The organism is Nonomuraea sp. JJY05, from assembly GCF_043496855.1.
Taxonomy (GTDB): domain Bacteria; phylum Actinomycetota; class Actinomycetes; order Streptosporangiales; family Streptosporangiaceae; genus Nonomuraea.
In genome coordinates, this window is record NZ_JBIEIS010000060.1 from 1 (window position 1) to 56,925 (window position 56,925).

Genomic DNA, 56,925 nt, shown 5'->3' on the forward strand with positions numbered 1-56,925 from the left:
CCTGCTCAAAGGCAACCGCGGCATGGCGACCCGTTACGACAAGCTCGCCGTCCGCTACGAAGCCGTCGTCATCATCGCTGCGATCAATCAGTGGCTCAAGGCCTTATGAAACACGGCCTAGGAGGACGGCGGCCAGCGCCCGGCCGGTCTCCTGCCCGCCGTGGGAGGTCCACACCACCGCGGGCAGGTGCTCGTCGGCCCAGTCCAGGGCGTAGGGGTAGCTGCTCATGGTGACGAGCACGGTTTCGGGGCGCACCTCGGCAACCGCGCGCAGCAGCGCCTGATCCTTCCGGGCGCGGTCTCGGTCTTCAACATCCTGGTGCTCCGCTCCTTCTACTCCGGCACCGCGGGCGAGATGATCGACGCGGCGCGGATGGACGGCGCGGGGGACTGGCGGATCCTCTGGTCCGTCGTCCTGCCCACCTCTCGGGCGGTGACCGCGGTGATCACGCTCTTCTACGCCGTCGGCTACTGGAACTCCTTCTTCAACGTCATGCTCTACATGCCGACAGAGACCGAGAAGTGGCCGCTGCAGTACGTGCTGCTGACCTACGTCAACCGCGGCGTCGGCATGCCCGGCACGGTCAACGCCGGCTTCGGCATGGCACAGTCGCAGACCGCTCCTCTGTCACTGCAGATGGCCGTGGTGGTGCTGACCCTGGTGCCGCTCCTGATCGTCTATCCGTTCGTTCAGAAGCACTTCCGGACGGGCGTCCTGACCGGCGCCATCAAGGGCTGAGCCGATGGTGACCATCGCCGATGTGGCCAGGGCGGCGGGCGTCTCCCCGAGCACGGTCAGCTATACGCTCAGCGGCAAGCGCCGTGTCTCCGCCGAGACCCGGCGGCGCGTCGAGCGCTGCGTGATCGAGCTCGGGTATCACCCGAACGCGGGCGCCCGGGCGCTGGCGGGCAAGCGCTCGCACATCCTCGCCCTGGCCGTGCCGCTCCGCAGCGACGTGTACGTGCCGATCATGATGGAGATCGCCGCCTCCGTCACCGTGGCGGCCCGCAGGCACGGCCACGACGTCCTGCTGATCACCAATGACGAAGGCCCCGACGGCGTCCGTCGCCTGGCCGCCAGCGGCCTGGCCGACGGCGTGATCCTCATGGACGTCGAGCTGAACGACCAGCGCATCCCGACGCTGGGGGCCCTGCGCACCCAGGCGGCGCTCATCGGCCTGCCCGACGATCCCCGGGGGCTGTCCTGCGTCGACCACGACTTCTCCGCCGCCTGCGCGCTGTGCGCGGATCATCTGGCCGAGCTGGGCCACCGCGACATCGCCTTCATCGGCTACGGCTCCGGCATCTACCGGCGGCACGCGGGATACGCCGAGCGCACCCTTGCGGGGTTCCGCGCGCGTGCGGAGGAGCGCGGGCTGCGCTTCCTGCACCGTCCCTGCGAGGGCACCAACGAGAGTACGGCGGGTACGCTCGGACGAATCTGTCCGACAGGCCTGACACGACCGGCTTCGTGGTGCAGAACGAGGGAGCCATCGGGCCGCTGCTCGACCTCCTGCGCGCCGGCGGGCGGACGGTTCCCGAGGACGCGTCGATGATCGCCCTGTGCCCCGAGCATCTGCCTGAACGGTACGCGCCCGCCCTCACAGCGGTTACCGGCCTGCGAAGGAGCTCGGCCGGATCGCTGTCGAGCAGGTCATGTCACGGATGACCACGTCCAGGCGCGGCGAGCGGCCCACCGACGAAGTGGTGCTGCTCGCCCCCGCCTGCCGCGACGCCGCGGTGCGCATCGCCACGGCGCTCGCGGAGCGGTACGGCGGCCACGCGCGCCCCCACGATCGACCAACCGATGAAAGGACCACACGGGGTGTCAGACCCTACCCAGACGACTCCCGCCGTCGCCGATCCCGTGATCGCCGGATTTCATCCCGATCCCAGCATCTGCCGGGTCGGCGACGACTACTACCTCGTCTGCTCGAGCTTCGAGTACTTCCCCGGCGTGCCCGTCTTCCACAGCCGCGACCTCGTGCGCTGGACGCAGATCGCCAACGCCCTTGAGCGACCGAGCCAGTTGCACCTGTCCGCCGACACCCCCTCGTCGGGCGGGGTCTACGCGCCCACGCTCCGCCACCACGACGGCCGGTTCTGGCTGATCGTCACCGTGGTGAGCAAGGGCGGCGGCAACATGCTGGTCACCGCCACCGACCCCGCCGGGCCGTGGTCCGACCCGATCCGGCTGCCCGGCGTTCCCGGCATCGACCCCGACCTCGCGTGGGACGACGACGGCACGTGCTGGTGCACGTTCGCCGGGATCGGGCAGGTACGCATCGACCCGCGGACCGGAGAAACGCTCGGGTCGCCGCACAAGCTCTGGTCCGGCACCCCGGGCGCCGCGGCCCCGGAGGCGCCGCACCTCTACCGGATCGGCGAGTACTGGTACCTGCTCATCGCCGAGGGCGGCACCGAGCGGGGCCACGGCGTCTCGATCGCCCGCGGGAGCGCGCCCGACGGGCCGTTCGAGCCCTGCCCGGCCAACCCGATCCTGACCCACCGGGGCACGGACCACCCGGTCCAGAACACCGGCCACGCGGATCTCGTACAGGCCCCCGACGGAACCTGGTGGATGGTCCTGCTCGGCGTACGGCCCCGCGGGGGCACTCCCGGCTGGCACGTCCTGGGCCGCGAGACCTTCCTAGCCCCGGTGACCTGGGAGGACGGCTGGCCGGTCGTCGGCGCGCTCTCGCCGGGCACCCCGGTCGGATCCGCGGCGGGCAGGGACGACTTCGACCTCGCCGAACTCCAGGCGTACTGGATCTCGGTGCGGAGCCGCCCCGAGGACCTCTGCAGCACGAAGGAGCGGGCCGGTTGGCTGACGCTCCGCGCCCGTGGCGCCTCCCTGGACGACGCGGACGTGACCTTCCTCGGGCGCCGTCAGCAGCACCTGGAGTGGTGCGCCCGGACCCTGATCGACCTCTCGCAGGGGCGCGGCGGTCTCGCGGTCCGGCTCGACGAGCGGCACCACTACGAGATCGAGGCGGGGGATGGCCAGGTGCGGGTCATCGCCCGCATCGGCTCCGTCCGGACCGTGGTGGCCGAACATCCGGTCCCCGCCGGTCCGCTGGTGCTCGGTGTCCGGACGGACGAGTCGCAGCCGCCCCACGACCCGCGCACCGGGCCCGACGCTCTCTCGTTCGGGGTGGAGACCGAGGACGGCGGCTTCACCGTGCTCGCCACCCTCGACGGCCGCTATCTCTCCACCGAGGTGGCGGGCGGCTTCACCGGCCGGGTGATCGGCATGTACGCCGCCGCCGGATCCGTCCACTTCGACTGGTTCGACTACAAGCCTCCGCCCTTTGCCTGATCGCCCTGTGACCACAAGTGTCCACTCAAGGGAAGGAAAGAAATGAGGGAGAACCAGCACACAGCGCGCCACCGCTTAGGAGGGCTCAGGCGCGCGGCCGGCCTGGTGATCGCGCTGATCACTGCTCTCGGCCTGGCGAGCGCTCCCGCCGTCGCCGCGACCGACGACACGGCGCCGAGCACCACTCGCGCCGACAGCGCGATGGACGTCGTGGCGGCGATGCAGCCCGGCTGGAACCTGGGCAACACGCTGGACGCGATCCCGGACGAGACCTCGTGGGGCAACCCCCAGGCCACCAAGGCCCTGTTCGAATCCATCCGATCCCAGGGATTCCGCAGCGTCCGCATCCCCATCACCTGGACCGACCACCAGGCCGGCAGCGCGCCGTACACCATCGACGCGGCATGGATGTCGCGCGTCAAGCAGGTGGTCGACATGGCGCTGGCCTCGGGCCTCCACGTCCTCATCAACGTCCACCACGATTCGTGGCAGTGGATCGCCACCATGGGCACGGACCACGACCAGGTGCTCGCCCGGTTCAACGCCACCTGGACCCAGATCGCCGCCGCGTTCCGGGACGCGCCGCGCAAGGTGCTCTTCGAGAGCGTCAACGAGCCGCAGTTCAACAGCGGCACCGACGAGCAGAAGGGCCAGATGCTCGCCGAGCTCAACCGCTCGTTCCACGGCATCGTCCGCGGTTCCGGCGGCGGCAACGCGACCCGGCTCCTCGTGCTGCCGACGATGGGCACGACGCCGTCTCAGGAGCTCATGGACAAGCTGGTCGCCGAGATGAACGCGCTGGGCGACAACGCCTGCTCGGCCTCGACGTGGACATCAACGCCGTCCAGCGGGGCGAGAAGCTGAAGTTCTTCGAAGCGCTGGGCTACCAAGCGCGAGCCAAGAGGCTCACCACGATGTGGTGGGACAACGGCCAGCACCTCAACCGGGAGACCCTGCAGTGGAGGGATCCCGGGCTGTTCGCCCAGATCAGGTCGAGCTGGACCACGCGTTCGGGTACGGCTTCCGCCGACTCGATCTACGTGCCGAAGTCGAGCGCGATCGCGGCCCAGTCGCTCACCCTGAACCTGAACGGGACCGCGTTCCGTGGGCTCTGGCAGGGCACCACCATGCTGGCCCCGGGTAGGGACTACACCGTCTCCGGCGGCAAGCTCACGCTCACGGCGGCGGCCCTCACCCGGCTGGCCGGCGACCGGTCCTATGGCGTCAAGGCGACGATCCAAGCCAGGTTCTCCCGGGGCATCCCCTGGAAGATCAACGTGATCAGCTACGACACCCCGGTGCTGTCGAACGCGACCGGCACGGCGCAGTCCCTGACCATCCCCGCACAGTTCCGGGGTGACCAACTGGCCACGATGGAGGCCAAGTACGCCGACGGCAGCAACGCCGGGCCCCACGACTGGACGTCCTACAAGGAGTTCGGCAGGGCCTTCTCTCCCGACCCGGCCAACGACACCATCCGCCTCACCTCGGACTTCCTCGGTTCCCTGCGCGAGAACGCGCCGGTGTCGCTCACCTTCCACTTCTGGAGCGGCGCGCTCGTCACGTACCAGGTGACCAGGTCCGGCGACTCGGTCACCGGCACCACCTCCTGACCGGATGCCACCGCCCCGCGTACCGGATCACCGGCACGCGGGGCGGTGTGCTTCTCAGGAGGTCGCGGTGAGGATGAAGGCGAAGTCGGCGGCCCGCACGTCGAGCCGGTAACGGGGGAGGACGCCGGGGCCGACCGCCTCGGATCCGAGGCCGTGCACGACATGGTCGGTGTGCAGGTAGATCAGCGGCTCGGGGACCAGGTCGGTCTGGTGCCGGGCCGCCGCGAGGTGCCGGTCGCTCCAGCGCCGGGCGGCGAGGCTGAACAGCGGGTCACCCTCGATGCGGATTCCCGCGCCCGCCCGGTCGGTGATCTCGGCCCATCGCACGTCGGCGCGAGTGCCGTTGTCCTGCGGGCGGACGTACGGGGTCTGCAGCTCGTCGACCGTGGCGTGAAAGCGGCCGATCCGCGCCGCCTGCCGGGAGTCCGGGTACGCTTCGCCGGGTCCGGCGCCGAACCACCGGACCTGAGACCATTCCACTGGAAGCTTCCAGATGAGGCCGATGCGCGCCAGGAATGGCGCCTTGTCGCGGTGGAGGAGTTCCTTGCGCTCCCCGTCCGGCAGGTCGGGGTCCACCGTCACCTCGGAGAGGGTATCCGCTCGCTCCGGCCAGTAGCCGACCGGTTCGGTGCGCACCCGTACCCGCAGGCGCTGCCCGTCGGTGTCCCAGCGGTACGTGCTGAGGTAGCCGCAGTCGGAGTTCGCCGCCGAACTGCGCACCACGACGGTCAGGCCCGCATCACCCGCGTCGACGGACATGGTGCGGTGGCGCAACCGGTCCAGGCCGCGGTCCTTCCAGTACCGGGCGTCGCCCTGCCCCCATGAGAGGTCGTTGTCCGTGGGCGCGCGCCACAGTGCCAGCCGCGGGCCGTCAAAACGGTGGTCGCCGAGGCTGACCAGCATCCCCGTACGTCGGTCGAAACGCGCGGGGCCGAGGACGATGTGCTCGCCGGCCGGCACGGCGGATACCCGGGTATCGGTCAGGGCCGCGCGGGCACTGGTCCCGGTGGGCGGAATCTGGCCCCATGCCACCACATGGCCCTCGGGCGCCCACGCGGTGGGCTTCGCCAGCTCAGCCTGCACGGTCAACCATCGTTCGCCTTCCTCGTACGCCTCGGGGACGGGGATCTCGATGCGCTCCCCGGCGGCGAGGTGCGGCAATGCGAGCGGCCCGTCGGCGACCGGGACCCCGTCCCGCGAGAGCGACCAGGTGAACCGCAGGTGGGACAGGTCCAGGAAGGTGTAGCGATTGCGGATCGAGATGCGTCCCGGGCCGCCCGCCTCGATGACGACGGGTTCGTTGACCTTCTGATACTCCAGCATGCCCGGTGACGGCGTCCGGTCAGGGAACATCAGGCCGTCGCAGATGTAGTTCCCGTCATGCAGGTCCTCCCCGAAATCGCCGCCGTAGGCGAAGAACTCACGGCCAAGGGCGTCGGTGGAGCGCAGGCCCTGGTCCATCCACTCCCACACGAACCCGCCCTGGACGCGCGGATGCTGTTCGCACAGCCGCATGTATTCCGCCAGGCCGCCGGGGCCGTTGCCCATCGCGTGCGCGAACTCGGTGTAGACGAAGGGCTTGCTGTTGCGCGGTTCGTCCGCAGGGTCGCCCGCGCCGTCGGTGGCCGGATAGAACATCTCCCCGGGCCGCAGCCGTCCCTGACCGATGCGGTGGACGACGGCCGGGGTACGGTACATCTCGCCGTAGATGTCGACGTAGCGGGCCAGCCGGTCGCCTTCGTAGTGCACCGGCCGGGACGGGTCTCGTTCGTGGATCCACGCCGCCATCGCCGCAAGGTTCTGCCCGTCGCCGGCCTCGTTGCCGAGCGACCAGGCGATGACGCTGGGGTGGTTCTTGTCGCGCTCCACGGTTCGCCGGATGCGATCCACATAGGCGTCACGCCACTGCGGATCGTCCGAGGGATTCCGCTGCCAGGGCTCGGGGCGCGTCCGCTCGAACCCGTGGGTCTCCAGGTCGCACTCCAGCATGACCCACAGGCCCAGTTCGTCGCAGAGCTCCAGGAAACCGGGGTGGGGCGGATAGTGCGAGGTGCGGACGGCGTTGATGTTGTGCTGCTTCATCAGCTCCACGTCGCGGCGCATCAGCTCCCTGCTCATCACCCGCCCGCGATCCGGGTCGAACTCGTGCCGGTTGACGCCGCGCAGCACCACCCGCCGCCCGTTCACCGTCAGCACACCTGACTCGTTGATGGCGACGGTGCGGAAGCCGAACCGTACGCGCACCTGTTCGGCCGGGGTGGCGAGGGTGGCCTCGTACAGGAACGGGTCCTCCGCGCTCCACGGGCGCACCTCGTCGAACGCGAACGTCTCCGTAGCGGGGGCGGCGACCACCCCGAGCAGCGGAATGCCGATCTCGACGGGCGCCCCCGCTGCCACGTCGAATCGCACCCGCCCGCCCCCGCTGGAGACGTCATAGTCGGCCTGCACGAACACGTCCCGGATCCCGCCGACGGGCCGGGCCAGCAGCGCGACATCGCGGAAGATCCCGGACAGCCGCCAGGTGTCCTGGTCCTCCAGGTAGGTGCCCGAGGAGTACTGGTGGACCCTGACCGCCAGGACATTGCGCCCCGGACGCAGCGCCTGCGAGGCATCGAACTCCACCGGCAGGCGGCTGCCCCGGCTCACACCCAGCTCCACCCCGTTGAGCCAGACCCGCGCGCACGAGTCCACTCCCTCGAAGCGCACCACGGCAGGCGTCCCGTCCCACGATCCCGGCAGATCGAAGACGCGGCGGTAGTCACCGGTCTGGTTCTCGTCCGGGACGAACGGGGGATCCAGCGGAATCGGGTAAGGGATGTTCAGATATGCCGGTTTGCCGTACCCATGGAGCTGCCAATGTGAGGGAACGGGAAGCCTGTCCCATCCCAGGTCGTCGTAGCCGGGCAGCTCGAAGCCGTCCGGCTCGTCGAGCCCCGTCCGGGAGAAGCGGAACGCCCAGTCGCCGTTCAGGTCGAGCCACGGGGCGTCCGAAGCGAGGACGGCGCGTGGCGCCAGGCTGCCGTAGCCGGGCGAGAAGTCTTCGAAGTAGCGAGGGGGCATGCTTCTCCTCAAGGCAGCGCGAAACTTTCTCGCGAAACCGTACTATCGAATATCTCTTGCGGGAAGCCGCGCCGTACCAGCCATGTCAGCCAGGCCCCGGCTGCACCAGCCGGCTGTGCCGCGCTCGCCCGCATCGGTGCGCAGGCGGAAACGGCGACTTGCCGTCAGAGATGCGCCTCATGCGTCAGGTTAACGAGCGGAAAGTTTCGTCGGGCTTGCTCTATAGTTTCCTTAGTTCGGAGGTCTGCCGCCCCGCGTCGGACAGGGGGCTGTGCCGAGGGCCTGGCCGCCCTGGCAGCCGGCGCGAGGTGGGCGGGGACAACCCGTTGCTGACCCACCGCTGATGAGGAAGGGTGAACGTGACGGACAACCGATCGGGCGAACCGGCGGCCGACGAGCAGAGCCCGCGCGGTGACGGACCGGCGTCCGTGACCATCGCGTACATCGCCGAGTCCGCGGGCGTCTCGATCCCCACCGTGTCGAAAGTGCTCAACGGACGTTCGGGGGTCTCGGAGCAGACTCGTGCCCGTGTCGAAGAACTGATCAACCGGCACGGATACCGCAGGCCCGCGGCCAGCCGGAGCAACGTCGTGGAACTCGTGTTCCGCGAGCTTGAGCACATGTGGGCCGTGGAGATCATCCGCGGTGTGGAGCAGGTGGCGCGAAAGAGCCGCGCCGGGGTCATGGTTTCGGAGTTCGGCCTCCACGGCACGCCTACGATGTCCATCGACGACACGGTCGGCCGGCGCCCTAGCTGCGTCCTGTCAGTGGCCCAGCTCTCGCCGTCCGAGCGTGACAAGTTGAAGGCGAAAGGCATCCCGTTCGTCGTCTTCGACCCGATCGACGAGTTGCCGGACGGCGTCCCCTTCGTGGGCGCCACCAACTGGAGGGGTGGCCAGACGGCGACCCGTCACCTGCTCGAACTGGGACACCGCCGCATCGCCATGATCAGCGGCCCGGATCATGTCTTCTGCCGCGCCAGAGTGGCCGGCTACCTCTCCGCGCTGGCTGAAGCCGACGTGCCCGCGGATCCCGCACTCCTGGTCAAGACCCTTCTCACCCGCGAGGACGGCTGCGCCGCAGCGCGCGAACTCCTGTCCAGGCCTGACCGGCCGACCGCGATCTTCACCGCGAACGACATGCAGGCGCTCGGCGTCTACCAAGCCGCTCGCGAGCTCGGGCTGTCCATTCCCAGGGACCTGAGCGTGGTGGGCTTCGACGATGTTCCGGTCGTGGCCTGGGTCGATCCGCCTCTGACCACGGTTCACCAGCCGCTGAACGAGATGGCGGCCGCGGCCACCGAACTGGCGCTGGCCATCGGCCGGGGGGAGTCGGTCCCCCGGATGGGGCTGGAGATCGCGACGACTCTCACGGTCCGCGAGAGCACAGCACCACCGAGGGACTGAGCTGTTCCGGCGGCGGCGGATCGCCGGGGAACTCGCCGCCCTGGGTTACCGGGCGAGGGCTTCACTGTGTGGATGATCTTGAGCAAGGCCGGCGCCGAGAACTTCTCGATCGGGTCCTCATCGTTTACACCCGCCACTTACGGCGCGTGCCGGCTGCGTACGAGGCCCACTTCAATGAGCATCGCCCGCATCGCTCCCTGGGCCGGGCCGCTCCGCTGCGAGCCCTTCCCGACTCGGTCGAGGACGATATCGAGGTCATCCGGCGTGACCGCCTCGGTGGCCTGATCCACGAATACGCGCAGGCCGCATAGGGCGGCCGAGTTCTTGGCACCCACACGGTGAAGCGCTCGGGGGAGCCGTGGTCCTCGGTCACGGGACGTCTTTCTCGGAGAAGGGCGGTCAGCTTCAACGGCCGACGCCGCGCGGGCCTCGCTCTCGTGGGGCTGCCCGGCGTTGCGGGCGCGGCCGGTCCTGATGCCCCCGGGTGTGGCCGGGGGCCGAAAGCGGTCAGTGGCGCTGGCGGAGTTCTTCGTTGATGCGCAGCGCCTCGGCGAGCTGGTCTTCCAAGATGATGATGCGGCAGGCCGCTTCCAGCTGGGTGCCGGCGTCGACGAGTTCGCGGGCGCGGGCGGCCAGGCGCAGTTGGTAGCGGGAGAAGCGGCGGTGCCCGCCCTCGCTGCGTAGCGGCTCGATCAGCTTGGCGGCGCCGAGGCTGCGCAGGAACGCCGGGGTGACGCCGAGGATCTCGGCGGCCCGGCCCATGCTGTAGGCGGGATAGTCCTCGTCATCGAGCCGCTGCCCGAGACCGCCGGCCGCTTCGACCGCCTGGACCGGGTGATCGGCTGGGTGAGCGCCGGTGGGGCTGGGCTGCTCCCGCCTGGAGGCGGTGACCGTTGCCTGAGGTGTTTGATCCATTCAACCTTCCCGAATGCGAACAGGGGCCCCGGCGCCATGATGCGCCGGGGCCCAGAGGTTAACACCATCGACCGGCCCTGCCTGCGTGCTGCAGGGGCGGTTCACCTGTGCCGCACCAGCCGCCCGATGCGGGGGTGCGGGGATCGCGTAAGCGTGACCGTAGACCACCGTCCTGTTCGTGGAGCTGCGGTACCCGTGCGGCGACATGCGGCCGGCGACGGGCGATCCTGATGGCGTTCAACACTCCCTTCCAGTTATCCGTACCTCGGCACCCCGACCGCTGGCGCCGACTTCCTACAAGCAGCAGCGCGTCCACCGCCCCGGCCCTCTTGCTCAACCACACTGGCCGCGGCAGTCCGACCTTCTGCCCTCTACCTCGTTCTGTACTGCTGTGTTCTGTACTGCTGTCCACGTCCGTCCGGGCAGCCCCATCGTGGTGCTCGTGCTGCGCTGCCCTCGTGGATCCGTCCCTTGCAATGTCAGAAACTCTAGCCGCCCACAGCGCAAATGTCTACCGTGGCGACTACAGATTTTCTTTCGCTCTCGAGGTGGCGGGGGATGGCGATGGGCGAGGACCACGACGGGGGCACGGCTCCTGGACAGCCTCGATCTTCGTCGGCTTGATCGCGCCGGATTGACGATTCTCCAGGGCAGGGTGCTCGTGTCAACCCTTCTTCTCGCCCGTTCCATGGGGTACCTCAACATCGTTCGGCAGCTTGCATCCATTCATGGCTGAAGCTAACATGCGAGCCAAGTTGGAGGTTTTTCTGGAGAGCTCGCGAAGGGAGTTGGACATGCTGCTCACATCCATCGACCCGTTCATCCAGGAGTTCGAGCGCCAGTTCGGCCAGCTGGCCCGCCGGACCTTCGGCGCCGGCACGGGCGCCGTCATGCCGATGGACGGCCTGCGCCGTGACGACGACGTGCTGCTGACGTTCGACCTGCCCGGCATCGACCCCGAGTCCATCGAGGTCACCGTCGACCGCGGAGTGCTGAGTGTCAGCGCTCGCCGCGAGGAGGAGATCCCCGAAGGCGAGCGGGTCTTCGTCCGCGAACGCCCCATGGGCACCTTCACCCGCCGCGTCTACCTGTCGGAGTACCTCGACAGCGACAAGATCGACGCTGGGTACGCCAACGGCGTGCTGAAGGTCCGCATCCCCGTGCTCGAGCGGGCCAAGCCCCGCAAGGTCGAGATCCAGCAGGGCGACGTCAAGGCCATCCGGGCCTGATACGCACGTTCATGGCAAGGGCGGGTGCCGACGGGCCCGCCCTTGCCATTCGAGAGGAGGTCCGGATGGCCGGCATGCCGTTCGACGATGAGCACGCTCCGCTGTACTCCCTGGGTCAGGTCGCGGAGATGCTCGAGGTGCAGCAGGCCTTCCTGCGCCGACTCGACCAGCACGACGTGGTCAGCCCGCACCGCTCCCCCGGCGGGCAGCGCCGCTACTCCCGCCACGACATCGGGCTGCTGCAGCACGTCACCACGATGACCGGCCAGGGAATGACGCTCAACGCCATTCGCCGCATCCTCGAACTGGAGCAGGAAGTTCGCGAACTGCGTGCGGCCCTGAAGCGACCCACCTAGAAAGGAGGCACCTGCCATGATCGAGACCGCTCCGCCGATCGCATCTGCGGCCGCGGGCGGCGACCGGCCGATGGTCGGCTTCTACGACACCTGCGAACAGGCCCGTGAGGCGGTCGCCTTCCTGGCCGACAACGGTATTCCGGCGCACCGAGTGGGCATCGTCGGGGAGAACCTGCGCCTGATGGAGAACGTTCTGGGCCGGATGACCACTCCCCGTGCGGCGGGCATGGGCGCTGCGCTCGGCGCCTGGTTCGGCCTGCCTTCCAGCCTGATGGTCCTCCTGGTCGCGGGCCCGTGGGCGGCGCTGCTGGCGGGGATGGCCTTCGGCGCGCTGCTCGGCGCCGCCTTCGGCGTGACCGCGTGCTGGGCCGCGCGCGGCCGAGGTGACCTGTTGACCAACCGGTCGCCGGTAGCCGCCCGCTACGCTGTCGTGGCCGACGTGGCCATCGCCGGCGACGCGCGCAACCTCTTGATCAAGCACGGCTGGCGCACCGGCTGAGCCGGCAGGCGCCTCCCTGCCGATGTCCGTGCCTCATCGGGCCCCGGCGAGACATCGTACGCGGGAACAGCCCCGGACGGGGTCAGCCCGTTCGGGGCTGTTCCCGCGCAGGTGCCACGTTCTCCGTCGGCGGCGAGAGCGGCTGCACCGACTACCCGCTCTCCCGGGACGACGAAGCCAGGGTGCTCAACCAGGTGACGCGCGCCAAATGGTGACAGAGCGGCCGAGCGCGGAACGAAGGGGCGGTCTCCCTCTGACCAGCACGTTCCTTCCGCGCCGCCATGCCCCATCCGCGCGACACGACGGGCGCTTTCACTGGGCTCTGTCACGGCGACGCGCCGTGCGCAACGCCAGCGCCGTCAGAGTGAGGAGGACGAGCGCGACCGCGATCCACCACGGGCCGAGCCCGGCCACCCAACCGGCGATGGTTGCCCGCACGGCGGTCGCGGTGCCCACGAGGGGGTCGTCGGCCTCGGCGCCCGCGAAGACGCGCAGCTCGTACCAGCTGTAGTACAGCACGTACAGGCCGGCGAGGACGAGGAGCGCGCCGCCGGCCCTGGACACGTACGGCAACAGCCGCCGCAACCGGGCCACGACGGCGGTACGGGCGAGCGCCACCGCCAGTGACAGGGCGGTGACCACCAAGCCCATGCCGAGCGCGTATGGGGAGAACGCCGCAAGCCCGCCGGCCAGGCCGGCGCCGGACAGCGCGGCGGAGGTGACCGCCAGAAACGGACCGACCGTGCACGACAGAGAGGCCACCCCGTACGACAGGCCGTAGCCGTACAGGGACAGCGGGGAGGGTGGGCGCCGACGCCTTGTGCATGGAGCAGGAGTTGCGGGTGCACAGGCGGGAGCCAGGTATGAACGAGCGCAGGGCTGCAACGACGGGCACAGCCGAGCCGATGGCTGGTGGCGGCCGGATGGATCCGGCAACCGAGGCGTTCCTCGCCCACCGCAACCTGCTGTTCACCGTCGCCTACGAGATGCTCGGCTCGGCGGCCGACGCCGAAGACGCTCTGCAGGAGACCTGGTTGCGGTGGGTCAAGGTCGACCTCGGGCAGGTGTCCGACCAGCGCGCCCACCTGGTGCGGATCGCCACCCGGCGCTCGCTGGACCGGCTGCGCGCCATGAAGCGCCGCAAGGAGGAGTATGTCGGGCCGTGGCTGCCCGAGCCACTGCTCACCGCGCCGGACGTGGCCGAGGACGTCGAGCTCGCCGAGAGTGTGTCGATGGCGCTGATGCTCGTCCTGGAGACACTGTCGCCGATCGAGCGCGCCGTCTTCGTACTGCGCGAGGTCTTCGACGTCGGCTACGAGGAGATCGCGGCCGCCGTCGGCAAGACCCCGGTGACCGTACGCCAGATCGCGCACCGGGCCCGCCGGCACGTCGATGCCCGACGGCCTCGCGAGGTGGTCTCCCCGAGCCAGGCCCGGGCGGCTGTTGAGTCCTTCCAGCGCGCGCTCGAAACCAGGGATCTGCAGGGCCTCCTTGATGTGCTCGCTCCTGAGGTCGTCCTGATGAGCGACGGCGGCGGCGTCAAGCAGGCCGTGCCGCGGCCGATCATCGGCGCCGGCAAGGTGGCCCGCATGATCATCGACGGCCTCGGCAAGGCCCAGATCGCGCTCACCAGCGAGCCCACCGTGGTCAACGGCAACCCCGCACTCCTCCTCCGCGTGGACGGCGAGATCGACGGCGTCATAGCAGCCCGTGTCGAGGACGCCCGCATCACCGGCCTCTACTACGTCCGCAACCCGCAGAAGCTGACCCGCATCGCATCCGAGACCCCACTCACGCTGAAGTGATCCTTCGGCCGCCGCGCCGTGATCACGACGCCGCGACGAAGAACGTCACCAGCGAACTCGCCGGCCTGAAACTTCCGGTCGAGCGGGGCTGCCCGTTCGCCCCGCCCACAGCCTACGAACGGCTGCGCGAGCGGGCGCCGATCAACAAGGTCCGCCTGGCCGGCGGCAGCGAAGCGTGGTGGGTGTCCGGGCACGAGGAAGGCCGTGCCGTCCTCGCCGACGGCCGCTTCTCCTCCGACAAGCGTAAGGACGGCTTCCCGCTCTACACCCCTCGATGCGGCGACCCTGCAGCAGCTCCGCAGCCAGCCGCCGTTGATGCTCGGCATGGACGGCGCGGAACACGCCGCGGCCCGCCGTCAGGTGATCGGCGAGTTCACCGTCAAGCGACTGGCCGCGCTGCGCCCGCGGATCCAGGCCATCGTCGACCACTTCATCGACGACCTGCTCGCCACCGACCATCGCCCGGTCGACCTGGTGCAGGCACTGTCCCTGCCGGTGCCGTCACTGGTCATCTGCGAACTGCTCGGCGTCCCCTACACCGACCACGACTTCTTCCAAAGCCGCACCACGATGATGGTGAGCCGGACCTCGCTGGAAGACCGCCGGCGTGCCTTCGCCGAACTGCGCGCCTACATCGACGACCTGATCACCCGCAAGGAGGCCTGAACGGACAGGCCACCAGCCGCAAACGAGCGTGACAGCGATGCTCAGTGAGAGGTTCACCCTTCGCCATAAAGGTGGAAGAGGTCAGCGGCGAGTGGACCCTCCAGCATGGGTCCGCCGGGAATCGAAGAGGGCTCGCACCGCGGCTTCATCGCCTTCGATGTCGACGAGCCCATGGGTGTCGTCGAGGCTGAGCCCACCCGCTGCCAGCCCGAGAATGACGGAGGCGTCAGCGCGCACGATGGCATCGAGATCGCCGCCGGCATGCACGGTCACCTCTATGCCCGAGCGCGTCGCCCGCACTTGGAGCAGCCGGCCGTCGACCTCGATCCCCACCGTCGATGCCCGGTGTGCGGCCCTGTCGGCGAGCAAGGCGCGGAGGCCGACGGCGAGCCATTCGGCGTGGAAGCGGTCGCCGCCGGGGCCGCGCGCCATGAGCGGCGTGGACCAGCGGATGAGGCTCTCAACCGGCTCTCGCAGCTCGGCGCCCCATGGGGTGAGCGCGTACACGATGGCGTTGCCCTCCTCGGCCAGTCGCCGCTCGACCACTGCGGCGCTCTCCAGGTTGCGGAGACGGTCGGCGAGCAGGTTCGTGGCCATGCCGCCGAGCCCGTCGAGCAGCTCGCGGTAGCGGGCGGGAGCAATGAGGAGTTGGCGGACGATGAGCAGATTCCACCGGTCGCCCACGACATCGAGCGCCCGGGCGAGACCGCAGTATTGGCCGTAGCTCCGACTCATAGCGGCCACTTTACATTCTCAAGCCCGCCTGACAATATCCAGCACAGCGCACGGCAGGGGCGTGGTCACCTTGCCCGGGCCATGGGACGGCCACCGCCACCGGCACTCACGCCACAGGAGTGAAACGATGACCGCCACCCCGTCTCCCAGGAGAGGCCCAGAGTCGGACGCCCAGGAAGGCGCCGGCACGGTCCCGGCTGCGACGCACAGCGGTGCCTCCGACACCCTGGCCCAGGCTCGTGCGGCGTTGCGGGACGTTGTTCCCCGTCTCGTCGAACTTGTGCGGAGCGTCCCTGACGCCGACGCCGATTCTGTCGGTAATTGGACGGTGGGCGATGTCGCGGCTCACCTGGCTCATGTTTTCCGCTTCGACACCGACGCCGTCGCAGGAAGACCGGTCCCGCAAACCACGGTGACGAGGGCGGGAATGGCCGGGGCCAACGCGAAGCTGCTGGCCGAGGACGGCGAACGGGACCCGGCTGTCCTCGCGGATCGCATCGGCACGCTGGGGAACGAGTTCGACGACATCGCGTCGCGTTCGCGAGCGGCCACCGTCGATTGGCTGCAAGGCGTCCGCCTGCCGCCTGCGGCGGTGGCGTGTCACCTGCTTGAGGAATGCCTGATCCATGGTCATGACATCGCCGCGGCCACTGGGTGCTCGTGGCCGATACAGCGTCACCACGCCCTGCTCGCGGTCGAGGGTGGCGTGCTTCCGCTCATCGCGGCTCTACCGCCCACGGCCTTGTTGGACCAGGAGAAAGCTCGATCCTTCCGAGCCCGCTTCGACCTGCGCCTACGTGGAGGCGGGCGTACGTTGATGGTCTTCGACCGCGGTTCGTTGACACTCGACACGGAAGGCGCACGCGACGTCGACGCACACCTGTCTGCCGACCCCGCGGCTCTCATGCTGGTGTTCATCGGCCGACAAGGTATAGGGAAGCCCCTTCTCGAAGGCAAGCTCGCCGCCTGGGGCCGTCGGCCATGGAAACTCGCCCGCATGCTCACTGTCATCAGCCCCCCGTAGCCCATCCGCCGCGCCACCGACCATGTGAACCTTCGGGTCTCGGTCGAGCGTCATCGATTTTGCCGGGGCCGGCCGAGGAGGTTCTGCCGTCCGGAGACGCGACGGCAAGCGGCCCACCCCTGCTTCGGACCGGCGCCAGACCGTCACTCGGTCACCTACGCCTTTGCCGTCAGTGGCCGGGCCCGAGATATGGATGCGAGCGCGCCCTGGGCGTCGGCAACTGAGACACATCACCTTGCTGTCGGCTCCGGCCCACGCTCCACTCGGGGGTTGCCCTCCAGTCGTTGACCTCCTATCTTGGAACGAGCGATCCAAGATAGGAGGTGGCGCATGCCGGACGTCAAGCACTTCGACCCGGAGGTGGCGCTGGAGGAAGTGGTGCGCCTGTTCTGGCGGCGCGGCGCCGATACCGCCGGCATCGCCGAGGTGGTGCAGGCGACCGGGCTGAGCCGCTCCAGCCTGTACGCGACATTCGGCGGCAAGCATCGATTGCAGGTGGCCGCTCTGCGCCGTTACCTGGAGCGGCGCTCACGGCCGGTGTTCGACGCTCTGGCCGCCGACGGCCGCGGCCTGCCCGCCATCGCCGGCTTCTTCGAGCAACTGGTGGCTGCGCGCTGCACCGGTGAGCATGCCCGCTGGGGGTGCCTTGTCACCAACACGCACGCCGGAGCCGCCGGCGAGGTAGTCGAGGTCCGCGACGTTCTGGACGCCCACCACGCCGCCCTGCGGGACGCGATGCGCGCAGCGCTGCGGACGGCACGCGAGCACGGGCAGATGCGTCCCGGCCTGGACGTGGAGGCGGGCGCGGAGACGCTGGCGCTGCTGGCCTACGGGGTCAACCTGCGCTCGCGGGCCGGAGCCGAGGCAGCCGACCTGCTGGCGGGCGTGCACGCCGTACTGGATGGTTTCACCCACATTGAGGAGAGATGATGATCGATTTCCGTGTGTACGACGAGAGCGACGCCCCCGAGGCGGCCCGCCCGATGCTGGAAGCGGCCAAGAAGCGGATGGGGTTCGTGACCACCCTGAACGGGGTGATGGCCGAATCGCCCGAACTGCTGGCCGGCTACAACGCCCTCGCCGAGCAGTTCGGCAAGTCGTCCCTGCCGTTGCAGGCCAAGCAGGTCGTGCTGATCACCGCGAGCGTGGAGAACGGGTGCGAGTACTGCGTGGCCGCGCACTCCACGCTTGCGCTCAAGGCACGGGTGCCCGCTGAGGTGGTGGAAAACCTACGCACGGGCAAGTCACTGCAGGAGCCCGGACTGGAGGCGGTGCGCCGGCTGACCCAGCTCATCGTCGCCCGGCGGGGTTGGGTGGACGACACCGACATCGAGGCGTTCCTGGCAGCCGGTCACACCCGCCGCCAGGTGCTCGACGTCATCCTGGGGGTGGGGATGAAGACGCTGTCGAACTACACCAACCACATGGCCCACACCCCGCTCGACCCAGCCTGGCAGGACCAGGAGTGGGGTCGCTGACACAGCCGACCGCGCGTGTCCGGACCTGGGCGACGGAACGGGAACGGATGCCAAGCCTCTCCATCCGGCGTGAAGCCGTCAAGGTTGATCTGTGAGAACAGGCTTGGCGTACGTTTTCGTTCCGCTGCACTTCGCCCCCGGGTCCCGCAGCCGGATGGAGTGCTCATTCCGGGCCGATCAGCTTGGCGCCGAGGGCCGTTGCTCGTGGACACCCCTGACTGTCATCACCGCGCTGAACGGAGGTCGGTCGGCGGTGCAGGCTTGGCGGTGTTGCGCCGTGGCCGAGCTGGGGCACCCGGATCGCGGCCATGACCGCGGGGAACCGCGGCGCGTCGCCGCGCTGCCCAGCCGTCAGCACCAGCGCCAGGAGCCGCTGCCCCTGCTCACACGCCAGGTGCAGCTTGGTCGACAGACCACCGCGGGAACGCCCGAGAGCGTGATCGGCAGGCTCGGACCGCACCCCGCCGGGCGGCTCGGCCCGCAGCTCGCCGCGTCGGGATGCGCCTGCCGCGTGCTGATGGGCCCGGCAGAGCGTGGAGTCCACTCCGACCTGCCGGCCGATCAAGCCGACGGCATCGGCCAGAGTCTGCAAACGGGTGAGAACCTGCTGCCAGATGCCGCGCGCTGCCAGCGGCGAGACAGGCTGTAGACCGCCCGCCAAGAGCCGTAGCACTCCGGCACATCCCGCCACGTCGCGCCGACCCGCACCCGCCAGCGGATCCCGTCGATGAGCTGGCGCTTGGTCAACTGCGACGGCCGACCTGGTCGTTGGGGCGCAGGCAGCAGCGGCTCCAGCCGTTCCCCCCGCGCATCGGTGAGGTCGAACCGCCGCGTCACCGCTGAGGTGGCCACGAGGTCTCCGGTGGCAGGTTCTTCATATGCCCGGATCGGCGGTGAGGACGCTCTTGCCAAAGGCGAGCATGTTGACGCCGTTGGAGCGGCATGTTGTGATCCACACATGCGTATTTCGTACTAATTTAGTAGGAAATCAGGTGGTTATGAGGGTCCTTCAGCGTGCCGCCGCGGTTGTCATGCTCCTGGTGAGCGCGGCGGGCATCCAGGCCGTGCAGGGTGGACCGGCGCAGGCGGCTCTGCCCACCGCCGCCGTCGCGCTCGGCGACAGCTTCGTCAGCGGGGAGGGCGCGGGGGACTACCAGCCCGTTGTCGACGCCTCCGGTACGGCACAGGCCTTCCCCGGCTGGTCGGCGGCCAACAGCAACGCCTACTTCTGTCACCGGTCGGCGAACGCCTCGGTGTTCACGGCGTCGCTCCCGGGCATTCAGCAACGTTTCAACCTCGCGTGCTCCGGCGCCCAGCCCGCCGACATCGCCACCCCCGCAAGCGCCCGGCCCGAGGGCCGCACCGTCGCCTCGCAACTCGATCAGCTGCGCACCCTCGCCCAGACGCACGATATCGACGTCGTCCTCGTCGGCCTCGGCTCCAACAACACCCAGTTCACCTTCGGCGACGTGGCCACGCTGTGCGCCAACCGCTTCATCGCCGACGCCTGGACAGGCTGGTGGGAGTTCTGGGCCTATCTGAAGGGCGAGGTGCCGCAGAGGCCCTGCACCGCCTCGGACCTGGCCACCGACACCGAGGTCGCCGCCGCCACCACCGAGACCACGGCGGCCCTGCGCCAGATCCTCGACACCCTCGCCGAGATCGACGCCGACGGCACCCACCAGGTGATTCTGCAGACCTACACCAACCCGCTGCCGCCCGACATCGCCCCGCAGTACCACGACGAGGACGGCCGTACCGACACCCGCGACAAGTTCCGCGCCCTGGGCGCCGAGCGCTACGCCGCCGGGTGCCCGATCCACCGTGCGAGCCTCGCCCCTGGGCAGGTGTTCTCCCAGAACCTCGGCTCCCTGGTCAAGAACGCGTATGCCACGCTGGCAGCCGAACGCCCGGCGGCCGACCTGCGCGTACTGGACGTCCAGAGGGCTTTCGACGGGGCCAGGCTCTGCGAGAACCCCGACAGCCCGGCGGGCGCGCTCGCGACGCCGGTCCGGGTACAGGACGGGCCGTCCGGCACGTTCATCACAAGCCTGTCCGGCTGGGACAAGATCGGTATCCAGCGGGCGGCGAACACCTGCGTCACCTACTTCCAGACCTGCCAGGAGTCATGGCACCCCAACGCCGCGGGCCACACGATCCTCGGCCAGTGCCTGAGCGGCGCCTTCGCCGCGGCGCCCCGCGCGATCGTCACGTGCGCCCGTAACGCGGACGGCACGCTCACCATCTCCTGACGTCTCCTCAGCTTCGCGTCCGGCTGTCTGGGCCGGACGCGTCGCGGGGCAGGCGATCGGTCCGGGCAGCGCGGCGAGGACGGCGCCGCCCGAGCTGCCGTCGGCGCAGGCACGGCTGGGTGTTGCTGCCGGCACTGGCCCGGCTCGGCGATACCGCCCGGGGACATGGCCACACCCGACGAACCGGATCTCGACCCGCCCACGGCCGACGGCCGGCCGCCACCTCTCAACTGATCCACTCCGCCGGTGATCGCACGGCATCATGCCGGCTGTCGGCCTCGCATGCCCAACGGGCAACCCCGCACGTGCTCACAGCGGTGCACCACCACCAGCGCCCTCCGCCGGCGGCCTCACCCGCGGACCGCTGTGTACGCCGAGCACCGTCCGGACTACGCGCACGCTGCGATGCACTCGGCGCTCGAGCCCGGCCCCCGTGCTCGACCTCGGCGCCGGGACCGGCAAACTGACCACCACCCTGGTCACGCCGGGCGCCGACGTTGCGCTTCCGGCGGCTGTGCGAGCAGCCCGGTGTCGCGGAGAACTTCGACGCGCGCTCCGGCGAGGGCCTGCGCGACCGCGCCTGCAACCTGGACGGCCAGCGCCTACCTCTTCCTCGCCGCCCACGAGCAGCGCGGGCAGCGGCTTTGACACGGCCCCGAGACCCGGTCGCCCGGCCGGGGCCCAGGAACGCGGGCTGCGCGCACGCCATCACGCGTGCTCGGCGACACCTTGATGAGCACCTCTGCGGCCTCGCGGTCTGATGCGAAGGGTGGGATCGGGGCTGGTGCCTGGACGCGGCCGACAACGGCACCGGTAACGGTACTCGGCTCCAGCTCTACTCCTGCTGGGGCCCCGGCGGCCCTGGTCGGTTGCGCCCTCCTGTTGTATTCGCCAATCCTCGGCCGGCCGAATTCAGCGCCGGACGCCCATGCGGTGCCGCCAGGCGAGGGCGACCCAGGCTGCGAGGGCGACGAACGCCACGAGGACGATGATGCCGATCTTGAGGGGAGTCCCCATCGCACCTTGGTCGTCCTTCACGGTCGCCGGCGCGGCGGCCTTGTTCCGCGCGGGCGCCGTCGCGGGCGCCGTCGCCTGGCCCGTTGCGGGGGCGGTCGCCGCCACGGGTGAGGCGGCGACAACGCCCGCCTTCACCTTCACCGTCGCTTTCGCCTTGGAGGGCTCGGTCGCGGTCACGGTGACCCGCCACTCGCCGCTCGGCAGCGGCTTGGCGGAGTGGTAGAGGTTCTGGCCCTCCGGCGCCGACCTGAGCGGCACCGGCCCGAAGGAACGGCCGTCTGCCGAGGTCGCCTTCAGCGTGGCCTCGACGATCTCCGTTACGGGATGGCCGTCCTTTCTGTACGTGACCAGCACGTTGACGTTGTCGGCGCCGTCTCCCGTCACCTCCAGCTCGATCGGTCCGCCGTGGGCGGAGGCCGCCGGTGCGCCGAGCACCAGCGTGAGCCCGGCCAGCAGGACGGTGAGCAGGACGGTGAGGACGTGTGCCGGTGCCTTGTTCACGAGTCGTGACTCCCCTCGGGTTCGGTGTCGGGGGTGAGCGCCCCTTCGCCGGGTGATGTCGGTAGGAACACGTGCTGGTGGCCGTAGCCCGCGTCGATGTTCACGGCGTCGAGAGCGGTGGCCCCGATCGACCAGGTGAAGAGCGCGTCGGCGCGTAGCCGTACGACCAGATCCATGGCGGCGGCGCGGGCCGGTCCGGTCGAACCCCGCGCGGCCGCGTAGGTGTCGACGGTCGTGGCGAGCTGCCGAACGGCGGAGGCGAGACTCGACCGCGCCACGTTGGTGGCGGTCTCACCGGACGGCGGGTCGGCGAAGCCTTGAACGGCCGCGGCGGTCGCCCGCTGCCAGGTCTCGACGTCGGCGGCGGTCACCGCGACGGGCCCCGCTGCGCCGTCGGACGGCATGGCCCGGCTCAGCCCGTCGAGCACGGGGAGAAGCCGGGCCCGCGTGCTGCGGGCCAGCTCCGTCAGGGTCTTGATCTGCGTTCTGTCGCGGAGGGCGGACTCGGCACGGAGACGGCCGGCCGTCTGCTCGATCGAGTCCGGCCGGGTCAGCGCGAACACCACACCGCCGGCGACGATCGCGCCAAGCGTGAACGCGATCGCGAGGGCGAGCACGCGGGCCCACGTCGCACCCTGTGCGGGGGCCGGTTGCCTGGGCCGGTTGATAATCGCCACCTCCTGAGGGCGGATGTCGATGGCCTCACGCCTCCTGAGGCGTGCCTTTGGTGTGGAGCATGATCAGCTTCTCGATGCGCCTGCGGCGCCAGGCGGCGGCCAGCCGGATGGCGAAGGGGGCGAGGACGAGGAGGACGAGGAGGGTGAGCTGCGGCCACGGCAGCGCCCAGACCGTGGTGTCGATCGTCATCCGCTGGGCGGTGACGCCCGAGATCGGCTTGCCCGCGGGCGAGGGGATCACCGTGACCGTCGTGCCGATGGGCCCCAGCGGCCAGGCGCCGGGCACCCGTGCGACGAATGTGCGGCTGCCGCCCGGCATGAGCTCCCTGGTCTTGGCCGCGGACGGGTCACTCCAGGTGTTCTCGCCCACGAACGTGGACGTCAGGACCCGGTTGTCCGCGACCAGCCGGACGTTGCCGACGTTGGCCACGGTGTAGGTCACCTCGACGGATCCGGCGGCGAAGGGATTCCACGATCCCGTGTACTCGGCTCGCACGTCGGTTACCGCCACCTTGGCCACATAGTCGCCGGTGACGCGGATGTTCAGGCGGACGCCCACCCGGTTCCGGACCCGTACCTGACCGGAGACGGTCTCCAGGGACGCGGTCACACCTGCGGGGTGATCGCCCGGCGTCGCGTTCTGGGGGATCGACACCGTCACCGGCACGACGGAGGTGGCCCCGGCGGCGATGGTCACCTTCTCGGGAACCGCTATCCAGGAGCCGCCGTCGGTCGGTTTCGCGTCCGAGGGCCGCATGTCGAAGTAGCCCTTGGAGGTCAGGTAGCCGTCGTTGGCGTCGATCGCGAAGTCGACCGGCTGAGTGGAGCGGTTGATGACCGCCACATGCTCGACCACCTGCTGCCCGCCGGCGAGTTCGAGGTCGATGACGCTGCGGCCGTCAGGACCGTCGGCGTTGGCCGGAACGACCGACCAGGTGGTGTCGGCGTCGGACGGGGTCGCGAACGCGACCGTGATGACCAGGGCGGCGACCAGCAGGGCAACGCCGGCAGCGGGTAAGACGGCGAGGTGGGCGAGGGCGCCTCGCGAACGGCTTGTGGTCAACAGAGGTGTCTCCAGTCTCATCGTGGGCGTCCGCGACCTGCGCCAGGCCGGCACAGGTCCCGGACGCCCACAGCGGTCGATGGCGTCCTGCCTCCGGTTCAGGACTGGTTGAAGAGGGAGAGCGTCAGAGTCGAGTGGTACTCGCCGGCGGCGACGTCGGTGGGAGTACGCAGCGCGAGGCCGGCGTTGACCTGCCAGGTGCCGATCTCGTCGGCGGAGTTCGCCGTCGACACCAGCAGCTCCTGCCCCTGCAGACCGACGGTGGGCGCTCCCGAGCCGTCTGAGATGACGCTGGAGACGGGCTCGCCGGCCTCCACCGCCCCGGAGGAGGAGTCGCTCAGCAGGCGCGGCCGCCAGCCCAGGTACTGCGGGCCGATGGGCGGCGCCGAACCACTCGTCGCGGTGAACTCGCTGGCCTGGCCGACGACCGCCCAGAAGTCACCGGCGGGGATCTCCTCGGGCCGGCGGCTGTCTGTCACCGTGACCGTCGGCAGGGTGCCGACGAACTGGCGGGCGGCGGCGTTGGAGCCGTCCTCCTGCAGGGCCACTCCGCCGTTGTCGGCGACGGTCATGGACACCTCACCGGGAGTGGTGTTCGGCTCGATCGTCACCGACACGTCGATGCCGTTGTCGGGGTCGTCGTCCGCCACCGCGGGACCGGCCCCGCCGACGCCGGCGGCGAGCGCGACACCGAGCATCGCCGCGGCGAGTATCTGCGTAGTCCTGTTCATTTTCATGTGTTCGCTCCATTGAGGGGGCGGGGCCGGCCGGCTGCTGAGAGCCGGCCGGCCCGGTTCTGCTGTCGGCGGTCAGCGGCAGCTGAGCGCCGGGTAGGCGGCGTCGTACGACGAGGTGACCTGCTCGCCGCCGATCGTCGCGGTCCCCTTCACGGTCACCGTGCCCGCGCCGATCTGCCCGGCCCGGCTGTTGAAGGACTGGTACGCCTGCTTGCCCGGGGCCACGTCGGCCACGGTCTTCGAACCGAACGGGGTGGTCAGCGTCACCGTCGCCGGCACGTCCGAGCCGTTGACGGCCGTGACCGCCACGTACGCCGAGGTGCCGATGCAGCGGGACGAGGCGGAGACCGTCAGCTTGACCTGCGGCGCGGACGCCGAGATCGTCAGCGTCAGCGTCTTGGCCTCTTCGACGTTGCCCGCCTTGTCGGCCGAGCGGTACTTCAGCGCGTGCTGCCCGTCGCCGGTCACGGTGACCGGTGCGGTGTAGGCGGTCCAGTCACCGCCGTCGAGCTGGTACTCGGTCTTGTCGACCCCGCTGCCGCCGTCCTCGTCGGTGGCCTTCAGCGTGACCGACACCGGACCGGTGAACGTGCCGCCCGCCGGCTGCTCCGGATCGGTCGTCGCCGTCGTCACGGGCGCGGTCCTGTCCCCGCCCGAGCCTGCCTTGGTCAGGTGGAAGTAGTCGAACGTGACCGTCTTCGACGCCGACTGGTTGGTGCCGATGGTGTACACGCCGACCTTCGCGCCGGTGGCCACCGCGGTGTTCGCCACCGTCGCGGAGAGATCCGTCCACGTCTGGCCGTCGGAGGAGTAGGAGCCGGTGTAGGTGGTGCCCGCCTTCTTCAGCCGCAGCCACCACACGCCGCCGGTGAGGTTGTTCACCTGCGGCTGCGGGTTCTGCACGGTGCCGCCGACCTCGCTGCGCAGCTCGATGCCTCGTGCCACCGTCGAGCCTGCCGCGTTGGTGGTGAGGAAGTCGAGCTTCACGTAGTCGTCGTCGCCGGTGTACACCATCAGGCCGCCCTGCTGGTACTGCTCGCTGAGCGCAGAGGCGTCCAGCTTGGTCTCCAGCGTCCAGTCGCCGCTCGGCGCCGTCTGCAGGATGAAGTTCTTCGGGCCGCTGTTGCCGGTCCCGTAGATGTCACCGGTCGTGGTGTCGAGCGCCAGCTTGCCGTTGCCGACGCGCGCCGCCGTGGCGTCGGGGCGCACGACCGCGTTCCAGCGGCAGGCGTCGAGCGCGGTGCCGTCGAATTCGTCATCCGGGTCCGGCGCCGTCGCCTTGTCGTCCGGCGTGATGTGGAACCAGTCGAAGGACGCATCCACCACCGGGTGGTTGGCCCCGGCCAGCGAGATCAGGCCGATCTTGGGGTTGGCGATCCCGGCGAGCGGCTTGGTCTGCGGCATCGCGGTGAACGTGGTGCCGTCCGAGGAGTAGTGGGCGGTGATGTTGGTGCCGTCGCTGACGAACCGCACGAACACCGTGTCGGGGTAGGAGTCCCCGAGGTTGGCCGTGTTGCTCTGCGACACCTCGTTCGGGCTGCCGTTCTCCTCCCGGATGAACTGGAAGATACGGCTGGCGTGGTTGGAACCCGAGGTCGACCGCGCCTGCAACACCATCTTGGCGTAGTTGTCGTCGTCACCGTAGATGATCAGGCCCGCCTGCTGGTACGCGTCACGCGCGTCCAGCGTGAGCTTGGCGGTGGCGGTCCAAGCACCGGATGGCGCCGGCTGCACGACGATGTTCGGTGTGTTGCCGCCCGTGCTGTAGATGTCGGTGGTCGAGGTCGGGATCACGAGCTTGCCGTCCGCGACCCTGAGGTCCTGGTTCTCCCGGATGACCGACCAGCGGCCACGGTCGAGCTGGCTGCCCAGGAAGTCGTCGGAACGGCCGGTGAAGCAGACCGTGGCCGCCGTGTCCACCTTGACCGGGACCCGGGCGGTGGCCGAGGCGCCCTTGTCGTCGGTCACCGTCACCGTGGCCGTGTAGCTGCCCGGCGCGGTGTAGGTGTAGCTCGCCTCGGCCGTGGTGGGCTCCGGCGCGCCGGTCACCCCGAAGTTCCACTTGTAGGTGATCGGGTCGCCTTCGGGGTCGGTGGCCGTGGCCTTGAAGCCGACCTTCAGCGGGGCGACGCCCGTCGCCGGGGTCGCCGTCGCGGTCACGGCCGGATGCTGGTTGTCCGTGGCGCCCTTGCCGAGGAAGTCGACCCAGTTGACGTTGGCCAGGTAGGCGTTGTCGGCCGCGCTCGCCGGCTTGCGCACGACGAAGTACAGCGGTCCGCTCTCGGTCGGTGGGCTGGTCAGGTCGAGCGTGACGTCGGTGAACGTCTGCCAGCCGCCGGTGGGCGGCACGTCGACCGACCCGACCAGAGCGCCGGTCTCGGGGTTGCCCGCCCGGACCTGTACGGTTCCGCCGGGTCCGCCCGAGGAGGTCCGGAGCCGGATCGCGGTGATGTTCGACAGGTTCACCGGGTCGAACGACCACCAGTCGCCGTCCTGGACGAACGCGATGTGCTGGTTGCCGCCCTGGGCATCGGTCGTGGTCTCCGCCTGGACACCTGCGGCGTCGGTGCCCTTGCCGTCGGGCACCCGGCCGGTCTGCGAGAAGTGCTCGGCCTGCTTGCGCTTGGGCTGCAGGAGGACCTGGCCCCGCCCGGTCAGCGGCTTGGCGCCGCCGGCGCCGCCGTCGGTGTAGCTGGCCTCGATGGCGTAGAAGAGGTTGTCGTACTCGCCGTGGCCCACCCGCTGGGTCTGCAGGGTGCCCTCACAGCCCTTGAGCTGGTCGAGCGGGTGGGGGTGGCTGTCGTGACCGAGGATCGCCTGGATCTGGACCTTGTCGCAGTCGATCGTGCCGTCCTCGGGGTCGGTGACGGTGACCTTGAACTTCACCTGGTCGCCGAACTCGAAGAAGGCGCCGTTCGGCGGGACGTTCACCGAGACGGTGGGCCGGGTGTTGCCCGCGCTGATCGCCACGCTGGCGTTGGCGGTCTTGCCGTCGGGGGTCTTGACGGTCAGGACCACGCTGTAATCGCCCCCCTCCTCGTAGGTGAAGGAAGGGTTGGGGTCGGTGGAGTCGGTGTCACCGTCACCGTCGAGGTCCCAGGCGTAGGTGAGCGTCTTGCCCTCCGGGTCCCGGCTGCCCTCGCTGGAGAACTTGACCGCCAGCGGCAGGGGCCCGTCGGTCTTGTCCGCCGTGGCACGGGCGATCGGCGGGCGGGTGCCCTTGGTGTACTCGATGCGGTAGATGCCGGAGTCGGCGTTGTCGCCGCCGAAGCCGGAGCCCCACTCGATCATGTACAGCGCGCCGTCGGGGCCGAACTTCATGTCCATCGGCTTCTTGAAGGACAGGGAGCCGAGGATCGGGTTCATCTCGACGAGCTTGCTGCCGGTCTCGTCGAGCTGGAGCGACCACACCTTGTCGTTGTTCCACTCTCCGAAGACGGCCTTGCCGTCCCAGTACGCCGGCCACTTCACGTCCGACTGCAGGTTCGGGTCGGAGCGGTAGACCGGGCCGCCCATCGGCGCGCCACCGCTCAGCTCCGGGAAGTTCTGCGGGTCGGCCGCGTAGTGGTACCAGATCGTCGCCGGGATCACCGGCGGCAGGCTGGTCAGGCCGTCGTTGTTCGGCGAGTCGTTGACCGGCGCGGCACAGTTGAACGGCGACCCGGACTGCTTGGTGGCGAAGTTGTAGTCGACGTACGGGGTGTTGTTGCCGACGCAGTACGGCCAGCCGAAGTTGCCCGGCTTCGAGACGAGGTTCCACTCGACCGTGTTCTGGGGGCCACGGGTGGCGCTCGCCGAGCTGGCGTCGGGACCGTACTCGCCGAGCATGATGTTGCCGGTCTTGGGGTCGAGACCGATGCGGAACGGGTTGCGCAGGCCCATGCCGTAGATCTCCGGCTTGGTCTTCGCCGTGCCCGGCACGAACAGGTTGCCGGACGGGATGGTGTAGGTGCCGTCGGCCTCGGGGTGGATCCGCAGCAGCTTGCCGCTGAGGCTGTTGGTGTTGCCCGCGGTGCGCTGGGCGTCCCAGCTGGAGCGCCCCGACTGCTCGTCGATCGGCGTGTAGCCGTCGGAGGCGAACGGGTTGGTGTTGTCGCCCGTGCCCAGCCACAGATTGCCGGTCTTGGGGTCCATCACCATGCCGCCGCCGTGGTGGCAACATTCGGCCCGCTGCACCGGGACGTCGAGGATCTTCTTCTCGCTCGTCAGGTCCACGGTGTCACCGGTGACGGTGAACCTGCTCAGCCGGTCGACGTTCGTGCCGGTGGGGGAGTAGTAGAGATACACCCAGTGGTTCGAGTCGAAGCCGGGGTCGAGCGCCATGCCGAGCAGGCCGCTCTCGTTGGCGGTGAAGACGCTCAGCTTCGCCGCCGTCACCGTGCCGCCGGCCGGCTTGATGATCTTGACCTCGCCGAGTCGGTCGATGTAGAAGACCCGGCCGTCCTTGGCGACGTCCACCATCATCGGATTCGACGTGTTGCCGTCGAGGGTGACCTTCTCGAAGCTCGCGCTCTGCGAGGCCGAGCAGTCGGCCTTGACCGCGCCCGCGGCGGTCTGGATGCCGCCGAGCAGCAGCTTCAGGAAGTTGGGCTCGCTGTAGTTCTCCTTGAGGTGGCCGAGCCCGGTGTACCACGAACGGCCGCCGTCGAAGTCCTGACACCACGTGTTCGGGTGGTCGGCGCCCATCGTGGCGCCGGTGTAGGACTTCTCGTCCATCGACGTCAGCACGTGGACCGTGCCACGCGGGTTCGCCTGGTAGTCGTACCATTCGTCGGTACGGGTCCAGGTCGTCGGGAGATCCTTGGTCGCCGGGTGCGCCGGGTCCTCGACCTTGACTGTGGCCTGCTGGATCGCCGGGTGCTGCTTGAAGTACGCCCCGACCAGCTTGCCGTACCAGGCCCAGTTGTAGCCGCTGTCGGCGGCGGCGTGGACGCCCACGAAACCGCCGCCGCCCTGGATGTAGCGCTGGAAGGCGTCCTTCTGCTCCTGCGTGCCCAGCGGGTCACCGGTCGTGGACATGAAGACCACGGCCTGGTACTGCGCCAGGTTCTGGTCGGTGAACAGGGCGCTGTCCTCGGTCGTGTCGACCGCGAAGTTGTTGTCCTGGCCGAGCTTCTGCACGGCCGCGATGCCCTCGGGGATCGAGTCGTGCCGGAATCCGGTCGTCTTCGAGAAGACGAGCACCTTGAAGGCGGGCTCCGCCGCCGTGGCGGCCTCGGCGCTCCCGGGCGCCGCAAGGAACGTGAGGAAAGAGGCGACGAGGGCTAAGACCATCGTGGTGGCGGTTCGACGTCTCGCACGTCGTCCGCCTTCTGGCAGGACCGCGTTGAGCAGCCTGGCCCACGTTCGAGGACGTGGTGACATGGAAAACCCTTCCTGACCGGGGGGACGTCAGGCAAGGCGCGCGCCGCCGCGCTGTTGCCACTTGGTGGTAGTGGATGGTGCGGGTTGCTGGAGGGTGCCGTCTCCAGGTCTGTGGGGCCGTCAGTAAGGTGCCGGCCTGCGGAGTGAATCCAAGATCGTTGTCGGATCGTCGATGATGTGGTTGACCACCATGCTCGCGGCGCCCCGGGAGGCGGCGCCGAAGCCGAGCGTGGAGGCGACGAATCGGCACTGGGCGGCGGGAGCAGCCACCACGAGCCGTTGCAGCTGATCTTGTGCGTGCGGCAGCAGCCACTGGGCCAGTGAGGCGAAGTAGCCGCCGATGACGATCACTCGCGGGTTGAACAGGTTGGCCAGGATCGAGCCGCCGAGCCCGAGCCACTCGCCGACCTGCGCCACCGCCATCATCATCCGCCGGTCGCCCGAGGCCAGGCCCTTGGCGATGTCGGCCACCCGTTCGCCGGGATCGGGCACCGGCATGCCGGGCAACCCGTACGCCTGTTCGGGCATGGCCGCGCGTACGAGCGCGGCCAGGCCGACCTTGGTCTCCCAGCAGCCGATGCGGCCACAGCCGCATCGGTCGCCGTTGGGGTCGACCCGTAGATGTCCGACCTCGCCGGAGAACCCGTCCGCTCCGCGCAGAAGTTCGCCGCCTGAGATGATGCCGCCGCCCACGCCCACCTCTCCGGTGAGATAGACCAGGTGGGGCGTGCCGGCGGCGACGCCGGAGGTGTATTCGGCCAGGGCGGCGAGGTTCGCGTCGTTGTCCACCCGCACCGGCACGCTCCGCGGGCCGAGTATGGAGCTCAGCTGCTCGGCCAGGGGCAGGTCGCGCCAGTGGAGGTTCGGCGCGAGTGTCACGACGCCGCGTGTCACGTCCACGAGTCCGGGGACGGCCACCGCGATGCCGGTCGGGACAGCTCCGGCGCGCCGCATCGCCTCCACGGCCTCCTTGGCCACGAGCCCGAGCCGGCGTACGGCGCTGTCGGGGCCGCTGCCCATCGCGTCGTGGACCACCCGGCGCTCGACCAGGCTCCGGCCGCTCAGGTCGGTGCCGTGGACCGCGATGTAGTCGACGTTGATCTCCATGCCCAGGGCGCCGACGTGCGCGCCGTGCAGCGCCACCGCCCGTCTGGGACGCCCGATGGCGCCCACGTGCTCGACACCGACCTCCCGCACCAGCCGCCGTTCCAGGAGCTCGGCCATGAGATTGGAGACGGTGGCCCGGTGCAGCCCGGTCGCCTGCGCGATCTCGGCACGGGACAGGGAGGTGTGGTCGCGCAGTTCGCGCAGCACCAGCGAGAGGTTCGCCCGGCGCAGCGTGGCGGGACCCGTCGGCGCGGCGCCGCCCGGGGAGCGGGAGCGGGAGCGGGACGGTCTGTACGTCACCCGCACCACCTGTCCCTTTGTTTGTCTCCCAGATCAATTAATCAGGGTTGTAACACGGCGATGTCGGACCACGCACCCCTCAAGTCCGTAACGAGTTGGCATCGCTCATTTCCGTGCACTTCAGCCACGTTTCTCACTTCAGTTACCGGAACGTTATGCAAGTTGCGAACGATTTAATACTTGTGCCCGCAGGCAGTCGTGCCTTTAATTCGGCTAGCCATCCGAACTAATCGAGGAGGAGCGTGGACCACAGCCGGGCCGACGGCCACGCGATCGACTCGATGAGTCGCGGCGGGTCCGCGGGAGTTCCCGCGGATCAGGCCACCGTGCGCCGTTCCAACCTCGCCCTCGTGCTGCGTCATGTCAGCGCGTGCGGCCCGTGCACCCGATCGGCCGTCGCCACCGCGACCGGGCTGAACAAGGCGACCGTCACCAGTCTGGTGAGCGAGCTGCAGGCGCGCGGACTGATCAAGGAGATGGGGCCGCAGCACGCCGGCTCCGTCGGCCGCCCGGGTGTCGCGCTCACCCTGGACGGCTCCCGGGTCGGCGCCCTCGGCATGGAAGTCAACGTCGACTACATCGCCGCGATCGCCACCGACCTGGCCGGCAGGGTGATCATCGACCGGCGCATCGGTTTCGACGCCATGGGGTCCGGCCCGGAACGCTCGCTGGACGAGCTGGCCCGCATGACTGAGAGGACCGTCGCCGACCTCGACCGGCTCGGGATCACGCCGGCCGGAATCATCGTGGCTGTCCCCGGCCTGATCGACGCCACCACTGGCACCGTCGTCGTCGCCCCGAACCTCGGCTGGCGCGGAGTGGCGGTGGCGGAGCGGCTGTCCCACGCGAACATCGCCGCGGACATCCCCGTCGCGGTGGACAACGACGCCAACCTCGCCGCCCTGGCCGAGTACACCTCGGGCGTCGCGGCCGGCACCTCCGACCTGGTCTACCTCACAGGCGAGGTAGGCATCGGCGGCGGCGTCATCGCCGGCGGCCGGCTGCTGGGCGGAGCGGACGGATTCGCGGGGGAGGTCGGCCACGTCGTGATCGATCCCTCCGGCGAGTCGTGCCGCTGCGGCCGGGTCGGCTGCTGGGAGACCAAAGTCGGGCTGGCCGCGCTGGTCCGCATGGCCACGCCAGACCGCGCGTACGGCACTGGCCCGCAACTCGTCCGTGACCCGGAGGAGCGGCTGGCCGAGATCGAGCACCGACGGGCCGAAGGGGATCCCCGCGTCGACGCCGCCGCCGCAGAGGTGGGCCGGTGGCTCGGAATCGGGGCGGCCATGCTGGTCAACCTGTTCAACCCACGGGTGATCGTGCTGGGCGGGTACTTCGCGCGACTCGCCGACCTGATCATCCCCGCAGCGCAACAGACGCTGGCACGCCTGGGCATGAGCGACGCCGTCGAGCGCTGCCGGTTCGCCGCCTCTGACCTCGGCTTCGGCGCCGCCTCACGCGGAGCGGCCGGTGTCGTCGTGGAACGAGCACTGTCCGACCCCACAAGCATCTCGATCCGAACGTCTCCAACCATCGGGGTCATCGAGGGAACCCCGATGGCCTGATCGCCACAGTCAGCCTGACCCGCGTGTCCGCCACGCGGTCCCGATCTACCGCCCGCTCCCTGAACCTCCTGTCCGCCTGACCGGCCTGTTCCGCACCGCCTCGGCACATCCCGCCCATTTCGCGTGCCGCGGCCATGGGGCATGCGGTCAGGCGGACGGGAAACTCCCGTGCCCTTCTCCCCGTGCCCTTTCCCATCCAGAACGTCCCGCCCGCCTGATCGGTCACCCGAAGCCGCACCGGCACCGTTGACGCCGACCTCGGTGCCGTTGCGGCGGTGCCAACCGGCGCCGTCAGGCGGGCGGGGCCATCAGGCGGGCACGGCCACACCGTAACCGAGGGAGGCCCTGTGCCGCGGTCACCATCCGACTCCTCATCGCGGCTCGTGATGCGAGGAATCGTCAAGCAGTTCCCGGGCGTGCGTGCCTTGGACAGCGTGAACCTTGAGGTCAGAGCCGGAGAGGTGCACTGCCTGCTCGGCCAGAACGGCGCCGGGAAGTCCACGCTCATCAAGATCCTTTCCGGCGCCCACGAACCCGACGAGGGCGAGGTGCTGCTCGACGGCTCGCCCGTACGGCTGGCGCCGCCGACCGCGGCGATGGGCCACGGAATCGCCACCATCTACCAGGAACTCGATCTGGTGGACGGGTTGAGCGTGACGGAGAACATCTTCCTCGGTCACGAGCCGGCGACCTTCGGGTTCTCCCGCCGGGCCGAGGCCGACCGGGCGACGGCCGAGCTGCTCAAGCGGTTGGGGCACGGTGAGATCAGCCCCCGCACCGAGGTGGGCTCGCTGTCGCCGGCGCACAAGCAGATCGTCAGCATGGCCAGGGCGCTGTCGCACTCGGCCCGGCTGATCATCATGGACGAGCCGTCGGCCGCGCTGGACCACGACGAGGTCGGCAACCTGTTCCGGGTGATCCGTGACCTCACCTCCCAGGGCGTGGCGGTGATCTACATCTCCCACCGGCTGGAGGAGATCCGCGAGATCGGTGACCGAGTCACCGTGCTCAAGGACGGGCGCACGGTCGCGGTGGGGCTGGCGGCCAAGGACACCCCGACCTCGAAGATCGTGGCGCTGATGACCGGCCGCAACGTCGAGTACGCCTTCCCGCCCCGGCCGGGCAGGGGAGCCCACGAGGGGCGGCCCGAGGTGCTGAGAGTGGAGAACCTGACGCTGCCCGGCCGGTTCGCGGACGTGTCGTTCAGCATCAGGACCGGGGAGATCGTCGGTCTGGCGGGCCTGGTCGGCTCCGGCCGCAGCGAGATCATCGAGGCGATCTACGGCGCGCGGCGGGCCGGTGGCCGGGTCGTGCTCGATGGGCGGACGGTGCCGCCGGGCAGCACGACCCGCGCGGTGCGGATGGGCATGGGCCTGGCCCCCGAGGAGCGCAAGACGCAGGCGTTGCTGCTGGACCACCCTGTCGCGCAGAACATCACGCTGGCGAGCCTGAGCCGCTACACCAGGCCGCGGTGGCTGGGCTGGCTCGACCGCCGGGCCGAGTTCGCCGAGGCCGAACGGCTGTCGCAGGCGCTTGACATTCGCCCGCCCGATCCGCGCCGGCCGATCAGGACCTTGTCGGGCGGCAACCAGCAGAAGGCGGTGCTGGGACGCTGGCTGGCCGAGGACCGCAAGCTGCTGCTGCTGGACGAGCCCACGCGTGGGGTGGACGTCGGTGCCCGGGCCGAGCTGTACGCGCTGGTGCGCGAGCTGGCCGACGACGGCATCGGTGTGCTGCTGGTGTCCAGCGAGGTGCCTGAGGTGCTGGGCCTGGCCGACCGCGTGCTGGTCATCCGCGAGGGCCGGATCGTCCATGAGGCGCCGGCCGAGGACCTGGACGAGCACCGGGTGCTCGATCTGGTGATGGTCTCCGCAGGACAGAGGCCCGGATCCGATGTGGGAAATCCCCCCACCGAAGGAGCATCGCATGACTGAGGTTGATCAGGGCGCGCCGGCGGGACCGCGGTTGAAGGCGGCGGGACCGGGCGGGCGGTTCGGCCGGCTGGGTGAGGTCCGGCATCTGGGGCTGGTCGCGGCGTTGATACTGCTGGCGATCGTGGGATTGGTGACGAAGCCGGAGAACTTCGCCACCTCCTCCAACTTGGTGAGCATCCTGGCGCTGGCCTCGACCATCGGGGTGATCACTGTTGGCATGACGTTCGTGATCATCGGTGGTGGCATCGATCTGTCGGTGGGCGCGCTGATGGCGTTGGCGTCGGTGTGGGCGACCACGCTGGCGACCCAGTCCTACGGGCCGGTCGTGATGATCGTGTGCGCGGTGCTGGTGGGCACCGGCGCGGGCCTGCTGAACGGGATCTTGATCGCCTACGGCCGGATGGTGCCGTTCATCGCGACGCTGGCGATGATGGTGGCCGGGCGCGGCCTGGCGCAGCGGATGTCCAACCAGCGCACACAGCTCGTGCAGCAGGACAATTCGCTGATCGTGAGCCTGTCGACCACGCGGGTGCTCGGGCTGCCGCTGCTGGTGTACGTGTTCGCGCTGGTGGTGCTGCTCGGCTGGCTGGTGCTCAACCGCACGACGTTCGGCCGGCGCACCTACGCGGTGGGCGGCAACCCCGAGGCCGCCCGCCTGGCCGGCATCGACGTGCGCAAGCACACGCTGCTGTTGTACGCCCTGTCGGGGTTGTGCTGCGGGATCGCCGCAGTGCTGATCATGGCCAGGACCACGACCGGATCGTCTACACACGGCGACCTGTACGAGCTGGACGCGATCGCCGCGGTGATCATCGGCGGGACGCTTCTGAGCGGCGGCCGGGGCACGATCATCGGATCGATCCTCGGTCTGCTGATCTTCACTGTGATCACCAACCTGTTCATCCTGAACGGCCTGAACACCGCCGACCAGCTCATCGCCAAGGGCGCGATCATCGTCGCCGCCGTGCTGCTGCAGCGGCGAAGCCTCAAACCACAAACCTGACACCAGGGCCGGATCGCAAGCCTTCCGGCTTCAGCAAGGAGAGAAGACATGGACAAGAACGTCGCCCGGCGCGGCTTCCTCTTCAGCGGCGCCGCCCTCGGCGCGGGTGCCCTCATCAGCGCCTGCACCAGCAACGAGCCGGTCGCCACCCAGCAGGCGAGCGCGCCCGCCGCCGCTCCCGCGGCCAAGGAAGGCAACGACGCCCCTGGCGAGAAGGTCGTCATCGGCTTCTCGGCCCCGGCCGCCGACCACGGCTGGATCGCCGCCATCAGCAAGAACGCGGCGGACGCGGCCAAGCAGTACACCGACGTCGAATTCAGGCCGGTCGAGCCGACCAACGACATCAACCAGCAGATCTCGGCGGTGGAGTCGCTGATCCAGGCGAAGGTCAACGTGCTGGTGATCCTGCCGAACGACGGTCAGCAGCTCAACCAGGTCGCCCGGCAGGCCATGGACGCGGGCATCCCGGTGGTCAACGTGGACCGCGTCTTCCCGGACAAGCTGTCGTACCGGGCCTGGATCGGAGGGGACAACTACGGCATGGGTGTGGCCGCCGGACACCACATCGGCAAGACGCTGAAGGACAAGGGCGTCTCCAACCCGGTCATCCTGGAGATCCAGGGCATCGCCACGCTGCCGCTGACCCAGGACCGCAGCAAGGGCTTCGCCGACGCGCTGAAGACGTACGGCTTCAAGGTGACCGCCCAGCAGGACGCCAAGTTCACGGTGGAGTCCGGAACGCAGGTGGCCGCCAACCTGCTCCAGGCGCACAAGAAGATCGACGCGATCTGGAACCACGACGACGACCAGGGCATCGGCGTGCTGGCGGCCATCAAGGAGGCCGGTCGCAACGAGTTCTTCATGGTCGGCGGCGCGGGCTCGGTCAACGCGATGCGTGACATCCAGGCCGACAGCGGCGTGCTGAAGGCCACCGTCACCTATCCCCCCACCATGGCCGCCTCGGCGATCAAGATCGCCCGGCTGATCGCCCAGGGCAAGGGCATGAGCGACCTGCTGGAGCAGCAGGTGCCGCAGTCGATCACCCTGGCTTCGGAGACCATCACCAAGGAGAACGCCGCCCAGTACCTGCCTCTCGGGTTCGAGTCATGAGACCCGTCATCGGGATCGGCATGGTCGGCTACGCGTTCATGGGCCGTACCCACTCCCAGGCGTGGCGCAGCGTGGACGCGTTCTTCGACCTGCCGTTCAGACCGGCGATGGTGGCCGTGGCCGGCAGATCCGCCGAGGCGACCGCGCAGGCCGCCGAGAAGCTGGGGTGGGCCGGCGCGGAGACCGACTGGAAACGCCTGCTCGACCGTGACGACGTGCAGATCGTCGACATCTGCACGCCCGGCGACTCGCACGCCGAGATCGCCGTCGCCGCGCTGCAGGCGGGCAAGCACGTGATCTGCGAGAAGCCGCTCGCCAACACCGTCGCCGAGGCCGAGGCCATGGCCGCGGCGGCGAAGGAGGCGGCGGCGCGCGGCGTGCGCAGCATGGTCGCCTTCAACTACCGCCGCGTGCCCGCCGTCGCGCTGGCCCGGCGGTTCGTCGAAGAGGGCATGCTCGGCGAGATCCGGCACGTACGGGCGCAGTATCTGCAGGACTGGATCGTCGACCCGGAATTCCCCCTGGTCTGGCGGCTCCAGAAGGACAAGGCCGGCTCCGGCGCCCTCGGCGACATCGGCGCCCACATCGTCGACGTCGCCGAGTTCATCACCGGGGAGTGGCTGACCGGGGTGACGGCGCTGACCGAGACCTTCGTCAAGGAGCGTCCCCTGGCGGCCAGTTCGGCCGGGCTCTCGGCCGGCGGCGGAACCGGGAGGGGAGCGGTCACCGTGGACGACGCGGCGCTGTTCATCGGACGGCTCAGCGGCGGCGGGCTGGCCTCCTTCGAGGCCACCCGCTTCGCGACCGGGCGCAAGAACGCGCTGCGCATCGAGATCAACGGCGCCCTGGGCAGCCTGGCCTTCGACTTCGAGTCGATGAACGACCTGTGGTTCCACGACCACACCATCGACAGCGCCGAGCACGGATTCCGGCGGGTGCTGGTCACCGAGCCGGACCACCCGTACGCAGGGGCGTGGTGGCCGCCGGGTCACGGCCTCGGGTACGAGCACACCTTCGTCCACGAGATGAAGGACTTCCTGGAGGCGATCGCCGCCGGCGCCGACCCCGCACCGTCCTTCGAGGACGGCCTGCGGGTGCAGCGGGTGCTGGCGGCCGTCGAGCAGAGCGCGGCTGAGGGCAGCCGCTTCATCACTGTGGAGGGATCATGACGAGGCCGGTTACGTTGTTCACCGGGCAGTGGGCGGACCTGCCGTTCGAGGAGGTCTGCCGGCTGGCGTCGGAGTGGGGCTACGACGGACTGGAGATCGCCTGCTGGGGCGACCACTTCGAGGTCGACAAGGCCCTCGCGGACGACTCCTACATCGAACGCAAGAAGGAGACCCTGGCCAAGTACAACCTCGGGGTGTGGACGATCTCCAACCACCTGGTCGGCCAGGCCGTCTGCGACCACCCCATCGACGAGCGCCACAAGGGCATCGTGCCCGCCCGCATCTGGGGTGACGGCGAACCCGAAGGCGTACGGCGGCGCGCCGCCGAAGAGATCAAGAACACCGCCCGCGCGGCGGCCGCGCTCGGCGTCACGACCGTCGTCGGCTTCACCGGCTCGTCGATCTGGCACACGCTGGCGATGTTCCCGCCGGTGCCCCCGTCGATGATCGAGGCGGGCTACGCCGACTTCGCCGACCGGTGGAACCCGATCCTCGACGTCTTCGACGAGGTCGGGGTGCGCTTCGCCCATGAGGTGCACCCGAGCGAGATCGCCTACGACTACCACACCACGGTCCGGACGCTGGAGGCCATCGGGCACCGGCCGGCCTTCGGCCTGAACTGGGACCCCTCGCACATGGTGTGGCAGGACCTGGACCCGGCGAACTTCATCCTCGACTTCGCCGACCGGATCTACCACGTGGACTGCAAGGACGCCCGGGTGGCCACCCGCGACGGCCGGCGCGGCCGTCTGGCCTCCCACCTGGCCTGGGCCGACCCCCGGCGCGGCTGGGACTTCGTGTCCACCGGCCGGGGCGACGTGCCGTGGGAGGCTTGCTTCCGCGCGCTCAACCACATCGGCTACGACGGCCCGATCTCCGTCGAGTGGGAGGACGCGGGCATGGACCGGCTGCACGGCGCGCCGGAATCCCTCGCCTACATCCGCTCGCTCAACGCCATCACTCCACCGGCCGCCGCTTTCGACGCCGCCTTCTCCTCCGAATGACCCATCACGCCGGGCGGCGGCAGCACAGTGGCCGCCGCCCACCGTCGCGGTGAACGATCGGTGGAGGAGACAGGAGAGAACCGGAGTATGGCTGATCGGACCACGAGGATCGGTCCGGTCAGCAGCGTGCTGGGGCATTGGCGGTGCGAGCGATCTTGGCCGCACCGTCCCGGCTCTTACCGCCCGGGTTGCGGGCTCACAGGCTCGTGAGGCCGGGTACTCTGCCGGCCGGGCACCGCCGCACGGTCCGACGCCGATGGACGTATCCGCACCAGTCCGGCCGGCTTCGGATGAGTGAGGAGATCCGAGAGTCGGTGGTGCGCCTGGCGCGGGAGGACCCGTCTTGGGGACAGCGCCGGGTGCACGGTGAACTGGTCCGGCTCGGCTACCAGGTCAGCGAAGCGCCCATACGCCGAATCCTGCGGAGCCGGAGGGTCGGCCCGCCTCCACGAGATGCCGACACCTCGTGGAGGACCTTCCTGCACGCCCGAGCGCAAATGCTGCTGGCCGTCGACTTCTTCCACGTCGACACGATCTCCTTGAAGCGTTTGTACGTGTTGTTCGTGATGGAAGTGGCGACCCGGCGCGTGCACATCCTTGGCGTGACCGCCAACCCGACAGGCGGCTGGCCGGCGCAGCAGGCCCGTAACCTGCTCATGGACCTCGGTGAGCGGCCCGGCTCCTTCCGATTCCTCATCCGCGACCGAGACACCAAGTTCACTGCGGCCTTAGATGAGGTCTTCGCCGGCGCGGACGTGACGGTGGTGAGGACGCCAGCGCGCACGCCGCGGGCGAACTGCTACGCCGAGCGGTGGGTGCACGAGCCGAGTGGGGCGCGGCACGCCGTGGATGTGTGAAGGTAGCCCCAATGCTCTGACTTGCGGGTTCAACTCGCCGAAACCCTCAAGAATCACCAACTTACGCGGAACGTGGGCTGATGCCTTGCCGGACCTCGTTCGCGTAGATGCTGTAGCCATGTCCCACCCAGCGTGGAACGGCCTCCGCTGCGGGCAGCGGGGCTGCAGTGACCCGGCAACGCCGGCGGAGGCCGATCTGCTGAAACTTGATTAGTCGACGCACATCGCCTCGTGGGTGGACTGGAAGACCCATGTGCCGCCACCCGGAGAGGTATAGATGCCGAAAGTGTGATAGGTCCCAGGGGTGCAGTCGTGGCCGACCGCGAGGACGGCCTGCCGGGCCCGCCGTTCGGCCGCCGCCACCCCTTCCGCGTAGGTGTTGCCCGCCCCCACAACAGTGGCGGTGCGGGGAGTGTCATAGCCGTCGGCGTTCGCGGCCACGGATGTGGTTGCCAGGCCGACCGCCACCGCTGAGACGAGGCCGAATCGGCGGAGCAAAGTGACTTTTCGCATGTTTCTCCTTACCGGGATGGGCATTTGGTCGATCAATTCGAATGCAGCGGCAGCGTGACCACTTGTCACAAGAATCTGGCGGCCGTTGCCTCATGGTGGAGCACATGGCTGAGGGCACTTCGGGGAATTGCTCATTCAATTGATCTTCGACTTGTTGGGTTGTGCGCTTCGCCTCGCATGCCGGCCACCGTCCGCCTCCACTCCACCTCGGGGTCAGTCGGCCCGAATACCGGCCGGTCCGGTCATGCGACTGCGCTGCCGAGTCGCCCTCGAGTGCCGCCTCGAGATCTACAAGCATGCATACTGTGATCGCTGCCAGGACCACTGTCAACGGTTGTGGCAAGGCCCTTTCCGCTGCGAGCTTTCGGACTCCGGGGCAGCAGGATTCATTTTGGCCCATATTCCGAACTTTGCGCCCGGGTCAGAGCTGAAAGGCCATTGTCACCGTGTCTCTGCGTGGCGAACTTCTGCGTGCTGTGCTGCGCCTTTTCGGTCGGACGTGCAGGTTCTGACATGGTCGGTTCGACCAGCGCACACTGGCATTCATGAAAGTTTCATCGGCGTATGGCCGCGCCGCCTTGTCGGCGACCGCCCAGAACACTGCGCCTGCCGAAAACATCATCCGGTCAGGTCGTAGACCTGCTGGAATATCAGGATGCACATGATCCTCAGCCGCGCAGTATGCGGCATGGTGATCGGTCGTGCTTCTTCGCCTGGCTTATCTGAGCGTCACGAACGCTTTCGCCGCGCTACGGCCACTGCCAATGAGTGATCGGGGCAAGGATGTCGAGATTCTCGCCCTGCGTCATCAGATCATGGTCCTGCAACGGCAGCCCGGCGCCGATGTACGGGTGAGATTCACCCCCCGAAGACCGCCTTTCCCGGCCGCGCTCCTGACCTCGCTGCCCCGCGCGGTCCTGCGTCGGCTGCGACTTGTCGTTCGCCCGGACACCATCCTGAGCTGGCACCGCGAGACAGCGAAACAGCAGCACGCCCGGACCTCGTACCGCTTCATAACTCATCGCGTGGCGCTTGATCTGCGGGTTTGACCACCGAAGGCGGTGAGGCAAGATCGGGTCTTGTGTCGGTTCGTCTGCTGTATCTGACCTTGATTCGGGTGTTCGGCTGGCTCGTGTTGCTGGGGCGTGGACAGGCATTCAAGGACGTCGAGATCATGGTGCTCCGGCATGAGGTTGCCGTATTGAAGCGCCAGGTCGCCCGGCCGAAGCCGGACTGGGCCGATCGGGCGCTCTTGGCGGTGGCCCGCTTCCTGCCGACGGTGCCGCGAGCTCATCGGCGGGTCACCCCGGATACCTTGTCGGCCTGGCATCGGCGTTTGATCAAACGCTCGTGGACCTACCCCCGCCGCGCCGGCCGTCCTGCGCTGAGCAAGGAGATCCGGGAGCTGGTTCTACGCCTGGCACGCGAGAACCCGAGGTGGGGTACAGGCGGGTCCACGGCGAACTGGTCAGCCTCGGCGTGCAGGTCAGTGAGGCGACCGTGCGACGAATCCTGCGTTCACGCCGACACCGGCCGGCGCCACGAAACTTCGACACCTCTTGGCGGACGTTTCTACGGCTGCAGGCGAAAGGGCTACTCGCCTGCGACTTCTTCCACGTTGACACGATCTTCTTGAAGCGCCTGTACGTGTTGTTCGTGATGGAGGTGGAAAGACGACGCGTTCACATCCTGGGAGTCACCGCCCATCCCACCGGCGCCTGGACCGCCCAGCAGGCCCGCAACCTGCGCATGAACCTCGGGCACAGGGCAAGCCCGTTCCGGTTCCTCATTCGTGACCGGGATACCAAGTTCACCGCCGTCTTCGACGAGGTCTTCACCAGCCTAGGCGTCACGTTGATGAAGACGCCGCCGCGTACACCCCGAGTCAACTGCTACGCCGAACGCTGATCCGCACCGTCCGATCCGAATGCACCGACCATCTGCTGATTTACGACAAACGCCGCCTGCGATCAGTCCTGAACGAGTACGCCGAGCACTACGACAACCATCGCCCACACCAGTCCCGCCAACAACGCCCACCCGATCAAGACGAGCACGTGTGGTGCCGCTGAAAGGCCGGATTCAGCGGCGAAAGGTGCTCAGCGGAGCCATCAACGAGTACCGTCGGGCCGCCTGACAGGCCCGAAGAGACACCAGCACACCATGTGTACGAGTTTTGCAGCGGTACACGCTTCTTCCCCTTCTTTCGGACTCTCTCGAAACGGAATCCAGATAACTCGTGAACCCTTTTCCTGACGAAAATCAACAACGCCTTCTCGCGGCGCACGGGCTCGACGGGTGGTTCGTCTCCCAATGGGTCAGCCTTGAGGATGGGTTCGAGGTGGCCCGGCGTTTGCACTTCCCGACGGAGACGATAGAGGCCTGCGATTTTCAAACCGCCATGAGGTCGCACGACCCTGCTGGCTCCGGGCAGCGGGTTTGGATCACGCCGCATGCACCCGGCTGGTCTCACGTCCTTCTTCTCCGCGGCGGGCAAGCGTCGTCCGCGGAGGAGCTCAGCCGCCGTGGCCGGCGAGTAGTTGAAATCTCCTACGCAAGTGGGGAGATTGACGAGCCGATCTACACCCACGATGGCGCGTATAGAAGCATCTTTGATGAGACCGAGTATGACGTCCATTGGGCGGATCTGTCATACGACGACATGATGCCGGAGACAGAACTGCTGGACCAGTTTCTGATCATCATCGGAAGAATCACCGGGCGATTCCTCGATCGGGACTGGATCTCGTCCCAAGGGCTATTGTGCATCAAGTCCTGATACTGGATTAATGCCTGAAGTGTGTGCATCAGGGAGGCGATCAGGCGGGCCGGGCTGAGAATATCGGCCAATCTAGTACGGCAGCCGCCATTCGCTGCGTGAGCTGGGATGACGTCCGACTGGCCGGCACGATCTTCTGATGGCTTTGCCGTACAACGAGGGCAGCCTGTACCGCGTCAAAAGGCAGCCACGACGACTCCGACCTGTGGTTTGACGGGGTCCCGTCCCCGCCGCCGAGATCGCGCTTCGTGCTTGTCCGTCTGCGCCGTCTGGCTGATCTTGCTGAGCCGCCGCCAGCGTCGAAGGACGCGAAGATTCCTCGTCGGTGAGGTCTCCACGCGCCATGCCGGATGGCCTACCAGGATCGCAGACCGCGCCGCAGGCCATTCCACTGATCTCAACTCCGTGCAGGCGCTGGTTCGAGGAACCGCGGGGCCGCGGCGGACTGCGTGTCGCGGGTCCTCCTGCTGCGGGGATTGCGCGGGGTGGTCTCCCCTCTTGGCTGAGATCTGGTGGATGTTGCTCGACACGCCGGGCGGGGGTGCGCAATCGGTTGCCCGGGGTCGAACTCGGGGGTGGACTTGACTCGTTCCCGCAACGACCGCGGCGCCGGAGAGGGTGCGCGCGGCGGCGCGTTGCCTCCCGTGAGAGCTGGTGGTCCTATGCTGTCCGCGTTCACTGATTTGTCCGTGGCATCCGCGCGGCGCACCCTGCTGCCCAGGGCGAGGCGCGTCGCTGTGGCCCGGGACCCCGGCCTCGGCGGCGGGAACCTGTGGCAGACGGCGCTTACGCACAGCCGCGATCCGGATGCCCCGTTGGTCGTGGCGGATCCGCCGATACCCGGCGTCGACGGAGCGCCTCGCGCCGAGTTCGGAATCGCCGCGCTGTGCTCGCTCGCGGACGCGTGGTCGTCCTGGTATCTCGCACAGGGCGTGCGGCCACGCGACCGGGTCGCGCTGTATATGGAGGACTCGTTCGAGGAGCACGCGCACCTCGCCGCGCTCGCGCAGCTCGGCGCGATCGCCGTCGTCGTCAACGGGCGGCTTCCTGGCGAGGTCGCGCTCGGGCTCATGCGGCGCGCCGGCGCGGTCGGCCTCTACACCGATGCCGCGCACCTGGCGCGACTCGACGGGGCGGAGAAGGAACTCCCTTCGCTGCGATGGGCGTTCACCCGATCCGAGGTCGGCGGCCTGAGCGGCGCCGTCCTGCCGGACCGGGCCCGGTACCGGCACAGCGACTCCGACCCGATCTTCCTGTGCCACTCGTCCGGCACCACCGGCAACCCGAAGCTCGTCACCTGGACGCACGGGCAAGGCGTGGCAGGGCCCGCCTTCCGGCTGTCCACCCAGCCCGAGCCGGACGACTCGCTGCTGTTGTGCGCGGCACCGCTGTCGCACGGGGCGGCCATCGCCGTCACGTTCTTCGCGTTGCTGGCCGGCCTGCCGATGGTGGCGCTGGCCGACCGCAGCGCGGCGGGCCTGTCCCGGGCGGCCGCCCGGTACCGCCCCACGACCGTGTTCGCGTTCAACCACGCGCTCGCCGAACTGGCGCTGTCCGACGTCGATCCGGAGGACTTCGACTCGGTCCGCGACTGGATAAATGTGGGCGACTCCGCGCACGAGGTCCATATGCGGCGGCTGGTGCGGTTCGGCCACCGCGACATCGACGGTGAGCGGGTGCCCGGCTCGATGTTCCACGACATCCTCGGCTCGTCCGAACTCGGCTGGGCCGCGCTGCGCCGTACCACCACCGCCGACATGCCGTCCGTCCCACGCCACCTCGGCAGACCGGTGGCCGCGATGAAGGTCGCGGTCCTGCGCGAGGACGGCAGCCATGCCGACCCCGACGAGGTCGGCATGCTCGGAGTACGCGGCGATTCGGTCACCACCGGCTACTGGAACGACTCCGACACCTACCACCGCAGTCGGCTCTCCGGGTACTTCCTGTCCGGCGACCTGGTACGCCGCACCGCCAGGAACGAGTACTTCCACGTCGACCGCGTTGTCGACGCGATCCCCACGGCGGGCAAGACGGGCCACTCCGTCCTGATGGAGGACACGCTGCTGCTCGCGCTGCCCGAAGCCGCCGACTGTGCGGTGGTGGCCGGGGTTGACGCGGGGGCGACCGTCCCGGTGGCAGTGGTCAGGCTGCGCGACAGCGATCCGGACACCGGCGCGGCCGCCGGGCTCCTTGCCCGTGCCAACTCCGCCCTCGTGGCGATCGGCCAACCCCCGCTCGCCGCCCTGGAGATCGCGGTCACCGACGACCACCTTCCGGTCGGTGCGACCGGCAAGGTGCTCAAGCGCCGGCTCCGCGAGAAGTACCGGGACCTACCGGCCCATCTGGCCACCGCACCGCACGCCGCCGCGGCAGGGCACGTGCGGCCCTGGGGGCAAGCGGCCGAGACTCTGCGCCAAATCGCCGAGGACGTCGTCGACGCCGAACCCGGGCAGGTCTCCCTGGCCGACGGCTTCCACACCGACCTGCAGATGGACTCCCTGCAGAAGATCGAGCTCGTCACTCGCGTCGAACGCGCCTTCGCCGTGCGGTTCGAGGCCGAGGAGGCCGCCGGGACCGAGGCGCTCGCCGACGTCCTTGATCTCCTGGCCCGCCGGGGCGTGGTCGCCGCCGCACCGTCCGGCGGCGCGTGATGAGCGTGATGAACCCCGTCGAGAGGCTGCTGCTGCGCCACGTCGCGGCCGGCCAAGGTGGCAGGCCCGCCCTCGTCGACCACGAACGCACGCTGACCTACGCCGAACTGACCCAGGCCGCCCGCGACCATGCCGGAGCAGTCGCCGCCGCCGGAGTACGCCGCGGCTGCCGTGCGCTGGTCGTCGGCGACGACAACACGGACACCGTCATCGCGGTGCTAGGTCTATGGTGGTACGGCTGCATCCCCGTCGTCCTCAGCCCGATGCTGCGTGATTCGGAGATCGCCTTCGTCGCCCGCGACTGCGCCGCCGAGTACGCCTGGGTGTCGCTGCCCAAGGAGCGGCGCGACAGCCTGCGTGAGGCCCTCCGCCTGCTGCCCGTGCACGAACCGGGCGCCACCCGCGCAGCCGACACCGGGCCGCCCGCCCCGTTCGTCCCGGACGCGGAGGCGCTGGTCCAGTACACCTCCGGCAGCACCGGGCAGCCGCGCGGCGTGCGCCATGGCATGACCGGGCTGCGCGCCGTCCTGGACGGCTTCGGCACCGTCCTTGCCCTCACACCCGACGACACCGTGCTGTCGACCGCGAAACTGTCGTTCGGCTACGGCTTCGGGAACTCCGTATTGTTTCCGCTGGCAGCCGGCGCCCGGTCGGTGCTGCTCGCCGGCCCCGTCGACCCGTACACCGCGATCACCGCCATACACCGGCACCGGCCGACCGTGCTGTGCGCGGTGCCCAGACTCTACGCGGCCCTGCTCGACACCCTCGCACGCGGCACGGTGCTGGACTCGTCGTCCCTCCGCCTCGCGCTCGCCGCGGGCGAGCACCTGCCCGCCGAGTTGTCCGCCCGCGCGGCGCGGTCGCTCGGCGTCCCGGTGGTGAACGGGCTAGGGGCGACCGAGGTGCTGCACATCGTCCTGGCCACCGACCCGCGGGCCGCCCTCCACGGTTCCACCGGCAACCCGGTGCCCGGCGTCACCGCGACCGTCCGGGACGACAACGGCCGCCCGCTGCCCGCCGGCTCGCACGGCCGCCTGCACATCCGATCCGCCTCGGCGGCGCTCGGCTACATCGACCGGCCCGAGGCCTCCGCGCGCACCTTCGCCGACGGCGGCGTCTACACCGGCGACATCGCCTACCGGACCGAGGCCGGCGACTTCCGCCACGTCTGCCGCGCCGACGACCTGCTCAACCTCGGTGGCTTCAAGGTCGCGCCCGCCGAGATCGAGGCGGAACTGCGCACCGCCGAGGGCGTCGCCGACCTGGTCGTCGTCGCCGGGCGCGACGACACTGGCCTGGAGCAGGCCGTCGTCCACGCCGTCCCCGCCGACGGCGTCACACCCGAACAGGCCCGCCGCGCCCTCGGGCGCGCCATCCGGGAGAAGCTCCCCCCGCACAAGCGCCCTTCGCGGGTCGAGGTGCTCGCCGCGCTGCCCACCACCTCTACCGGAAAGCTCGCCCGCTACCAACTGCGCGTCCCGCAGGAGCAGCGTTGAGCGGGGACATCGTCGGCATGGGCGTTGTCACCTGCCTCGGCGACGAACCCGAAGCAGTGCACCGGGCGCTGTGCGACGGACGCACCGGCGTCGCTCCGTTGCGCGCCTTCGACAGTACCCGTTTCCGGGTGAAGCACGCGTACGAGATCGACGACCGGACCGTTCCCGGCCAGGATGAACCAGGGCGCGCCTCCCGCTGGCTGCGCGCCGCCGTCGCCGCCGCGCTCGCCGATGCGGGGCTGCCCGCCACCGTTCCCGACGTGCCGGTCATCGTCGGAACCACGCTGCGCGAACTGCGCTCCGCCGAACTGTGGTGGCGCGACGGGCACCCGCTCACCCTTGCCGAACTGCACTTCGGCCAGACGATGCGCGGCGCGTTCGGCACCGTCGAAACGCACACCGTGGCCAGCGCGTGCGCCGCCGCGCTCCTACGCCCTGGGCATGGCCACCGACCTGATCGCGCTCGGCCTCGCCGAGACCGTCGTGGTCGCGGGCACCGACGCCATCACCGAAAGCTCCTTCGGCGGGCTCGACCGCGTGCAGAACCCGCCCCCGCGTGCCATACGGCCGTTCGCGCGGCAGCGCCGCGGCATGGTCATGGGGGAGGGCGCCGCCGCGGTCGTCGTCCGAGCCTCTGGCACCCACAGTCGCCCGGCACACGCCCGTGTCCGCGCGGTCGCGATGAACTGCGACGCGGCGCACGCCACCGTCCCCGACGTCGCGGGCGTCACCGGCGCCGTCCGCGACGCCCACCGCCGCGCCGGAGTCGACGCCGCCGACATCGACCTGGTTGTCGTGCACGGCAGTGGCACACGCCACAACGACGCGGTGGAGGCCGGCGTGCTGCGCGATGTCTTCCGCGGCGTCCGGCCCGGTCCGCTGGTCACCTCGGTCAAGTCCGGACTGGGCCACACCTGCGGCGCATCTGGCCTGATGAGCCTGATCGTCGCCGTACTCGCCATGCGGACGGGGGAGTTGCCGCCGATACCGGGGCTGAGCGACCCCACCCCCGAAGCCCGGGACCTGCGCCTCGTCGTCGATCACCCGGCCCATGGCCGCTTCGCCACAGCGCAGATCAATGCCATCGGCCTCGGCGGCATCAACGCCGTCGCCGTCGTCGGGAGAGCCGCATGACACCCGCCGTGATCACCGGCTGCGGGCTCGCCGTCACCGGCGTCGCCGACGAGCACCACCTCCTCGACCCGGGCCGCGCCGCCGCACCCGAGGACGACGCCGGCCGCGGCGAGATCGGGCTGCGACACAAGGACCGCGCGTCCCGTCTCGCCCTCCGTGCCACACGACGGGCGCTGTACGGCGTAACGCTGCCCACTTCGGACACCGCCGTCATCGTCAGCAGCAACCTCGGAAACCTTGATACCGTCTGCGAGTTCGTCGACATCATCGGCAAGGAGACCGTCATCGGCCTCAGCCCGATGCGCGTGCCGCACATGTCCAGCAACGTCACCGCGGGCTGGCTCGCCCTCGACCACGGCCTGCGCGGACCGAACATCACCCTGAGCAGCGGCACCACCAGTGGCTTGGACGCGATGTTCTGGGCCACCGCCCTGCTCGCCGCGGGCCGTGCCGCGGCTGCTGTCGTCGTCGGCGTCGAACCGGACACCGCGCCGGTCGCCAGGCTGCACGCCGAGCACGGCGGCACGCCGCGACTGGACGGCGCCGCATGCCTCGTCCTTGAGTCACCCGCACAGGCCCGCGCCCGCGGTGCCCGGCCGCGCGCCGTGATCCACGCCTACGGCAGGGCCGCCGACCGTGCCGAGGCCGTTCGCCGCGCGACCCGCGCGTGGCCGGGCCCCATCGGACTGCGGCTCGCCGCGGGGCCGGATAGCGACACCGCGGCCAGCACGGTCGACCTCACCGCCCGGCTCGGCCGCTGTTCCGGCGCACTCGGCGTCCTGCAATGCGCCGCCGCCCTCGCCTGGCTCGACCGGCCCGGTCACGACGCCGTGCTCGCGGTCGCCGGCGACGACGGCACCGGCGGACAACCCGACGGCGAAGGCGATCCGAGCGGGGTGGCCGCCGTGCTGCTCACCCGGCCCGCTGGCAACGCCACGTACGGGGACGGCTTCGGAGGTGATCCACATGGCGCCGCCTGACCGGTACCGCGCGGTGCTGACCGGCCTCGGCGCCGTCTCCTGCCTCGGCGCGGGCACCGAGGCCCACTGGGCCGGCCTGCTCGCGGGCGGAGCGACGCCTCGCGAGGTCGACCTGCCGCACATGCACATGCGGGCCAAGCGCATGTATCTGACACCGCCTTCCGCGATTCCCGCCGATCCCGGCACCCACGCCGGAATCCCGCTCGGCCCCGCCCCGCGCATGGCGGTCGCGGCCGCACGCGAAGCCCTCGCAGACGCCGGCATCGGCCGCGGTGACACCGCACGCATCCCCGTCGTGATGGGCGTCGAAATGGGCAATGCCAGCGTTCAGGAAGAGCAGCGCGGCGCGGGCGGCACCCCGATGTGGACCCCGCTGGCGATTACCGCCGCGGTCGTCGCCGATGCGGTCGGCTCGCGCGCGGGCACCGCCGGCCTGGGCAACGCCTGCGGCGCGGGCGGCTATGCGCTCGGCGTCGCGCTGGACATCATCCGCGCCGGCGAGGCCGATGTGGTGCTCGTCGGCGGCGCGGAGGGCATCACCCGGGTCGGCATGGCCGGGTTCGACCGGATCCGGGTGACCGATCCGCGCGGCTGCCGGCCGTTCGCCCGCGACCGGGCCGGCACCGTGTTCGCCGACGGCGCCGCGTTCGCGGTTCTCGAATCCGCCGCCCACGCCGCATCGCGGGGAGCCCGGCCGTATGCGGACCTCGGCGCCGCCGCCTGGAGCTGCGACGCCTACCATCACCCCACCGCCCCTGAGCCCGACGCGGTGCAGCTGGTCCGGGCCATGCGGGACGCGCTCACCGACGCCGGAGTCCGGCCGGAGCAGGTGGGCTGCGTGCTGCCGCACGCGACCGGCACCCCCGTCAACGACACGGTGGAAAGCCGGGCACTACGGCGCGTGTTCGGCGACTCCCCTGATCGTCCACCGGTGTACGCGCTCAAGGCGCTCATCGGCCACACCTCGGGCGCCGCGGGCATGTTCGCGTGCCTGACCGCGGCACTCATCGCCTCCCGGGCCAGGATCCCGGCCAACGCGCCCCTGGACCAGGACCCCGAGTGCGACGTGTGGCTGCCCCAGGACGGGCCCGTACCGCTGACCCGGCCGGCCGTGCTCGTCAACTCGTGCGCGACCGGCGGCATCAACGCCTCGTTCGTGCTCTCGCAGGTGGGAGACCCGGCATGAACGCCCCCGCCCCCGCCCGCGTCCGCGTCCTCGGCCTCGGGATGATCGCCCCCGGCGCCGTCCGGCCGGCCCACGCCCTGGAACCTCCCGTGGAACCGCTTCCCGACTGGTTCGACACCGAGGCGCTGCTCCCCGGCCGCGGCTACCGGAAACTGCCACCGGGCTGCCGGTATCTGCTCGCCGCGGCCCGTTCGGCACTCGACGACACCGGGGCGTGGTTCGCCGGCCTCCCGCCGCAGGACCGGGCTGCCGTGATCGGCGGCAACAACGCGGGGGCCACACTCCAGGACGACTTCGACCGCACCGTCATCGCCACCGGAGCGGCGGATCTGTCCCCGGCCCGGGTCCCGTACATGGCGCTCAGCATGTTCGGCAGCCGGCTGGCACCCGAACACGGGCTCCAGGCGTTCGTCCTGGCCATCAACTCCCCGGCGGTCGCCGGACTGGAGGCCGTGCAGACGGCGGCGCGCGCACTGGCCACCAGGCGTGCCACGGCTGTGCTCGCGGGTGCCGTCGAGGACCGGCCCGCGCCCGTCCAGGGCGGCGGGGACGCACACGACCTTGGCGCCGCCGTGCTCGTGTGCGTCCCCGAAGGCGCTTCGGTTGCCGGGGAACGGGCGTACGGCCACTGCTCGGTGCGCGGCGCGTTCGTCGGCGCGGCGGGCGGTGTGCCCGAGGTCTCCGAGGTGCTCGACCCGCTGTGGAAGGAACTCCTCGCCGACGGCCGGCCGGTCGCGCGGATCGACGCCGTGCTCGACGACTCGCCCGCGGGAGCGGCGGTCGTCGCGTGGTTGACCGCACGCGCGGGCGACCGCGCCGTCACCACCCTCGCCCGGCCGCCGGGCAGCGGAACGCTCGCACCGCTGCGCCGTGTGGTCGGCCGGATGGCAGCCGGCACAGCCGAGCGAGCCGTGGTGCTCGCCGTGTCCGCCCACGGCCATGTCTCGATCGCCGACGTGCTCCCTGACGCAGCGGGCGTTCCGTGACGACACGCTCGCGGGCCGAGCCCGCACACCCCCAGCGAACAGACATCACCAACTCTGAAAGGCAGGACCCCATGGCCTCCGCGACCCCCACCCGCGACGAACTGCGCGACTTCTTCGCCGAAGAGCTCGAACTCCCGGCCGACGTCGTCGGGTTCGAAAGCGACTTCCAGGACGATCTCGGCGTCGACTCGCTCGCCACCATGGAGATCCTCGTGCAGTTGGAGAAGAAGTACGGCATCCGCCTGGACGAATCCGAGTTCGCCGGGCTCACCTCCGTGAACGCCGTCCACGCCTTCCTCGCCGACCGGCTCGAAGCGGCGTGACCATGACGGGCGCCCACCGCCCGGTCGCCATCGTGACCGGGGGATCACGCGGCATCGGCCGCGCCGTCGTGACCCGCCTCGCCGCCGACGGGTTCGACGTCGCGTTCTGCTACCACACCCGCAAGGACGCCGCGGAGGAGGTGGCGGCCGAGGCCGAGGCGACGGGCGCCCGCGTGCTCGCGTACGAGGCCGACGTCGCGTCCGCCGAGCAGTCCCGTGCGCTGGTCGCGGCCGCCGAAGAGCATCTCGGGCCGCCGTCGGTGCTCGTCACCTGCGCCGGCATCACCCGCGACCGGCCGCTGGTGCGCATGACCGACGCCGAATGGGACGACGTGCTCCAGACCAACCTGTACGGCACGTACCACGCCTGCCGTGCCGCCGCCCTCCCGCTCATGCGGCACGGCAGCGGCTCGATCGTCACGCTGTCCTCGGTCGTGGCCGCGCGCGGCAACCCGGCACAGAGCAACTACGCCGCGTCCAAGGCCGGCATCGTGGGCTTCACCGCGTCCCTGGCGCGCGAACTCGCCCGGTCCGGGGTTCGCGCGAACGTCGTCGCACCCGGGCTGATCACCACCGACATCACCAACGACTTGGCGCCCAAGGTACACGCGTCCATCATCGGGAGGATCCCGCTGCGCCGTCCCGGGACCCCCGACGAGGTCGCCGACCTGGTCGCCTTCCTGGTCTCCGACCGCGCCCGCTACATCACCGGGCAGGTCATCGGCATCGACGGAGGGCTGGTGCCGTGACCGCGCCCGCCACCGGCCGTTCGGGCTCCGCATCCTGCGCCGGCTACGACGCGATCGTCGTCGGCGCCCGCTGCGGCGGAGCGCCCGCGGCGATGCTGCTGGCCCGCGCCGGCTACCGCGTCCTGATGCTGGACCGCGCTCGCTTCCCCCGCGACACCCTGTCCACCCTGTACATCCACCAGCCCGGCACCGCCCTGCTCGACCGCTGGGGCCTGCTCGACCGGGTCGCCGCCACCGGCTGCCCGCCGATCACCTCGGCCATGCACCGCATGGGCCGAGTCGCCGTCGAAGGCACCCCCACTCCGATTCACGGCATCCACGCGGCCTACGCGCCGCGGCGTTACCTCCTCGACACACTCCTCGCCGAGGCCGCGACCGAGGCCGGAGCGGAGTTCCGGGAGGACTGCCGGGTCACCGACGTGGTCGTCGAGGACGGGCGGACCGTCGGGGTGCGATGGCGCACCGCCTCCGGCAGCGGTGCCGACCACGCCGCCCTGGTCGTCGGCGCGGACGGCATGCGCTCGGTCGTGGCGGACGCCGTGCGCGCCGAGGCGGTCCGCGAGCACCCGCCGTTGACCTGCGTCTACTACGGCTACTGGGAAGGAGTGCCGGTCACCCGGTTCGAGGCGTACGCGGTCCGCGGCCGCTGGGTCGGATGCCTGCCCACCAACGACGGCCGCACCCTGATCGCGGTGTACTTCTCTCAAGCCGAGTACCATGCCGTCCGGCGCGACCTGCCCGCCGCCTACCTCGGCGGGCTCGCGGCCGCGGCCCCCGAACTGCACGAACGTGTCCTCGCCGGCACCCGGGTCGGCCCGCTCCACGGAAGCGGCACACAGCGGAACTTCTTCCGCCGCGCCGCCGGGCCCGGGTGGGCGCTGGTTGGCGACGCGGGACACCACAAGGACTCCATCACCGCCGACGGCATCACCGCGGCGTTCCAGCAGGCCGCGCTCCTGGCCGCCCGCCTGGGCGCCGACCTGCCCGACCCGGCGCGCCGGCAGGCCGCGTTGGAGCGCTATGCCGCCGACCGCGACCGCATGCTCGCCGCCCGCTACTCCGACACCCTCGCGCTCGCCCGGCTCCGCGCCGACCGTGTCGAGGCCCGGATCGCCGAACTCGCGCATGACCCGGCATGGGTGCAGGCGTTTTTCGACCGTGCGGCGGGCACCGGTCCCGACCTCGTCCCCGTGCCCGACAACCAGTCCGAGGAGGTTCCGGCGTGACCGCCGAACAGTACGGAGTCGCCTTTCCCGGGCAGGGCGTCAAGGCGCATACGCTGCTCCTCGCCTTGTGCGCCCACGTCCGGCACCCGCTGGTCGCCCGGCTGCTGAAGACCTTCAGCGCCGCGCATCCCGAGGCACTGGACCTCGGCGACACCGCGATCGTCCAGCCCGCCACCTTCGCCGCCGGCATCGCGGCGGCCGACGCGGCCTTCGGGCCGGACCACCGCCCGCCGGTGGCGCTCGGCCACAGCCTGGGCGAGCTGACCGCCGCGGCGTACGTCGGATTCCTCGGTGCCGACGAGGGCTTCGAACTGGCCGTGGACCGCGGTCGACTGTGCCACGACCAGGGCCTGCGCAGGCCCGGGGCGATGGTCGCGATCGTCGGCGCCGATGCGGGCGAACTCGAATGGCTGCGCCGGGGCGTGATCGCCGAGCACGGCGAGATCCTCGACGTCGCCGGGCTCAACAGCGCCCGGCAGACCGTGCTCTCGGGCACCCCCGAGGCGGTGGCCGCGGCCGTCCGCATCGCCGAGGAGCAGTGCCTGCGCGCCGAAGTGCTGCCGATACCCGGCGGTTTCCACAGCTCGCTGATGATGGACGCCGTCCCGGCGTGGCGGCGCCGTCTCGAGTCCACGGACTTCCGCCCGGGCGCGACCCGGTTCGTCTCCGCGATCGACGCACGGCCGCACACCGACCCTGGGCAGGTCCGCGAACAACTCGCGCGCGGCCTGGTGCTCCCGGTGCGCTGGCAGGAGGCCGTGCACACGGTACGGGACCTCGGTGTGCCCGGCCTCGTCGATGCCGGGCCGGGTACGACCCTGCTCAAACTCGGACGCCGTGCCCGCACCCTCGAATTCACCGGCCTCGGCGCACTGCCAGAACCGGTGCCGCCCGGGTGATGGCGACCCGCCGTACGGGCTGAGCGCCGCTGTTCGACCACGTGACCCATCAGCGGATCAGCCCTCTGCCGCACGACCGAGAGGAGCCCATGCATCACCACGACCCCGCCACGGACGCCGTGCTCGACCCCGGCATCGCCCCTGGCGGCGCCGCACGCGCCGCCGGACCAGCTCGCCACGTGCTGCTCACCGGCGCCACCGGCTTCCTCGGCGCGTTCCTGCTCCGCGAACTCCTCGACCACACCAATGCCCACGTGTGGTGCCTGATACGCGCCGACAGCGACCACCACGCGGCGGCCCGTCTGCGCGAGGCCATGCGGCGCTACCTGATCTGGGATGACCGGTCGGCCGAGCGCGTCACCCCGGTCGTCGGAGACCTGACCGCGCCCAGCCTCGATTTGACTCCCGCCCGCTGGGCGGAACTCGCCGAGCGGATCGACGCCGTGCAGCACGCCGGCGCCCAGGTCGGCCACGCGGCGCCGTACTCCGCGCTGCGGGCTGCCAATGTGTGCGGTACCCAGGAGATCGTCCGGTTGGCCTGCGAGCGCCGCGGCAAGCCGCTCAGCTTCATCTCCACCGCTGCCGTATCGGGGGATCCGGCGGACCGCGCCGCGACACCTCCGCCACCGGGGCGCCCGGGTGGCGGCTATGTCGCCGGCAAATGGGTCGCCGAGCGCCTGGTCCGGCAGGCCGGCGACCGCGGGCTGCCGGTGCTGATCCACCGCCCCGGCCGGATCAGCGGCCACTCCGTCACCGGAGCCTGTCAACTCGACGACGGAATATGGCACTTCGTTCGAGCCATCACCCTGCTCGGCCTGGCCCCCGACGTCGCGGCGTCCGATGGCGGCCCCGACGTGTCGTTCTCACCGGTCGACTACGTCGCCCGCGCCATCGTCCGGATGTCCGCGCAGGACACCGGGTCCGCTGCGCCGCGTTACCTGGTCAACCAATCCCGCATGCCGCTGAGCGAGCTGATCGGCCACGTGGCCAAGCGATACGCCGTCTCCTATGTCCCGCAGGACATGTGGCTCGAACGCCTGTGGGAGGCAAGGCACCGGCACGACGGCGCGCTGCTGAAGGCCGGCGTCCTGGTGAAGTACTACCGGGCGCTGCTCTCCGGAACCGGCCGTCCGCCGACCGTCGACGACGGGGACTCCGTGCGGGACCTCGCCGGAACCGGTATCACCTGCCCGCCCCTGGACGGCGCTCTCATCGGGGTTTACCTCGACTACTTCCAATCGGCGGGTTTTCTCCCGGTTCCGACGACCACGCGATACACACCAAGGGAGGACTCCGAGAATCACCAGTGCGGTCTGCCTGAGCAGTAAATGGCCTGGAAACCGGTCAGGCGAAGAGCCGACGATCGGCGGGGCGTCCAGCGCGCCGCCGCAGGACCTGTCTCCGTGCCACTGAGGAAGGCTGAATGATCGTGACTGAACGCGTACGCGTGGCTGTGCCGGCGGATGGGCCGTCCGCCGACCGTCGACCTCGGGCCGGCTGCCCGCCATTCGCCGTCCGATATCAGCATTAACACCGGCAAAACATGTCGGTCCCTAGGCTGCGCCACACGAATTCCGGAGGTCACCACATGACTTTGCCGCCTTCGCGCAGCGCCCCGTCCACCGTCCTCGTCGTCAGCGACGTTCCCGCGGGACTACCGGGACTCGCGGCCGTGCTCCCTACCTTGCACGACGTGGTCGGCAAGGCCACCGGGCGGCCCGCGTACTGGATCCGGGTCGGACCGCCCCACCGTAGTGCGGCGGCCGATGACGCGCTGAGGACCTGGGCGCACCGCGCCCACGGGCTGGTCCTACTGGCCGGTGTCCGCAACGAATCCTGCTCCGGCGAGGTCCAACTCGCTTTGGACCGGCTCGCGGGCGGCGCCCTGCGCCGGAAGCCGGTCGGCATCGTGGCGGTCGGCGCCGGGCAGAGCACACACGCGGTGGACCACCTCCGCGTCGTGCTGGCCGCGCTGGGGGCGGTGGTCATCCCGCAAGCCCTGCACCTGCCGGCCCACGAGCAGCCGCCCGGCCTGGGACAGCCGCACGACGGTGCTCAGGCGTTCGTCGACGAACTCCTGTGGTTCGCCGCCCGGCTGCGGGAGGACGCCCCACCCGCGACCGCCCACCCGCCGAAACGCCACGACCGCGCCGCCGCCGCTCACGTGGCCGCCGCCGTCTCGTACATCACCGAGAACTTCGCCGACAATGACCTGACCCTCGAATCCGCGGCCCGCGC

The 56,925-nt window shown here is 70.1% G+C and carries 53 protein-coding genes (1 of these 53 only partly in view); 38 read left to right on the forward strand and 15 right to left on the reverse strand.

Features of this window, described 5'->3' with window-relative positions; genetic code table 11:
* Positions 1-103 precede the first annotated feature (103 nt).
* Complete coding sequence (locus ACFKCF_RS54165; RefSeq protein WP_394504427.1) at positions 104-616, reverse strand: glycoside hydrolase family 3 C-terminal domain-containing protein; 513 nt, start codon at positions 614-616, stop codon at positions 104-106.
* 127 nt (positions 617-743) lie between these two features.
* Here ACFKCF_RS54165 and ACFKCF_RS54170 point away from each other — a divergent pair, with 127 nt between their 5' ends.
* From ACFKCF_RS54170 to ACFKCF_RS54185, 4 genes are all read left to right on the forward strand, one after another.
* Positions 744-1,556 carry a LacI family DNA-binding transcriptional regulator gene (locus tag ACFKCF_RS54170; RefSeq protein ID WP_394504323.1) on the forward strand — a complete coding sequence of 271 codons (813 nt, stop codon included), beginning with the start codon at positions 744-746 and terminating at the stop codon, positions 1,554-1,556.
* Between the two features lie 269 nt (positions 1,557-1,825).
* Positions 1,826-3,319 carry a glycoside hydrolase family 43 protein gene (locus tag ACFKCF_RS54175; protein WP_394504325.1) on the forward strand — a complete coding sequence of 498 codons (1,494 nt, stop codon included), beginning with the start codon at positions 1,826-1,828 and terminating at the stop codon, positions 3,317-3,319.
* A gap of 42 nt (positions 3,320-3,361) precedes the next feature.
* Positions 3,362-4,183 carry a glycoside hydrolase family 5 protein gene (locus tag ACFKCF_RS54180; RefSeq protein ID WP_394504326.1) on the forward strand — a complete coding sequence of 274 codons (822 nt, stop codon included), beginning with the start codon at positions 3,362-3,364 and terminating at the stop codon, positions 4,181-4,183.
* Positions 4,147-4,932 (forward strand): X2-like carbohydrate binding domain-containing protein, encoded by a 786-nt coding sequence (locus ACFKCF_RS54185; protein WP_394504328.1) that lies wholly within the window; start codon positions 4,147-4,149, stop codon positions 4,930-4,932. The genes ACFKCF_RS54180 and ACFKCF_RS54185 overlap by 37 nt, the downstream gene beginning before the upstream one ends.
* A gap of 54 nt (positions 4,933-4,986) precedes the next feature.
* Here ACFKCF_RS54185 and ACFKCF_RS54190 read toward each other — a convergent pair whose 3' ends face one another.
* Positions 4,987-7,992: a glycoside hydrolase family 2 TIM barrel-domain containing protein gene (locus ACFKCF_RS54190; RefSeq protein WP_394504329.1), complete on the reverse strand. Its 3,006-nt coding sequence runs from the start codon at positions 7,990-7,992 to the stop codon at positions 4,987-4,989.
* Between the two features lie 359 nt (positions 7,993-8,351).
* On the opposite strand from ACFKCF_RS54190, the gene ACFKCF_RS54195 reads away from it, so the two are divergent.
* Together ACFKCF_RS54195 and ACFKCF_RS54200 are read left to right on the forward strand one after the other, a co-directional pair.
* On the forward strand, positions 8,352-9,398 hold the full coding sequence (locus ACFKCF_RS54195; RefSeq protein WP_394504331.1) for a LacI family DNA-binding transcriptional regulator: 1,047 nt from the start codon (positions 8,352-8,354) through the stop codon (positions 9,396-9,398).
* A gap of 68 nt (positions 9,399-9,466) precedes the next feature.
* Positions 9,467-9,709 (forward strand): integrase core domain-containing protein, encoded by a 243-nt coding sequence (locus tag ACFKCF_RS54200; protein WP_394504333.1) that lies wholly within the window; start codon positions 9,467-9,469, stop codon positions 9,707-9,709.
* 196 nt (positions 9,710-9,905) lie between these two features.
* On the opposite strand, the gene ACFKCF_RS54205 is transcribed toward ACFKCF_RS54200, so the two are convergent.
* Entirely contained in the window at positions 9,906-10,160 is a 255-nt protein-coding gene (locus ACFKCF_RS54205) for a MerR family transcriptional regulator (protein WP_225966405.1), read from the reverse strand.
* A gap of 947 nt (positions 10,161-11,107) precedes the next feature.
* Here ACFKCF_RS54205 and ACFKCF_RS54210 point away from each other — a divergent pair.
* From ACFKCF_RS54210 to ACFKCF_RS54220, 3 genes are all read left to right on the forward strand, one after another.
* Entirely contained in the window at positions 11,108-11,542 is a 435-nt protein-coding gene (locus ACFKCF_RS54210) for an Hsp20/alpha crystallin family protein (protein WP_394504334.1), read from the forward strand.
* A gap of 65 nt (positions 11,543-11,607) precedes the next feature.
* Positions 11,608-11,898 (forward strand): MerR family transcriptional regulator, encoded by a 291-nt coding sequence (locus tag ACFKCF_RS54215; RefSeq protein WP_394504336.1) that lies wholly within the window; start codon positions 11,608-11,610, stop codon positions 11,896-11,898.
* 16 nt (positions 11,899-11,914) lie between these two features.
* On the forward strand, positions 11,915-12,397 hold the full coding sequence (locus tag ACFKCF_RS54220) for a general stress protein (RefSeq protein ID WP_394504338.1): 483 nt from the start codon (positions 11,915-11,917) through the stop codon (positions 12,395-12,397).
* 312 nt (positions 12,398-12,709) lie between these two features.
* Here ACFKCF_RS54220 and ACFKCF_RS54225 read toward each other — a convergent pair whose 3' ends face one another.
* A complete protein-coding gene (locus ACFKCF_RS54225; protein ID WP_394504340.1) occupies positions 12,710-13,159 on the reverse strand; it encodes a hypothetical protein in 450 nt (149 codons plus the stop codon).
* A gap of 161 nt (positions 13,160-13,320) precedes the next feature.
* On the opposite strand from ACFKCF_RS54225, the gene ACFKCF_RS54230 reads away from it, so the two are divergent.
* A complete protein-coding gene (locus ACFKCF_RS54230) occupies positions 13,321-14,202 on the forward strand; it encodes an RNA polymerase sigma-70 factor (RefSeq protein ID WP_394504341.1) in 882 nt (293 codons plus the stop codon).
* 324 nt (positions 14,203-14,526) lie between these two features.
* Complete coding sequence (locus ACFKCF_RS54235; protein WP_394504343.1) at positions 14,527-14,868, forward strand: hypothetical protein; 342 nt, start codon at positions 14,527-14,529, stop codon at positions 14,866-14,868.
* Positions 14,869-14,949: 81 nt separating this feature from the next.
* Here ACFKCF_RS54235 and ACFKCF_RS54240 read toward each other — a convergent pair whose 3' ends face one another.
* Complete coding sequence (locus ACFKCF_RS54240) at positions 14,950-15,603, reverse strand: winged helix-turn-helix transcriptional regulator (protein ID WP_394504344.1); 654 nt, start codon at positions 15,601-15,603, stop codon at positions 14,950-14,952.
* Between the two features lie 127 nt (positions 15,604-15,730).
* On the opposite strand from ACFKCF_RS54240, the gene ACFKCF_RS54245 reads away from it, so the two are divergent.
* The 3 genes from ACFKCF_RS54245 to ACFKCF_RS54255 all read left to right on the forward strand — a co-directional run bounded on the left by ACFKCF_RS54245 (position 15,731) and on the right by ACFKCF_RS54255 (position 18,105).
* Positions 15,731-16,627 (forward strand): maleylpyruvate isomerase N-terminal domain-containing protein, encoded by an 897-nt coding sequence (locus tag ACFKCF_RS54245; RefSeq protein ID WP_394504346.1) that lies wholly within the window; start codon positions 15,731-15,733, stop codon positions 16,625-16,627.
* Between the two features lie 330 nt (positions 16,628-16,957).
* Positions 16,958-17,557: a TetR/AcrR family transcriptional regulator gene (locus ACFKCF_RS54250; protein WP_394504348.1), complete on the forward strand. Its 600-nt coding sequence runs from the start codon at positions 16,958-16,960 to the stop codon at positions 17,555-17,557.
* Positions 17,557-18,105, forward strand: a complete 549-nt coding sequence (locus tag ACFKCF_RS54255; RefSeq protein WP_394504349.1) for a carboxymuconolactone decarboxylase family protein — start codon at positions 17,557-17,559, stop codon at positions 18,103-18,105. Before ACFKCF_RS54250 ends, ACFKCF_RS54255 begins: the two co-directional genes overlap by 1 nt.
* 163 nt (positions 18,106-18,268) lie before the next feature.
* Here the strand turns inward: ACFKCF_RS54255 and ACFKCF_RS54260 are convergent, their stop codons facing one another.
* Complete coding sequence (locus ACFKCF_RS54260) at positions 18,269-18,697, reverse strand: hypothetical protein (protein WP_394504351.1); 429 nt, start codon at positions 18,695-18,697, stop codon at positions 18,269-18,271.
* Positions 18,667-19,065, reverse strand: a complete 399-nt coding sequence (locus ACFKCF_RS54265) for a transposase (RefSeq protein ID WP_394504353.1) — start codon at positions 19,063-19,065, stop codon at positions 18,667-18,669. Before ACFKCF_RS54265 ends, ACFKCF_RS54260 begins: the two co-directional genes overlap by 31 nt.
* Positions 19,066-19,103: 38 nt before the next feature.
* Between ACFKCF_RS54265 and ACFKCF_RS54270 the strand changes: the two genes are divergently transcribed.
* Positions 19,104-20,357, forward strand: coding sequence for a hypothetical protein (locus ACFKCF_RS54270; RefSeq protein WP_394504355.1), 1,254 nt, complete (start codon positions 19,104-19,106; stop codon positions 20,355-20,357).
* Positions 20,358-21,269: 912 nt separating this feature from the next.
* On the opposite strand, the gene ACFKCF_RS54275 is transcribed toward ACFKCF_RS54270, so the two are convergent.
* The 6 genes from ACFKCF_RS54275 to ACFKCF_RS54300 form a co-directional block, all read right to left on the reverse strand.
* The gene (locus ACFKCF_RS54275) at positions 21,270-21,875 is read right to left on the reverse strand and encodes a hypothetical protein (RefSeq protein WP_394504356.1); all 606 of its coding nucleotides are present in this window, start codon (positions 21,873-21,875) and stop codon (positions 21,270-21,272) included.
* Complete coding sequence (locus tag ACFKCF_RS54280) at positions 21,872-22,492, reverse strand: hypothetical protein (protein ID WP_394504358.1); 621 nt, start codon at positions 22,490-22,492, stop codon at positions 21,872-21,874. The genes ACFKCF_RS54275 and ACFKCF_RS54280 overlap by 4 nt, the downstream gene beginning before the upstream one ends.
* A gap of 85 nt (positions 22,493-22,577) precedes the next feature.
* On the reverse strand, positions 22,578-23,615 hold the full coding sequence (locus ACFKCF_RS54285) for a hypothetical protein (protein ID WP_394504360.1): 1,038 nt from the start codon (positions 23,613-23,615) through the stop codon (positions 22,578-22,580).
* Between the two features lie 98 nt (positions 23,616-23,713).
* Positions 23,714-24,352: a hypothetical protein gene (locus ACFKCF_RS54290; protein WP_394504361.1), complete on the reverse strand. Its 639-nt coding sequence runs from the start codon at positions 24,350-24,352 to the stop codon at positions 23,714-23,716.
* A 72-nt stretch (positions 24,353-24,424) separates the two neighbouring features.
* Positions 24,425-29,626, reverse strand: a complete 5,202-nt coding sequence (locus tag ACFKCF_RS54295) for a ThuA domain-containing protein (protein WP_394504363.1) — start codon at positions 29,624-29,626, stop codon at positions 24,425-24,427.
* Between the two features lie 210 nt (positions 29,627-29,836).
* Positions 29,837-31,123, reverse strand: coding sequence for an ROK family protein (locus tag ACFKCF_RS54300; RefSeq protein ID WP_394504365.1), 1,287 nt, complete (start codon positions 31,121-31,123; stop codon positions 29,837-29,839).
* Positions 31,124-31,365: 242 nt separating this feature from the next.
* On the opposite strand from ACFKCF_RS54300, the gene ACFKCF_RS54305 reads away from it, so the two are divergent.
* From ACFKCF_RS54305 to ACFKCF_RS54335, 7 genes are all read left to right on the forward strand, one after another.
* The gene (locus ACFKCF_RS54305; RefSeq protein ID WP_394504366.1) at positions 31,366-32,688 is read left to right on the forward strand and encodes an ROK family protein; all 1,323 of its coding nucleotides are present in this window, start codon (positions 31,366-31,368) and stop codon (positions 32,686-32,688) included.
* 434 nt (positions 32,689-33,122) lie between these two features.
* Complete coding sequence (locus tag ACFKCF_RS54310) at positions 33,123-34,622, forward strand: sugar ABC transporter ATP-binding protein (protein WP_394504368.1); 1,500 nt, start codon at positions 33,123-33,125, stop codon at positions 34,620-34,622.
* Entirely contained in the window at positions 34,615-35,625 is a 1,011-nt protein-coding gene (locus ACFKCF_RS54315; protein WP_394504369.1) for an ABC transporter permease, read from the forward strand. Before ACFKCF_RS54310 ends, ACFKCF_RS54315 begins: the two co-directional genes overlap by 8 nt.
* A 48-nt stretch (positions 35,626-35,673) precedes the next feature.
* Entirely contained in the window at positions 35,674-36,735 is a 1,062-nt protein-coding gene (locus ACFKCF_RS54320) for an ABC transporter substrate-binding protein (protein WP_394504371.1), read from the forward strand.
* Positions 36,732-37,904 (forward strand): Gfo/Idh/MocA family protein, encoded by a 1,173-nt coding sequence (locus tag ACFKCF_RS54325; RefSeq protein ID WP_394504372.1) that lies wholly within the window; start codon positions 36,732-36,734, stop codon positions 37,902-37,904. Before ACFKCF_RS54320 ends, ACFKCF_RS54325 begins: the two co-directional genes overlap by 4 nt.
* Positions 37,901-38,908 (forward strand): sugar phosphate isomerase/epimerase family protein, encoded by a 1,008-nt coding sequence (locus ACFKCF_RS54330; RefSeq protein ID WP_394504374.1) that lies wholly within the window; start codon positions 37,901-37,903, stop codon positions 38,906-38,908. The genes ACFKCF_RS54325 and ACFKCF_RS54330 overlap by 4 nt, the downstream gene beginning before the upstream one ends.
* Positions 38,909-39,198: 290 nt before the next feature.
* Positions 39,199-39,765, forward strand: coding sequence for a hypothetical protein (locus ACFKCF_RS54335; protein WP_394504375.1), 567 nt, complete (start codon positions 39,199-39,201; stop codon positions 39,763-39,765).
* A 210-nt stretch (positions 39,766-39,975) separates the two neighbouring features.
* Here the strand turns inward: ACFKCF_RS54335 and ACFKCF_RS54340 are convergent, their stop codons facing one another.
* On the reverse strand, positions 39,976-40,278 hold the full coding sequence (locus ACFKCF_RS54340; protein ID WP_394504377.1) for a hypothetical protein: 303 nt from the start codon (positions 40,276-40,278) through the stop codon (positions 39,976-39,978).
* A gap of 701 nt (positions 40,279-40,979) precedes the next feature.
* Between ACFKCF_RS54340 and ACFKCF_RS54345 the strand changes: the two genes are divergently transcribed.
* The 6 genes from ACFKCF_RS54345 (at position 40,980) to ACFKCF_RS54370 (ending at position 47,204) form a co-directional block, all read left to right on the forward strand.
* A complete protein-coding gene (locus ACFKCF_RS54345; protein ID WP_394504379.1) occupies positions 40,980-41,327 on the forward strand; it encodes a hypothetical protein in 348 nt (115 codons plus the stop codon).
* A 388-nt stretch (positions 41,328-41,715) separates the two neighbouring features.
* The gene (locus ACFKCF_RS54350; protein WP_394504380.1) at positions 41,716-42,186 is read left to right on the forward strand and encodes a hypothetical protein; all 471 of its coding nucleotides are present in this window, start codon (positions 41,716-41,718) and stop codon (positions 42,184-42,186) included.
* The gene (locus ACFKCF_RS54355; RefSeq protein ID WP_394504429.1) at positions 42,186-42,350 is read left to right on the forward strand and encodes an integrase core domain-containing protein; all 165 of its coding nucleotides are present in this window, start codon (positions 42,186-42,188) and stop codon (positions 42,348-42,350) included. Before ACFKCF_RS54350 ends, ACFKCF_RS54355 begins: the two co-directional genes overlap by 1 nt.
* Positions 42,351-42,517: 167 nt before the next feature.
* Complete coding sequence (locus ACFKCF_RS54360) at positions 42,518-43,057, forward strand: hypothetical protein (protein WP_394504381.1); 540 nt, start codon at positions 42,518-42,520, stop codon at positions 43,055-43,057.
* Positions 43,058-43,746: 689 nt separating this feature from the next.
* Complete coding sequence (locus ACFKCF_RS54365; protein WP_394504383.1) at positions 43,747-45,708, forward strand: AMP-binding protein; 1,962 nt, start codon at positions 43,747-43,749, stop codon at positions 45,706-45,708.
* An 8-nt stretch (positions 45,709-45,716) separates the two neighbouring features.
* Positions 45,717-47,204 carry an AMP-binding protein gene (locus tag ACFKCF_RS54370; RefSeq protein WP_394504384.1) on the forward strand — a complete coding sequence of 496 codons (1,488 nt, stop codon included), beginning with the start codon at positions 45,717-45,719 and terminating at the stop codon, positions 47,202-47,204.
* Here the strand turns inward: ACFKCF_RS54370 and ACFKCF_RS54375 are convergent.
* Positions 47,171-47,602, reverse strand: coding sequence for a hypothetical protein (locus tag ACFKCF_RS54375; protein WP_394504385.1), 432 nt, complete (start codon positions 47,600-47,602; stop codon positions 47,171-47,173). The two genes, ACFKCF_RS54370 and ACFKCF_RS54375, sit on opposite strands and share 34 nt — an antisense overlap.
* A 43-nt stretch (positions 47,603-47,645) precedes the next feature.
* On the opposite strand from ACFKCF_RS54375, the gene ACFKCF_RS54380 reads away from it, so the two are divergent.
* The 10 genes from ACFKCF_RS54380 to ACFKCF_RS54425 form a co-directional block, all read left to right on the forward strand.
* Positions 47,646-48,338, forward strand: a complete 693-nt coding sequence (locus ACFKCF_RS54380; protein ID WP_394504387.1) for a beta-ketoacyl synthase N-terminal-like domain-containing protein — start codon at positions 47,646-47,648, stop codon at positions 48,336-48,338.
* Positions 48,335-49,318 carry a beta-ketoacyl synthase N-terminal-like domain-containing protein gene (locus ACFKCF_RS54385; protein WP_394504389.1) on the forward strand — a complete coding sequence of 328 codons (984 nt, stop codon included), beginning with the start codon at positions 48,335-48,337 and terminating at the stop codon, positions 49,316-49,318. Before ACFKCF_RS54380 ends, ACFKCF_RS54385 begins: the two co-directional genes overlap by 4 nt.
* A complete protein-coding gene (locus ACFKCF_RS54390; RefSeq protein ID WP_394504391.1) occupies positions 49,305-50,504 on the forward strand; it encodes a beta-ketoacyl-[acyl-carrier-protein] synthase family protein in 1,200 nt (399 codons plus the stop codon). The genes ACFKCF_RS54385 and ACFKCF_RS54390 overlap by 14 nt, the downstream gene beginning before the upstream one ends.
* Positions 50,501-51,490 carry a beta-ketoacyl synthase N-terminal-like domain-containing protein gene (locus ACFKCF_RS54395; protein WP_394504393.1) on the forward strand — a complete coding sequence of 330 codons (990 nt, stop codon included), beginning with the start codon at positions 50,501-50,503 and terminating at the stop codon, positions 51,488-51,490. The genes ACFKCF_RS54390 and ACFKCF_RS54395 overlap by 4 nt, the downstream gene beginning before the upstream one ends.
* A gap of 71 nt (positions 51,491-51,561) precedes the next feature.
* Positions 51,562-51,813 (forward strand): acyl carrier protein, encoded by a 252-nt coding sequence (locus tag ACFKCF_RS54400; RefSeq protein ID WP_364853405.1) that lies wholly within the window; start codon positions 51,562-51,564, stop codon positions 51,811-51,813.
* A gap of 2 nt (positions 51,814-51,815) precedes the next feature.
* Complete coding sequence (fabG, locus tag ACFKCF_RS54405) at positions 51,816-52,562, forward strand: 3-oxoacyl-ACP reductase FabG (RefSeq protein WP_394504395.1); 747 nt, start codon at positions 51,816-51,818, stop codon at positions 52,560-52,562.
* On the forward strand, positions 52,559-53,788 hold the full coding sequence (locus ACFKCF_RS54410; protein ID WP_394504396.1) for an NAD(P)/FAD-dependent oxidoreductase: 1,230 nt from the start codon (positions 52,559-52,561) through the stop codon (positions 53,786-53,788). The genes fabG and ACFKCF_RS54410 overlap by 4 nt, the downstream gene beginning before the upstream one ends.
* Complete coding sequence (locus ACFKCF_RS54415; protein WP_394504398.1) at positions 53,785-54,687, forward strand: ACP S-malonyltransferase; 903 nt, start codon at positions 53,785-53,787, stop codon at positions 54,685-54,687. Before ACFKCF_RS54410 ends, ACFKCF_RS54415 begins: the two co-directional genes overlap by 4 nt.
* Before the next feature lie 89 nt (positions 54,688-54,776).
* On the forward strand, positions 54,777-56,015 hold the full coding sequence (locus tag ACFKCF_RS54420) for a thioester reductase domain-containing protein (RefSeq protein WP_394504400.1): 1,239 nt from the start codon (positions 54,777-54,779) through the stop codon (positions 56,013-56,015).
* A gap of 260 nt (positions 56,016-56,275) precedes the next feature.
* Positions 56,276-56,925: the 5' portion of a helix-turn-helix domain-containing protein gene (locus ACFKCF_RS54425; RefSeq protein ID WP_394504402.1), read on the forward strand. Its footprint extends 334 nt past the window's final position; the window shows 650 of its 984 coding nt (coding positions 1-650); the start codon lies at positions 56,276-56,278; its stop codon lies beyond the right edge, outside the window.

What these genes read in the sequence shown, in the direction of transcription:
- ACFKCF_RS54370 (WP_394504384.1), top strand. Translation starts at nt 45,717, where the DNA reads ATGAACCCCGTCGAGAGGCTGCTGCTGCGCCACGTCGCGGCCGGCCAA.
- ACFKCF_RS54390 (WP_394504391.1), top strand. Translation starts at nt 49,305, where the DNA reads ATGGCGCCGCCTGACCGGTACCGCGCGGTGCTGACCGGCCTCGGCGCC.
- ACFKCF_RS54265 (WP_394504353.1), bottom strand. Translation starts at nt 19,065, where the DNA reads ATGTGTGGATCACAACATGCCGCTCCAACGGCGTCAACATGCTCGCCT.
- ACFKCF_RS54235 (WP_394504343.1), top strand. Translation starts at nt 14,527, where the DNA reads ATGGACGGCGCGGAACACGCCGCGGCCCGCCGTCAGGTGATCGGCGAG.
- ACFKCF_RS54315 (WP_394504369.1), top strand. Translation starts at nt 34,615, where the DNA reads ATGACTGAGGTTGATCAGGGCGCGCCGGCGGGACCGCGGTTGAAGGCG.
- ACFKCF_RS54215 (WP_394504336.1), top strand. Translation starts at nt 11,608, where the DNA reads ATGGCCGGCATGCCGTTCGACGATGAGCACGCTCCGCTGTACTCCCTG.
- ACFKCF_RS54205 (WP_225966405.1), bottom strand. Translation starts at nt 10,160, where the DNA reads ATGGGCCGGGCCGCCGAGATCCTCGGCGTCACCCCGGCGTTCCTGCGC.
- ACFKCF_RS54180 (WP_394504326.1), top strand. Translation starts at nt 3,362, where the DNA reads ATGAGGGAGAACCAGCACACAGCGCGCCACCGCTTAGGAGGGCTCAGG.
- ACFKCF_RS54170 (WP_394504323.1), top strand. Translation starts at nt 744, where the DNA reads ATGGTGACCATCGCCGATGTGGCCAGGGCGGCGGGCGTCTCCCCGAGC.
- ACFKCF_RS54380 (WP_394504387.1), top strand. Translation starts at nt 47,646, where the DNA reads ATGGCCACCGACCTGATCGCGCTCGGCCTCGCCGAGACCGTCGTGGTC.
- ACFKCF_RS54330 (WP_394504374.1), top strand. Translation starts at nt 37,901, where the DNA reads ATGACGAGGCCGGTTACGTTGTTCACCGGGCAGTGGGCGGACCTGCCG.
- ACFKCF_RS54295 (WP_394504363.1), bottom strand. Translation starts at nt 29,626, where the DNA reads ATGGTCTTAGCCCTCGTCGCCTCTTTCCTCACGTTCCTTGCGGCGCCC.
- ACFKCF_RS54290 (WP_394504361.1), bottom strand. Translation starts at nt 24,352, where the DNA reads ATGAAAATGAACAGGACTACGCAGATACTCGCCGCGGCGATGCTCGGT.
- ACFKCF_RS54340 (WP_394504377.1), bottom strand. Translation starts at nt 40,278, where the DNA reads ATGCGAAAAGTCACTTTGCTCCGCCGATTCGGCCTCGTCTCAGCGGTG.
- ACFKCF_RS54385 (WP_394504389.1), top strand. Translation starts at nt 48,335, where the DNA reads ATGACACCCGCCGTGATCACCGGCTGCGGGCTCGCCGTCACCGGCGTC.
- fabG (WP_394504395.1), top strand. Translation starts at nt 51,816, where the DNA reads ATGACGGGCGCCCACCGCCCGGTCGCCATCGTGACCGGGGGATCACGC.
- ACFKCF_RS54250 (WP_394504348.1), top strand. Translation starts at nt 16,958, where the DNA reads ATGCCGGACGTCAAGCACTTCGACCCGGAGGTGGCGCTGGAGGAAGTG.
- ACFKCF_RS54395 (WP_394504393.1), top strand. Translation starts at nt 50,501, where the DNA reads ATGAACGCCCCCGCCCCCGCCCGCGTCCGCGTCCTCGGCCTCGGGATG.
- ACFKCF_RS54400 (WP_364853405.1), top strand. Translation starts at nt 51,562, where the DNA reads ATGGCCTCCGCGACCCCCACCCGCGACGAACTGCGCGACTTCTTCGCC.
- ACFKCF_RS54420 (WP_394504400.1), top strand. Translation starts at nt 54,777, where the DNA reads ATGCATCACCACGACCCCGCCACGGACGCCGTGCTCGACCCCGGCATC.
- ACFKCF_RS54255 (WP_394504349.1), top strand. Translation starts at nt 17,557, where the DNA reads ATGATCGATTTCCGTGTGTACGACGAGAGCGACGCCCCCGAGGCGGCC.
- ACFKCF_RS54240 (WP_394504344.1), bottom strand. Translation starts at nt 15,603, where the DNA reads ATGAGTCGGAGCTACGGCCAATACTGCGGTCTCGCCCGGGCGCTCGAT.
- ACFKCF_RS54190 (WP_394504329.1), bottom strand. Translation starts at nt 7,992, where the DNA reads ATGCCCCCTCGCTACTTCGAAGACTTCTCGCCCGGCTACGGCAGCCTG.
- ACFKCF_RS54230 (WP_394504341.1), top strand. Translation starts at nt 13,321, where the DNA reads ATGGATCCGGCAACCGAGGCGTTCCTCGCCCACCGCAACCTGCTGTTC.
- ACFKCF_RS54210 (WP_394504334.1), top strand. Translation starts at nt 11,108, where the DNA reads ATGCTGCTCACATCCATCGACCCGTTCATCCAGGAGTTCGAGCGCCAG.
- ACFKCF_RS54325 (WP_394504372.1), top strand. Translation starts at nt 36,732, where the DNA reads ATGAGACCCGTCATCGGGATCGGCATGGTCGGCTACGCGTTCATGGGC.
- ACFKCF_RS54335 (WP_394504375.1), top strand. Translation starts at nt 39,199, where the DNA reads ATGAGTGAGGAGATCCGAGAGTCGGTGGTGCGCCTGGCGCGGGAGGAC.
- ACFKCF_RS54220 (WP_394504338.1), top strand. Translation starts at nt 11,915, where the DNA reads ATGATCGAGACCGCTCCGCCGATCGCATCTGCGGCCGCGGGCGGCGAC.
- ACFKCF_RS54270 (WP_394504355.1), top strand. Translation starts at nt 19,104, where the DNA reads ATGAGGGTCCTTCAGCGTGCCGCCGCGGTTGTCATGCTCCTGGTGAGC.
- ACFKCF_RS54320 (WP_394504371.1), top strand. Translation starts at nt 35,674, where the DNA reads ATGGACAAGAACGTCGCCCGGCGCGGCTTCCTCTTCAGCGGCGCCGCC.
- ACFKCF_RS54245 (WP_394504346.1), top strand. Translation starts at nt 15,731, where the DNA reads ATGACCGCCACCCCGTCTCCCAGGAGAGGCCCAGAGTCGGACGCCCAG.